At 47.9% G+C, this 41,036-nt stretch carries 34 protein-coding genes; 28 read left to right on the top strand and 6 right to left on the bottom strand.

Translation table 11 applies throughout. From position 1 onward, the window contains the following. The 3 genes from AB4Z17_RS13380 to AB4Z17_RS13390 all read right to left on the bottom strand — a co-directional run. Window positions 1-1,359 (bottom strand): Glu/Leu/Phe/Val family dehydrogenase (locus AB4Z17_RS13380; protein WP_441960211.1); only part of this gene is annotated, 1,359 nt, incomplete at its 3' end. Between the two features lie 419 nt (window positions 1,360-1,778). Continuing rightward, window positions 1,779-3,065, bottom strand: a complete 1,287-nt coding sequence (locus tag AB4Z17_RS13385; protein WP_441960213.1) for a glycoside hydrolase family 27 protein — start codon at window positions 3,063-3,065, stop codon at window positions 1,779-1,781. Window positions 3,066-3,174: 109 nt separating this feature from the next. Next, window positions 3,175-4,056 (bottom strand): helix-turn-helix domain-containing protein, encoded by an 882-nt coding sequence (locus AB4Z17_RS13390; protein WP_441960241.1) that lies wholly within the window; start codon window positions 4,054-4,056, stop codon window positions 3,175-3,177. Between the two features lie 50 nt (window positions 4,057-4,106). Between AB4Z17_RS13390 and AB4Z17_RS13395 the strand changes: the two genes are divergently transcribed. Continuing rightward, window positions 4,107-4,541, top strand: coding sequence for a gamma-glutamylcyclotransferase family protein (locus tag AB4Z17_RS13395; RefSeq protein WP_441960215.1), 435 nt, complete (start codon window positions 4,107-4,109; stop codon window positions 4,539-4,541). 64 nt (window positions 4,542-4,605) lie between these two features. On the opposite strand, the gene AB4Z17_RS13400 is transcribed toward AB4Z17_RS13395, so the two are convergent. Next, window positions 4,606-4,764 carry a hypothetical protein gene (locus tag AB4Z17_RS13400; RefSeq protein ID WP_339207657.1) on the bottom strand — a complete coding sequence of 53 codons (159 nt, stop codon included), beginning with the start codon at window positions 4,762-4,764 and terminating at the stop codon, window positions 4,606-4,608. A gap of 149 nt (window positions 4,765-4,913) precedes the next feature. Here AB4Z17_RS13400 and AB4Z17_RS13405 point away from each other — a divergent pair, with 149 nt between their 5' ends. The 26 genes from AB4Z17_RS13405 to AB4Z17_RS13530 all read left to right on the top strand — a co-directional run bounded on the left by AB4Z17_RS13405 (window position 4,914) and on the right by AB4Z17_RS13530 (window position 36,589). Continuing rightward, the gene (locus AB4Z17_RS13405; RefSeq protein ID WP_441908907.1) at window positions 4,914-6,320 is read left to right on the top strand and encodes a copper resistance D family protein; all 1,407 of its coding nucleotides are present in this window, start codon (window positions 4,914-4,916) and stop codon (window positions 6,318-6,320) included. A gap of 23 nt (window positions 6,321-6,343) precedes the next feature. Further along, window positions 6,344-7,201, top strand: a complete 858-nt coding sequence (locus AB4Z17_RS13410) for a sensor histidine kinase (protein ID WP_441908909.1) — start codon at window positions 6,344-6,346, stop codon at window positions 7,199-7,201. Next, window positions 7,198-7,902, top strand: coding sequence for a response regulator transcription factor (locus AB4Z17_RS13415; protein WP_339207661.1), 705 nt, complete (start codon window positions 7,198-7,200; stop codon window positions 7,900-7,902). The genes AB4Z17_RS13410 and AB4Z17_RS13415 overlap by 4 nt, the downstream gene beginning before the upstream one ends. A gap of 133 nt (window positions 7,903-8,035) precedes the next feature. Further along, window positions 8,036-8,515 carry an ATP-binding protein gene (locus AB4Z17_RS13420; RefSeq protein WP_441908911.1) on the top strand — a complete coding sequence of 160 codons (480 nt, stop codon included), beginning with the start codon at window positions 8,036-8,038 and terminating at the stop codon, window positions 8,513-8,515. Further along, a complete protein-coding gene (locus AB4Z17_RS13425; protein WP_076267919.1) occupies window positions 8,512-8,856 on the top strand; it encodes an STAS domain-containing protein in 345 nt (114 codons plus the stop codon). Before AB4Z17_RS13420 ends, AB4Z17_RS13425 begins: the two co-directional genes overlap by 4 nt. A 37-nt stretch (window positions 8,857-8,893) precedes the next feature. Then, the gene (locus AB4Z17_RS13430; RefSeq protein WP_441908913.1) at window positions 8,894-10,114 is read left to right on the top strand and encodes a PP2C family protein-serine/threonine phosphatase; all 1,221 of its coding nucleotides are present in this window, start codon (window positions 8,894-8,896) and stop codon (window positions 10,112-10,114) included. A 31-nt stretch (window positions 10,115-10,145) separates the two neighbouring features. Beyond that, the gene (locus AB4Z17_RS13435) at window positions 10,146-12,362 is read left to right on the top strand and encodes an AAA family ATPase (protein WP_441960217.1); all 2,217 of its coding nucleotides are present in this window, start codon (window positions 10,146-10,148) and stop codon (window positions 12,360-12,362) included. A gap of 167 nt (window positions 12,363-12,529) precedes the next feature. Beyond that, complete coding sequence (locus tag AB4Z17_RS13440) at window positions 12,530-13,108, top strand: DUF4255 domain-containing protein (RefSeq protein ID WP_339207668.1); 579 nt, start codon at window positions 12,530-12,532, stop codon at window positions 13,106-13,108. After that, entirely contained in the window at window positions 13,101-13,901 is an 801-nt protein-coding gene (locus AB4Z17_RS13445) for a hypothetical protein (RefSeq protein ID WP_441960219.1), read from the top strand. Before AB4Z17_RS13440 ends, AB4Z17_RS13445 begins: the two co-directional genes overlap by 8 nt. Window positions 13,902-14,003: 102 nt before the next feature. Next, a complete protein-coding gene (locus AB4Z17_RS13450; RefSeq protein WP_430057590.1) occupies window positions 14,004-15,716 on the top strand; it encodes a phage tail sheath family protein in 1,713 nt (570 codons plus the stop codon). Window positions 15,717-15,754: 38 nt separating this feature from the next. Continuing rightward, a complete protein-coding gene (locus AB4Z17_RS13455) occupies window positions 15,755-16,189 on the top strand; it encodes a phage tail protein (protein ID WP_076267913.1) in 435 nt (144 codons plus the stop codon). A 126-nt stretch (window positions 16,190-16,315) separates the two neighbouring features. After that, window positions 16,316-16,696 (top strand): hypothetical protein, encoded by a 381-nt coding sequence (locus AB4Z17_RS13460; protein WP_028611985.1) that lies wholly within the window; start codon window positions 16,316-16,318, stop codon window positions 16,694-16,696. A gap of 17 nt (window positions 16,697-16,713) precedes the next feature. Then, complete coding sequence (locus AB4Z17_RS13465) at window positions 16,714-16,893, top strand: DUF6760 family protein (RefSeq protein WP_076267912.1); 180 nt, start codon at window positions 16,714-16,716, stop codon at window positions 16,891-16,893. 9 nt (window positions 16,894-16,902) lie between these two features. Then, complete coding sequence (locus tag AB4Z17_RS13470; protein ID WP_441960221.1) at window positions 16,903-17,364, top strand: phage tail protein; 462 nt, start codon at window positions 16,903-16,905, stop codon at window positions 17,362-17,364. 71 nt (window positions 17,365-17,435) lie between these two features. Beyond that, window positions 17,436-21,059: a hypothetical protein gene (locus AB4Z17_RS13475; RefSeq protein ID WP_441960223.1), complete on the top strand. Its 3,624-nt coding sequence runs from the start codon at window positions 17,436-17,438 to the stop codon at window positions 21,057-21,059. Between the two features lie 27 nt (window positions 21,060-21,086). Continuing rightward, complete coding sequence (locus AB4Z17_RS13480; protein WP_076267910.1) at window positions 21,087-21,713, top strand: CIS tube protein; 627 nt, start codon at window positions 21,087-21,089, stop codon at window positions 21,711-21,713. A 4-nt stretch (window positions 21,714-21,717) separates the two neighbouring features. After that, complete coding sequence (locus tag AB4Z17_RS13485) at window positions 21,718-22,803, top strand: phage late control D family protein (RefSeq protein WP_441908923.1); 1,086 nt, start codon at window positions 21,718-21,720, stop codon at window positions 22,801-22,803. Further along, window positions 22,800-23,528 carry a phage baseplate assembly protein V gene (locus AB4Z17_RS13490; protein ID WP_441960225.1) on the top strand — a complete coding sequence of 243 codons (729 nt, stop codon included), beginning with the start codon at window positions 22,800-22,802 and terminating at the stop codon, window positions 23,526-23,528. Before AB4Z17_RS13485 ends, AB4Z17_RS13490 begins: the two co-directional genes overlap by 4 nt. Before the next feature lie 22 nt (window positions 23,529-23,550). Next, window positions 23,551-23,952: a GPW/gp25 family protein gene (locus AB4Z17_RS13495; RefSeq protein WP_076267908.1), complete on the top strand. Its 402-nt coding sequence runs from the start codon at window positions 23,551-23,553 to the stop codon at window positions 23,950-23,952. A gap of 17 nt (window positions 23,953-23,969) precedes the next feature. Continuing rightward, complete coding sequence (locus tag AB4Z17_RS13500) at window positions 23,970-27,065, top strand: baseplate J/gp47 family protein (protein WP_441960242.1); 3,096 nt, start codon at window positions 23,970-23,972, stop codon at window positions 27,063-27,065. A 52-nt stretch (window positions 27,066-27,117) separates the two neighbouring features. Then, the gene (locus AB4Z17_RS13505) at window positions 27,118-29,382 is read left to right on the top strand and encodes a putative baseplate assembly protein (RefSeq protein ID WP_441960227.1); all 2,265 of its coding nucleotides are present in this window, start codon (window positions 27,118-27,120) and stop codon (window positions 29,380-29,382) included. A 33-nt stretch (window positions 29,383-29,415) separates the two neighbouring features. Further along, a complete protein-coding gene (locus AB4Z17_RS13510) occupies window positions 29,416-31,521 on the top strand; it encodes a phage tail protein (protein WP_441960229.1) in 2,106 nt (701 codons plus the stop codon). A 26-nt stretch (window positions 31,522-31,547) separates the two neighbouring features. Further along, complete coding sequence (locus tag AB4Z17_RS13515) at window positions 31,548-33,218, top strand: hypothetical protein (protein ID WP_441960231.1); 1,671 nt, start codon at window positions 31,548-31,550, stop codon at window positions 33,216-33,218. 106 nt (window positions 33,219-33,324) lie between these two features. After that, complete coding sequence (locus tag AB4Z17_RS13520; protein WP_441960233.1) at window positions 33,325-34,374, top strand: DUF1835 domain-containing protein; 1,050 nt, start codon at window positions 33,325-33,327, stop codon at window positions 34,372-34,374. After that, the gene (locus tag AB4Z17_RS13525; RefSeq protein WP_441960235.1) at window positions 34,374-36,089 is read left to right on the top strand and encodes an SGNH/GDSL hydrolase family protein; all 1,716 of its coding nucleotides are present in this window, start codon (window positions 34,374-34,376) and stop codon (window positions 36,087-36,089) included. The genes AB4Z17_RS13520 and AB4Z17_RS13525 overlap by 1 nt, the downstream gene beginning before the upstream one ends. Before the next feature lie 419 nt (window positions 36,090-36,508). Next, window positions 36,509-36,589: an IS3 family transposase gene (locus tag AB4Z17_RS13530; RefSeq protein ID WP_441909092.1), complete on the top strand. Its 81-nt coding sequence runs from the start codon at window positions 36,509-36,511 to the stop codon at window positions 36,587-36,589. A gap of 40 nt (window positions 36,590-36,629) precedes the next feature. Here AB4Z17_RS13530 and AB4Z17_RS13535 read toward each other — a convergent pair whose 3' ends face one another. Continuing rightward, a complete protein-coding gene (locus tag AB4Z17_RS13535) occupies window positions 36,630-38,453 on the bottom strand; it encodes a hypothetical protein (RefSeq protein ID WP_441960237.1) in 1,824 nt (607 codons plus the stop codon). Between the two features lies 1 nt (window position 38,454). Further along, complete coding sequence (locus AB4Z17_RS13540) at window positions 38,455-38,841, bottom strand: DUF4280 domain-containing protein (RefSeq protein ID WP_076267901.1); 387 nt, start codon at window positions 38,839-38,841, stop codon at window positions 38,455-38,457. Window positions 38,842-39,079: 238 nt separating this feature from the next. Here AB4Z17_RS13540 and AB4Z17_RS13545 point away from each other — a divergent pair. Then, window positions 39,080-41,036: HAMP domain-containing protein (locus AB4Z17_RS13545; RefSeq protein ID WP_441960239.1), on the top strand; the 1,957-nt coding region annotated here is incomplete at its 3' end.

Here is a 41,036-nt window from a genome sequence, read left to right on the forward strand (position 1 = left end):
ATACAGCACGGTTGACAGCTTCATAACCGCGTGATTATAACAATTTTGGCGGAGCGGCAAAGGATCGCCGAAGAAAGCGGGCAGAATGCCGTTTAACGTTGTTTGCATTTTCTCATACAACATCTTATACACCTGTTCCTCCGTGAAAAATTGTGTTTCTCTCCCTTGCAGCCATTCGAAATAGGAGACGATAACACCGCCGGCGTTTGCAAGGATGTCGGGAATAATGATGGTGCCCTTTGCAGTCAGCACCTCATCAGCCTCGCCTGTGACAGGTGCATTCGCACCTTCTACAATGATGCGGGCTTTTACTTGATCGACGTTGTCCTTGCGAACTTGCTCCTCAAGTGCAGCAAGAATAAGCACATCTACATCTAAATAAAGGACTTCTTCGCGGCCAAGAATTTGGGCTTTCATATCAAGCTCAGACAATGCGGCTTCGTCCGAAGGCAAATCACCTTGGTGAGTCGATGCGTATTCAAGCAAAGAAGGGACAGAGAGACCGTCTGGATTGTACAACGTGACGTTGCGATCGCTTACAGCTACTACTTTATTGTTTAAATAAGAGCATTTATAAGCTTCCATTGCAGCGACTGAACCAACGTTGCCGAAGCCTTGAACGGCAATCGACAGCGGCTTGTCCGCATGCGCTAACGCGGTTTGCACAAACGGGTTTGTGCTGCCGGCGAGCCAGCTGCTTTGCTCTTTAAGAAAGTCATGAAGCATATAACGGAAAGTGAAATAAACGCCTTTTCCGGTTGCTTCTCTGCGGCCTAAAGATCCGCCATTAATGACGCTTTTGCCGGTGAAGCTGCCTAGGTAAGGGTGACCGGGATGAATGCTTTTGTATTCGGCCATCATCCAGTCCATTTCACGCTCGCCGGTTCCCATATCAGGGGCTGGAATATCTTTGTCAGGCCCGAGCACGTCACTGAAATATTGCACATATTTTTTGCAAATCAGATAAAGCTCTTTAGCGGAATAGGAACGTGGATTAATAACGACTCCACCTTTACCGCCGCCGAAAGGCACTTCGTGAAGCGCGTTTTTGAGCGTCATTAGCGCAGCTAGATTCGTTACTTCATCTTCGCTTACAGATTCGTGAAACCGAATGCCGCCTTTGTAAGGCCCGAGTGTATCGTTGTGCTGAATGCGATAGGCCGGAATTCGAACGACATTGCCGTTATCTACCGTAATGCGCAAAAAGGCTTTATGAACTTTATTTGGCGTGGACAGAATAGCAGCAAGTGAAAGGAAAGCTTGCTCACGCGATTGATCTTGTAAACTTGGTAAAAAAGCAGGGTCTCCCATTAATGCGTTTAAGGATTGCTGTACGATGGCTCCTGTTTGGCTTGCCATAACTAAACGACCTCCTATGTATTCAGGAATGAGATTCTTTCAAGCCGCAGCGTATAATTGTCAATCGATATGAGGCAGATACGCTAGCACTTGAACTCTAACTGTAACATATTGGAACGTTATAAGCCAAAACTAGGGAAAGCTTGATGTGCGTATGGTTACAAAATCATAGGGATTCAGCTTCGAATCCACTCTGATTAAGCTGGGTAACAGGAAAAGTTCCCGTTATATTAGCGATTAAACGCTTTACAACACAAATAACAGGAAAAACTCCAGCTTATTTTGATGCAAATGACTCATTAGTGGTCTTTTGCAGAAATTAACGGGAGTTTTTCCATTTCAGCATCATTGCAGCAGCATTTGAACGAGTTTAACAGAAGAAATTCCTGTTAGAATAAACAATTGACGGCCTTGCGTGATCAAGTTAATTTGAGCAATAACGATCCGTGTGGAGGTAGAGAGAATGACAGCTCGTTCAAGCTCCCGAGATTCTCGCGTGTCCAAATATTGCGTACGAGCGGAGCATCGGCTAAACCAAGCTGCGCAAGCGTCACGGCAACCGTATCCTCTTGATCACTCGCATTAAACAAAGCAACGTACAATGCATCATCGCCCTGTGCTGTCCATGCAATACGGTCCTGTTCTCGATATAGCTGGCGTGCGCCGCGTCCATTCCGATGAAGGGATAATACTTCCTCATTTGTGAGCAATGACAGCGTCCATTCGTCGTTGTCCCGCATTTCACCGCCAAACATAAGCGGCGATCGGAAAATAGCCCATAGCGACATCATCGTTACCTGCTCGTCCCGTGTAAATCTTGTCCAACGATCACTGCCTCCTCCATCCACAGAACGAATGCCCAAATGCCCCAGCGGCAGCATATCACAATCAGGCCATGCTCCATCCCGAGCATGCGGCGCCCACTTCTCGCAGCGCTCAAACATCTCATATAGCAGGTGCCACAAATCCCAGTAATCATCTGTCATTCGCCACATATTCGCATGCTCTGCAAGCGCACCCGCATGTTCGAGAGGAGCAGGACCAGGCGATAGGCTAAGCACTATCGGTCTGCCGCATTGTTCTATTGCGTGATGAATAAGCTTGATTTCATCCAAATGAATGCCGTAAATTCTGGAAGCAGCAATATCATCCACTTTAACGAAATCGACACCCCATGAAGCGTATAAATCAAATAACGAATTATAATATTGCTGTGCGCCTTCTTTGGAAGCATCAACGCCATACATGTCTGTGTTCCACGGGCAGATCGAATTCGGGTGTGCAATCTGGCGAGCGGTTATGCTTGTTCCAAGCAGGCTGGCGTCTGCATGAACGGCTTGACGAGGAATGCCCCTCATAATATGGATACCGAATTTTAGCCCGAGTGAATGAACATAATCAGCTAGAGATTTGAAGCCTTGACCGTTCGCAGCGGATGGAAATCGGTTAGCTGCGGGCTGCAAGCGGGAATACTCATCCATTTCAAGTGGAACGAAAGGACGATATTGGGATGAATTTGCCCCGGGCTCATACCACTGAATATCAACAATGACATATTCCCAGCCATAATCTCGCAGATGTTCGGCCATATATGCCGCATTTCCGCGAACCTCGTCTTCTCTCACACTTGCGCCATAGCAGTCCCAGCTATTCCAGCCCATAGGCGGAGTTGCTGCATAGTGATGATGTTTGGAAGTTGTATACATTTGATTTCGTCCTCTCTTATCGTAATATTGCTCTATACGACAATCGTAAAACGAAACGTTAGTCGATGACTAGCGTAATTTATTGCGTTGATATGTAAAATATTGCTCTTCAATCGAACTGCAAACGATCGATTGAAGGAAGCTCCTTGGCTAAGCGGAAATCAGCAGGAGGGAAGCCGACGCGGCTTCGAAATACTTTACTAAAGTAGCTGCCGCTCGAGTAACCAACCGTATGAGCGATTTCTTCGACCGTGAGGCTGCTGCTTCTAAGCAGCTGAACAGCTTTCTCGATTCGGAGCTTCGTTACAAAGTCCATTGGTGACATGCCTGTCGTCTTCATGAACATTCGCGTAAAATAATATTTAGATAATCCAGCCGCAGCAGCGACATCATCTAAGCTTTGCAAACGATGGAATTCAGCTTCCATATAAGCAGCTGCCTGCTTAATTTGCTGCGGCCAATTCATTTTCTCCTGCTGCTGCAGCGTGCTTGATTGCAGCAGTTCCATCATAAGACGATAAATAAGAGATGATGCTTGGTAGCTGTTCTGAATACTATTGCTGCGAGCCTCTGCATATAAATTTTGAAGGCTGCGAACGACTGCGCTTGCAGGCTCAAATGTTGGTGTGGCACCGACGGCATGCAGCAGCTCAGACCACAGCGCTTGCATATGCTGCTGGCGGAATAATACAAAATAAAAAGTCCAATGGTCGCTCGACTGCGGCAAGCAATAATGATGATCTCCAGGGATTTCTACAAGGAAAGCATTGCCTGTATAGAGATCATGTGTTTCATCCCCGAGCCTGAATTGACCGAAGCCGGAGACGGTGTATTGGAGCAAGTACAGCGGGCCGTCAATTCGTTTCATCCCGTCCCAGTAGTAGTCAGTCTCTGTTACCTCTTGATAGCCAGTTGCAAATAACTGATAGATGGGGAGCTGCGGCGGGTCTTGAAACCGATAACCATATACACCGTAGGGCTGATTCATCATCACTTGGAATAATCACCTCGAAGGAAGACGGATTTTCAATCTATTATTTCATGATGGAAGGTGCTCGAGAAGAGATGCGGCAAATACCTGTTTTTATTTACGGTTCGTTACTGCCTGGTCAAAGCAATCATCATTTTGTTTCATCCTTTGTGCAATCGAGTCGGCCAGGAGAGATTGCGGGAAGGCTGGTGGATTGCGGTGAATATCCAGCGGCCGTTCGAGATGCTATTGCTAAAGAGTGCAATAGTATTATAAGCGGTCAATGGATAGTCGTCGATAGAGAAGGACTTGCATCCATGGATGCGCTCGAGCAATTTTATGGTCACGAAGAGCAAAATGATTATGAAAGGGTATGGGTTGCTGACGCCAAGGACAAGCTTGTTTCAGGCTGGGTGTACGTTTGGGAATCCGATAGAGGCTGCCCAGCTATCGCGGAGGGTTACTGGCCGCTATTTTTCGCTCGTAAAATAAGGGGCATTTTATAAAAAAAGACATAGCCTCTGTGAATTGCGCAGGAGCCATGCCGTTGATTACGCCTTAATATGCTGTTTAGGCTTTATCTTTTTCATTATCTGCGTCTGCTGCATAAGCAATTAATGCGACTTCTGAGCCATAAGTTTTAGTCAATTGCTGCTCCAGCTTGCGAATGGCATCGAGCGCATCGCTTTGGTTGTTTAATTCAGCGAGATGATAATCCTTGTCCATCATTAGGGTTCACGTCCTTAGATTCATGGTTTTAATAGTAGAATGGGCTTTAAAGCAGGTTGCTATACGTATTTGCTTAACCGCGCTGCAATTGTTCTTTTTAGAGCGGTCGAGTACACTAAAACAGTATGACATAAAGGGATGTGACATCTATGGGAAAATATTTGCTCCAACACAAACAAATGACGTCCGGCAGATGGGCGAAATATATGGCAATGGTACTATTGTTTCTCCTGATCGCTGCTGCTGCTTTGTGGGTATCGCCGCCGCAGGCTTTTGCACAGCTGTATTCGGGAATGGAAGAAACAAATTTTGACCCTCACAAGCAGGTTGGCCATAATCATTCGGATGGAGCTCATTCAGAAGCTGGAATTACCGTTTCGCAGGCTTTATTTTATACGGTTAGAGCTATTTATTATGCTGCATTTATGTTCGCTGCTGGATTAATGCTTTGGTCCATAACACTGCCAAAGGATGCGGATTCCAGTCTGAGCAAGCTCGTGCAAAAATGGAGCATCTATTCGCTTAGAGGATTGCTGCTTGCGGTTTTACTATTCGTTTTTGTTCATGCGAGTCAATTAATGAAGGGATATGACGGCGGTAATTCGAATGAATGGGTCCGCTTGCTGACGGAGACGTCCACCGGACAATCATGGCTTGCACTGATCGTACTTTCACTGCTTGGATTTACTGTTCTGCGATTGCATGATTCATTCAAAATGATTTGGGCTCTGCTGCTTATTGCGGTTGAAAGCTTTAATGGGCATGTGAATGCACTCCCAAGCAATACGTTTGCTATTGTGTTCGACTTCATACATATCGTCTGCTCTACTTTGTGGGCTGGCGGATTAATGCTGCTATTGTTATTGTGGCGGACAGATCGCAAGGAGGCAGGAAGATTCGCCGAGCGATTTACGAAGGTAGCATGGCTGACAATCGTGCTGCTAACGATAAGTGGAATTGGCATGACGGCACTTCTTCTGCCAAGCTGGCGCTATTTGTTTTATACAAGCTGGGGGTTCATGCTGCTTGCCAAATCAGGATTGGTACTGATTGTTGCTTGTGTTGGATTTCTGCTGCATAGGCGAGCCAAACAGCAAAAGCTGCCGAGCGGCAAGCTGCTGAAGCTGGATGGACTTTTGATGGCTTTGGTGCTGATTCTTGCAAGCATCTTTACTTATGTAAGTCCGGTTCCCGATACAGAGCCGTTATCCTATCATAAAATGGGTGAAACGCTCCATTACACGGTAATCATAACGCCAAATGGACCTGGTCCAAATGACGTAAAATTAAAAATCTGGCTGCCTAAGACGCTTGGTTCGCCGGCATCTGTACAATTTCTGCTTCGTACGCCGGACAATCCGAAGAAAGCGGATATCAACGTTCCAGTGCGCGGCGCCAGCGGGGAAAATTATTTAGCTTTCCCAGGGTTTTTAGAAACGGATTATGAATCCGATAAGTTCGAGCTGCCTACACGCGGGGCATGGGAAGCAGAACTGATCATTACGGACCAGACCGGCGCAGTAACGAAGCAGTTGATTCCGTTTCGGAATGACTAATGGGGAGAAAGGGAGCTGAGCAGATGTCGTATAAATGGCTGAAATGGCTAATTTTATGGATTCCGACGGTCGCTATCGGGCTATGGGAATATTTGCGCCACGCACTGCTGCTCCCGTTCATTTCGATGGATCTCGGCAATTTGCTCGCGCCTGTTTTTGTTTTTATTATTTCGCTGACGCTGCTCCGTGCGTTATTCGCTAAGCTGGAGCAAACGCAAGAGACGCTGCAGCGCGAGCGTATTGTCAAGGCGGCTCTTGAGGAACGTGAGCAGCTTGCGCGCGAGCTTCATGATGGCATATCACAATCGTTGTTTATGCTATCGGTTAAGCTGGACAAGCTGGAGCGGGCGGAGTCCGCTTCTGATGCACAGCAAACGACGGATCAGATTAGAAAAACCGTGAGGCATGTATATGATGACGTCAGGCAATCTATTGCCAATTTACACGATGCGCCTTTACCAGCCGATATGTCATGGATGCAAAGCATCCACCATTTAACCGTTGAGATGGAACAGACCTCCGGCATTCAAACAACAGTGGAGTGGCATGTACAGGACGGCTTGTTGTCCTATAAGCAGAAGGTCGAATTACTGGCTATTATGCGCGAGGCTCTTATGAACGTACAGAAGCATGCGAAAGCAAAACAAATTGTCATTCAAGGTGAAGGAGTCGGAAGCTCCGATAAGACGCCAAATACTTTCCGCTGCTCCATTCTCGATGATGGTATAGGGGCTGAGAAGGAGAAGCTTCACGGCAAAGGCAAGTATGGGGTCAAAATGATGCAGGAGCGAGCAGCTGCGATGGGCTGGACGATGACGGTACAGCAGACGAAACCGCAGGGCACAAAAGTCGAAATCATCGGAAGGAGTGATGCCAAATGACGGATAAAACGGCTAAGGTACGCGTTTTTTTAGTAGATGACCATCCCCACGGCCGGGAAGGCATACGCGATATAGTATTAAGCGATGACTCATTTGAAGTAATAGGGGAAGCGGCAAGCGGCGAGGAGGCAATCGCTGCGATCGAAGAATTGCAGCCCGATTTGGTGCTTATGGACATTAATATGCCTGGCATTGGCGGACTCGAAGCGACGCAGCGGCTGAAGCTGCTCATGCCCTCATTAAAAATTGTCATGGTTACGGTCTCCGATGACATTACTAATTTATTCGAAGCGATTAAGCGAGGAGCGCAAGGTTATTTGCTCAAAAATCTTGCGCCATCCTCATGGATGGAATATTTGCGAGCGATATCTTTAGATGAAGCACCGATGTCGAAGGAGCTTGCCTTTCGCATGCTGCAGGAATTTTCGAAAATGAAGCCGCAGGAGACCAAGCATCTTGTGAATAAACCTCAAACGCTGGACAAGAATGCGTCTATTATTACGACTCCGCTTACCGATCGGGAGAAAGAAGTGCTTGAGCGGGTGGCAACAGGCGCTTCCAATCGTGAGATTGCAGGCGAGCTGTGCTTGTCGGAGCATACGGTAAAAAACCATCTGAAAAATATTTTGCAAAAGCTTCATCTCGCTAATCGCGTACAGTTGACGATTTACGCCTTTGAGCAGGGGCTTGTTGAACGTTAAAACTTTTGCTGAAGATGCAATTCAAACTATTCGACAAAAATAGCAGGATTCCAACAAGATTCGTAGAACTACTAGATTCATATCTTGCTTAGTTTCTGCTTGGATAGGTCAGATTCAATTTGGGGGGTAGTAAATGTCGAACGATTGGCAATTTCCCATCGATCGTGAAATTAAGCTGTACAATCGGCTGGATGAGCTTCAGCGTCTGAATGAAGGGCTTGAACAAATCGGTGCCGAGGCGGGCTGGTCTGAACGCGCAGTTCTCGACTTGTCTCTAGCATGCGAGGAGCTTGTCATTAACATTGTAAACTACGGCTTCCCATCTGGGGGAGAGCATTATATTGACGTCATTATTCAAGCTTCTCCAACCAGCGTTGAAGTGAAAATAGAAGACGGGGGCGTTCCCTTTAATCCGCTGCAGGAGGCTGATCCTAGAGCACTATTAGAGCTCGAGCTGGAGGATCGTCCGATTGGCGGCTTGGGTATTTTTTTTGTGAAAAGGTTAATGGATGACATTCATTATGAATATGCGGGCGGTTTGAATCGCTTCCGCATGCGCAAGCATTTCGTACTTAATAGCAATGGCGATAAGCGGGAGGAAGCAGACATATGAACATTCAGGCAACGGAGTTAAATGGCATTACGATTATTCCACTAGAGGGAAGATTGGATGGAAATAACGCGACGATAGCGGAGCAAGCGTTCTTGAAACTATTTGCAGAAGGCAAGCAGCAATTTATTTTTGATTTTACGAATCTGCAATACATAAGCAGTGCGGGACTGCGCGTTATACTGGTGGCGGCTAAGAAGCTTAGAGCCTCTAAAGGACAGATGGTTTGCGCATGTCTCGGCGAGCAAGTCTATGATGTATTTGAAATGTCGGGTTTTACAACGATATTGGATATGGCGAAGACACGGGAAGAAGCGCTAGTCAAACTGGGAGCAGGGGCTTAACGATGGTTCAGCTGAAGCTAGAGAGGCGGTAACGGTCTTGTCAGTACTCTATTTAATATTCGGAGCTGCGGGCCTTGGCGCTGCGGCATATTTATTCGTTTGCAATCGTCGTCTTACCGCAAAGCTGAGGCGTGCGGAAATGCTGTTTGATTTAAGCACGCAGGTTCATTCCTCGCTGCATCAGCCGGAGCTAATAAATTCGGTAAATGCAGCAGCGAAGCAGCTTATATTCGCAGAAGAGGCAGCGGTTGGTCTGGTCGATGACTGGGATTCGCAAGATAATGAGCTTACAAAAACCATGGATCATAGCGTCGGTGATAAAGTAAGCGTGCCGATGATGGCGAGAGGCCGCAAGGTGGGTGTTCTGGAAGCAACCGCTAAGATCGGCGGAGCTCGATTTAGTAGGGCAGATCATGAGACGCTTACTCAGTTCGCAAGGCCGCTGGCATTGGCACTGGATAATGCTAGACTCTATGAAGCGCTTGAGGAGTCGGTGGGGGAGCTGCAAATGGCAACGGCACTCAAGGATCGCCTTGAGAATGAACTGCAAATTGCCGGCAGCATTCAGCTCAGCTTTCTTCCTACGACAATGCCTTCCGCAAATGAACCTTTTGACGTTTGTGCACTGTTGAAGTCAGCGAAAGAGGTAGGAGGCGACTTCTACAACTTTTTCAAAATAGACGAGGAGCATCTGTTTTTCACACTAGGTGACGTGTCGGATAAAGGAATACCGGCTGCGCTGTTCATGGCGATGACGCTTTCGTTAATTAAAGGGAAAATGAATGCGAAGCTGTCGCCAGGCGAGCTGCTGGAAATGGTCAACGATGAGCTTTGTACGGACAATGCACAGCTATTCGCAACGATCATATGCGGCGTGCTTAACATTGCGACTGGCGAGGTTGTGCTTAGCGATGGCGGGCATTGTACTCCTTACATTGTCAAAGCGGACGGTTCCGTTCTGCCGATTAAGCTCCCCAAAGGCATCCCGCTTGGTTCTTTCCCTGAATTCACTTATCGGAATCAGACCATCGAGCTTGAGCATGGCGATCGTTTTGTCCTCTACACCGATGGTATTACCGAGGCCGAGAACGAACGGCAAGAGCAGTATTCCACTAGTCGTTTACAAAATTTCTTATCTCAAACGTCCGGTTATTCTAGCGCTGAAATCATCGATGCGCTGCTGATGGACGTGTTCATGTTCGCGGACGGAGCTCCACAATCCGACGATATTGCGGTACTTTGCCTCATGCGCCGATAAGCGTAATGCATTCATATAAGGGTGAACCATCATGCGATTTTATGAAACAGGATTTGATTATTTACGTGACGAGCTCGCTTTGCTGGAACAAGGGCTGCGAGTTCTTCTTGCAGACTTTGAGAGCAAGGAAATCGATGGTCAAACGCCAATGTCAATGCGCGGCCTCGTCGTTAACGCTATCGATATAGAACGTTCGTTTCTAGGAAACGAGTCTTTACAGGAAGAAGATGCATTAGCTTCGTTTAGACACTTTCGCTTAGAAGCGGAACGACAGTTTTCACATCATATCCATGACAGCGTAAGCGAGGGAGCAAGGCTCCCGTTCGCTTATTTGTCATGGACTCTTCGTCTTTCGACATGGGAAAAACGCTGCGTTATGTTATGCCTTGCAGCTGAGCTTGATTCACGTTATGAAAGCTGGTTTGGCTATTTGAATGACGACGTTACGCTGCGGGTGCCTACTGCGGAGCTTGCGCTGCGATTGTTAGGAGATTCGAAAGAAGAGTTTTATCATGCTCGTTCGCTGCTCGCGGGTTATTCGACCCTTGGCAGATTTGTGCTGAGATCAGGCAGAGCGGCAGTACCCGCTGAGAGAAGCATGCTGAAGCAGCCGCTGCGCATGGACGACCGTATTATCTCGTTTCTGCTGGATACTGAAAAGCTGGATTCCAGAATTGAAGACGTTTGTACCTTATACGATGGGGCGAGGTCAGCTCCGGAGCTGGCGTTTAATTGCGAGCTTCAAGACATGCTGCTGCAAATTGTGCAAAGGGAACGATCCTTCAAGGGAGACAAATCATTCACTCAAGATGATGAGAATGAGCAGTATGAAATACCGTTTATTCAGTTAAGCGGACCTTCGGGCGCCGGCAAAAAGCTGCATGCCAGACATCTGGCTCAGTCTTTGGAGCAGCCGCTGCTGCTTGTCAAGCTAGACAAGCTTGCTAAGGATGAAGATGCGATGGCGGAGCAGTTGAACAATATTGTACGTGAATCGCTCTTATCTGTAGCTGTCTTATGCTTCGATGAGAGGGAGGGAGAAAGAAGCGCATCTGAGGGCTGGCCTCATCAGCAGGAACGGGTTCGCAAGGCGCTTGCTAACTATATAGAATTATCAAGGCTCCCTGTCGTGTTATGGCTGACGCGTGTAGAAAGGCGCGCCTCACAGCTGCCGCTTCCAGCGTTTTCTGCATTAACGAGCCATACTGTGCATGTTCCTAACGCAGAAGTGCGATTGCAGCTCTGGCAGCGCTGCAGCGATGAAAGAGCGGATCGTAGTCTGCTCAGACACTTAGCCGATAAGTATGCTTTTACAGCTGGGCAGATCGAGCGAATGAGCAAACAAGCAGATCGCCTAGCTTACCTTAACAAGCACGAGTTCCCTACACTTGATGATTATGCCCATGCCTCGCGAACACAGGTTCAGCATCGTTTGTCCGAGCTCGCGGAGAAGCAGCGGCTCGTTCGGCGATGGGATGATTTGATATTGCCAGAGGAGCCGCTGGAGCTTCTTAAGGATGCCTGCAGCAGGCATAAGCATAGCGAAACGGTGTTTAATCGATGGGGCTTTGGTCATAAGCTGCCTTATGGTCGAGGCTTAAGCATGTTGTTTGCTGGGCCTCCTGGCACGGGCAAAACGATGGCAGCCGAGGTCGTTGCGGGAGAGATGGGTCTAGAGCTTTACCGTATTGATCTGTCACGCGTTGTGAGCAAATATATCGGAGAAACGGAAAAAAACTTGAGAGAGCTGTTCGCTGAAGCGGAAAGCAGCGGCGCTGTCCTGTTTTTTGATGAAGGAGACTCCTTGTTCGGCAAACGAACGGAAGTAAAAGATTCTAATGATAGATTCGCGAATATGGAGGCATCCTATCTTCTGCAGCGCATTGAAAGCTTTGAGGGTATCTCGATTCTAGCAACAAATTTACTGCAAAATATGGACGAAGCCTTTTTGCGAAGAATGCAGGTGATCGTTAACTTTCCATTTCCGGATGCAGCCCATCGGGAGCAAATTTTCCGTTCGCTGCTGCCTAAGGATGCGCCGCTTGATCCTGACCTTGATCTGTCATTTCTAGCAGCGCGCATCGATGCTTCAGGCGGTCATATTAAAAATATTGTCCTGTCTGCTGCGTTTATGGCTGCCTCGGAGCAAGCTTCAATCAGCATGAGGCATATGGTCCGTGCGACACGCCAAGAGCTCCATAAGATGGGGAAAATTGTCGTGAAAGAATCGTTTGAACCGTATAACTAGCAAGTTTTTCTCAATAATTTGTTGTAAAATGTAGTAATTTTACTGAATTTGGTTCGCGGAGTCAGGAAAATTGACATAAATTGAGTAATTTTGCGTAGTCAATTGGTAGTAGAGAAGCTATAATAGAAATCGAATACCATTTTGATTTTTTTGGGAGTGATAGGCTGATGGGTGGATATACGGTTATTGCGGATTTGGAAGCCAGCATGCTGCGCTTGCTACGTGATCATCTTACGCCTGACCCTGTGCCGCGTCCCGAGTTGATCGGAATGGCTTCGCCCCGGGATGCAGGCGATCTAGCTCTTTCCTTGTTTTTGTTCAACGTTAAGGAAAATGGCGAATCTCGCCGGACGGGCATGGTGGATCGTGGAGGCGTGCTTCAGTACCCGCCGCAGGCGCTTGATTTTTATTTTTTGATGACAGCGCATTCGAGTGCGAATCGATTAACGCGTGCATTGGACGAGCATCGGATATTAGGTCGTGCAATGCAGGTCTTTTATGATAACGCCGTACTCAGCGGTACATATCTTGAAGGCACGCTTGCTGAAGGAAACGGTGCGATAAGGATGAGTCTAGTCAGCATGGAAGGCGAAGATTTACTGAAGCTTTGGCAGTTCGGCGATACGCCGTACAAGCTTTCTGTCGTCTATCGCGTAGGCCCAGTCATGCTCGATTCGAATCGTGTGAAGCCGGTTTCGCGAGTTGTCGAGCGTCATATCGTGCTTGAGGAAAAGGACGGTGGCTAATATGTCACACCATCGTTCAACGAGGGTAACTCGCTGCTCGCTTGTTGTATCTCCAGTTGACGTATGGACAAGAAGGCTGCTTGCACCTTCAGCGTTATCCGTTTCACTTGAGGGCATTCATAAGAAACCCATTCGGAAGCCTGACGGGACCTTTCTGTTTCTTGACCTTCCCTCTGGCAGCTATGTGCTCTCCGTTACCTCACCTGTATTTATACCCTACAGGAAACAGATTGAAACCGCTTCTATTTCAAAATTATACCCAATGATTACAGTACCGCTTTTGCCTGGTCCCAAATATGCTTATCCTGCAGATTCGACAGCTGTCACCTTTGAGTTATGTGATGCCGCTAGCAGACCTTGTGCTGATGCTGAGGTTTGGGCTTACATATGCGAGGATGTCGCAGCACGAGGTAGAATTATGCAAGATTCGCTGCTTGCTGGTGCAGATACAGCAGCAGTGGGGCAGTTGCATGGGCAGACGGTTGCAGGCGAGAGCTTGCTGCTTCGCGGTCAAGGCAATGAGGAGCTTGTGCGTGTAGCTGAGATTTTGCCCGGCAATGTACTGCGATTCGAGCAGCCATTGAAGGAAAACTATCGAAGAGGCGCGCTATTATTGCCTGCTGTTCAAACGAGCAGTGCAAATAACGGTATCGTTATTCTTCCATTCCGCGGCATACTGCCCACCAGCTTTCCTATTAAAGTGTTTGCAATGAATGAACATGGCAGCGCTGCGACCGAGTTGACGGCGCAAGCGGGTGAAGTAGTATCAGCGCAGACTTTAATCCTTCAGTAGGATTAACTATTCTGACGCATTCCAATTGGTCTTGGGGTTGACGCGGGAGAAATATGCCTGCCATTACCTAATACATAAATAGATTCAGAGAGGAGATCACACATGGCTGAGTATTTATCGCCAGGCGTCTATGTGGAGGAATTCGAGAGCGGCGCCAAACCACTGGAAGGTGTTAGTACGAGCACAGCGGGCTTTATTGGGCTTGCTGCTCGCGGACCAGTCGAGGGTTTACCGCAGCTTATTACAAGTCCAGCTGATTTTGGACGTGTATATGGTTCCTATTTATCTGAAAATGCTTTTGGCTCATACCGTTTTCTTGCGCATGCGGTTAATCAGTTTTTCACAAACGGAGGCTCCCGCTGCTTCATTTCCCGGGTAGCGCCGTCAGATGCCAAAACAGCCTCTAACGAAGCTCAGAAGGATGCGGTTCTCTCCATTACCGCCAAAAATCCAGGCGCTTGGGGCAATCAAATTCGTGCTGTTGTTGTACCTGCAAGCAAAGCAAAAACACCGATCTTTGAAGCAAGCGAAGGCAATCGTTACCGCGTGAAAAACGCTGCTGGCTTTTATGCTGGGGATGTGGTTGTTTTTACAAATGGTACAGAGAAGCAGTACAACCGCATCATTTCTGTTCATGATCAAGTGATTGAGCTTGCAGAAGCACTTAGCGGCGATGTAGTGGATACGGCTCTAGTTCCAACTAAGGTACTAAGCTCCTCGGAGTTTACGATTAACGTGCTTTACGGAACAGAGTCGGAAACCTACGAGAAAGCATCGCTAAATCCAGAGGCTCCAAACTATGTGGAGAAGCTGGTATCCCGCTCGAATATCGTAAGCGTACAAGTACTAAAGGCATCGGAAGAGAGCATTGCTCCGCTGGAGCAAATTGCTGGTTCTGAGCTTGCCGTATTTGAAATTCTGCTTGCGGGCGGCAGTGATGGTTCTGCTGCAAGCTTGTCGGCTGCTGATTTTATCGGCGAAGACTTTGGTCCAGGCAGAAGAACTGGTATCCAGTCGTTTATCGACAACGATGTTGTCAGCATCATGGCGATTCCAGGTGTAACCGATCCTAACGTACAACTGTCGCTGGTTGCTCATTGTGAAAGCTTGGGAAGCCGCTTTGCGATTCTTGATCTTCCTCGCGAAGTAACGAAGGTACAGGATGTGCTTGCACATCGTGATTTGTTCGATTCAAGCTATTGCGCACTGTATAATCCATGGCTGCAAGTGTTTGACCCGCTCGACAAACGCAATATTTTCATCCCGCCATCTGGTACAATCGCTGGGGTATATGCTCGTTCTGACACGACACGCGGCGTACAAAAGGCACCTGCCAACGAAACGCTTCGCGGTGTAGTAGGCCTAGACGTTCAATACAACAATGGCGAGCAGGATATTCTTAACCCAGCAGGCGTCAACTTGATTCGTGCTTTTACAGGCCAAGGCATTCGCGTATGGGGCGCTCGTACATGTTCATCCAATACACTTTGGAAATATATCAACGTACGCCGCTTATTCATTTTCATCGAAGGTTCGATCATGAATGGATCAAGCTGGGTTGTATTTGAACCCAATACCGAGCAGCTATGGGCCCGGGTTCAGCGCACGATTGACGCATTCTTAACTCGTGTATGGCGTGACGGAGCATTGTCCGGTACAAGCCCGTCTGAAGCATTTTATATTGAAATTGGACGTTCAACGATGACACAGGATGACATCGACAATGGACGATTGATTTGTGTAATCGGCGTAGCGCCGGTGAAACCAGCTGAATTCGTCGTATTCCGCATCACGCAAAAAACAGGTTCGGAATAGTCATTAGCTTCCATATCGAATAACGGAAGGGGATCCACATGCCAGGAGATCGTATTGATCCATATCGCAATTTTAGATTTCGTGTAGAAGTAGAAGGTCTTGAGCAAGCAGGATTTAGCGAGGTTTCCGGTTTTGAGGCAACCTTTGATGTGGTCGAATACCGCGAGGGCAACGAGGTTATTACACCTCGCAAGCTTCCAGGCTTAATCAAGTACGGCAACATTTCACTGAAATGGGGCACGACTGAATCGATGGAGCTGTATGATTGGCTTCAAGAATGCGCCGAAGGAACGATTGAGCGCAAAACGATTACGATCATCGCGCTTGACGAAGAAGGCGAAGACGTGGCTACTTGGCAGGTTATCGAAGCTTGGCCTGTTAAATATACTGCGCCTACCTTCAATGGTACCGGCAATGATATTGCGCTAGAGCTGATTGAATTCGCTCATGAGGGTTTAACTCGCACCGCATAGAAATGAGTAATTAAAGCTGGTTTATGGCGAACAAGGGAGGTCAGCAGGCGAGAAATCGTTTGCTCCTCTCTTGTTTTCCGCTTTTCTAGAAATTGATTCTATTTTACATATTGGAGTGATGACCGGATGGCGTTTCAAACGGAATATGAATTTGAATTGCCTCGCGGCTACGTGGATGATCAAGGCAATCTCCACCGCCGGGGTGTTATGCGGCTTGCTACGGCAGCTGATGAAATTTTACCGATGAAGGACCCGCGCGTACAATCCAATCCTAGTTATTTGACCGTTATTTTGATGGCTAGAGTGGTAACGAAGCTTGGGGACGTTAGGCATATTGATACGAAGCTGATTGAGAAGCTGTTTACGGCAGATCTTGCTTATTTGCAAAATCTATATCGTCAGATTAATGACTTAGAGGCGCCTAAGGTGCTTACCGCTTGTCCGAAATGTGACCACGAGTTCGAGGTGGCTGTCGATTTTTTGTCCTTAACGGAAGCTCTCTCTTAGGTTATCCGGTTGACCGGCTGTACGAGGAGGTAGGCTTCGTCGCGTATTATTTTCATTGGTCTCATGACGAAATTATGAGCATGGAGCATGCAGAACGCAGGCGCTGGTGCGATGAAATTTCCAAAATTAATCGCAAGATGAACGATGAATCAGATAGCGGTAAGAAAAACATTTTTGACGTTTTTGGAAAGAGGTGATGCGGCGCTATGGCAGTCATGAAGGGGCAAGAGAAAGGTCGCTTTCACGATGTAGCTACCACATTCAAGTTTTGGGTGGAGCTCGATGACATTTTTGTTGCTGGGTTCTCTGAGGTTTCGGGACTTGAGGCAGAAACAGAAATTGAGGAATACCGTGAAGGCGGAGTGAATGGTTATGTTCATAAGCTGCCGATGGGCGTTCGGTTCCCAAATCTCGTGCTGCGCAAGGGTATGACCAAATCGCCTGCTCTTTGGAGCTGGTACGAAAGCACAATAGATGGAACGATTGACCGCAAAACAGGTGCGATTGTGCTGCAATCTGCTGACGGAACAGAATTTGGACGCTGGAGCTTCTTTGATGCTTATCCGGTGAGGTGGAYCGGGCCGCATCTGAATGCGAGCACGAGTGACATTGCGGTTGAAACGATAGAAATTATTCATAGCGGTTTATATGGTGATTTTCAGAAGTAGGGTTGTGCATGTAGTTAAACGTTAATGAATCATAAATTGCAAGTTGAACGGGAATAGGAGGATGCACCGGTATGAAACGAATTTTGGACCGTATGGGCAAAGCTGCGACAAAGCAATCAACGTCGGTTCAGCCGTTTGCCGGAGGCATCTTGAATAAATATAAGACAGGCACAGGACGCAAAACATTTGAGCGGGTTGCTATGTCGCATGTGATCAAAAATGAACCGACCATTACTCAGCAAACGCTGCATGTGCAAGTCGTAGCACCTAAAGCAGCAGCACCAAATAGCGGCAGCAATAAAAAAACGCCGCCTAGTCCAGATCGCAAGCCTGAGCGCATCATGATGCGCGAGCGAGTAACGGTAGAGCGTGAAACGATCGTATTCAGAGATGTGACACATATTATCAAGGAACTAAGAACGATAAGAGAAATAGCAATAGCACAGCCTGTTCAAGGGAAAGAAACGAGTGATCGAGCACTCCACAAAATAGGCATTACGAAGCAGGTAGATGAGATTGTTAACAGCAGTATAATAACGAACAGAGTCAAGCATGACCATTCCAAACGAATAATACCGCATGTTTCGCAGCTGCCTACTCAACCATTGAAGGCAGAGCAGCAGGCGGATTACTATAAATGGCTGCAAGCCAAGCTTCAACCCGGTATTGTCATTCAATCGCTTCGCAAGCTGGATAACCTTAATAAGCCGCTTGCGAAGGATCGAGCTCAGCTTAAGTCTAATCTCAAGCAGGCTAACGATTCTGGCGCATCATTGAGCAAGGCGCCTTTGCAGCTTACGAATGCGCGCAGAGCAGTCGTTTCACAGGAGCAGCGGGAAGCGGGTAAGCAGAGCGCCGCTGCGGGTAAGGTTATGAGCGTGGCTGGGAAGAGAGCCGAAGCGGTGAAGCTGGAGCAGCGGGAAGCGGAGAAGAGAAGCGCCGCTGCGGGTAAGGTTATGAGCGAGGCTGGGAAGAGAGCCGAAGCGGTGAAGCTGGAGCAGAGGGAGGCGGGTAAGCAGAGCGCCGCTGCGGGCAAGGTTCTAAGCGAGGCAGGGAAGAGAGCCGAAGCGGTGAAGCTGGAGCAGCGGGAGGCGGGTAAGCAGAGCGCCGCTGCGGGCAAGGTTCTAAGCGAGGCTGGGAAGAGAGCCGAAGCGGTGAAGCTGGAGCAGCGGGAGGCGGATAAGAGAAGCGCCGCTGCGGGCAAGGTTCTAAGCGAGGCTTGGAAGAGAGCCGAAGCAGTGAAGCTGGAGCAGCGGGAGGCGGAGAAGAGAAGCGCCGCTGCGGGCAAGGTTCTAAGCGAGGCTGGGAAGAGAGCCGAAGCGGTGAAGCTGGAGCAGCTAGAGACAGCGACACACATGTTCCGTACGCTCTCGAGTAGACAGGATGATGATGTGTTACCGCAAGAAGATCGTGCAAAAGGAAAAAAACAGCTAGAGCTAAAGCATCGTAATCATCAAAAACATATCTCCGAGCAAACGGAGATGTCGCAAGAAGCAGCACCAAATGGCAAGGATGCGGATGTACAATCAAATGTCTCCGCGAAAAAAACGAATCAACTGAATCGTTTGGCAATGCCAGATGCAGAAACAGAAGCTGCCGCTATCCAATCAAGTATCAAGGTAACCGCTAGCAAGATAACAGATGTTAATCGAAATAGGCTTCAGCTACTAGTATTGCAGCGCAAGCCGCAGCTTTTGAACGAATTAACTGAACGGAGCAGTAAATCAGCGATTGCTGCCAAACGTCTCATTCATCGAGCGAATCGTTCACAGTCGGATCAGCCACGAGAGGTAGATAATGATTCAACTGTAAATCTGAATAATAGCAGCATGATTAATCCAGTCGTGCCTTCCCATAAAAAAGAGATAAAAGCTAATCCAGCTGGTATCTCATCGAATGTAAGCAGCCGGAAGCGAAATGAAACAAAACCTAGCAGTGCTGCTACTTCAATCCATAAAGCAAATGCAGTACAAGCAGGGATATCAGCTGATGGATCTCAACGGTTTATACCGTCAAGGACATTATCAAATGCTCTTGCAGAAGCAGCAAGAATAAGGAATCGGAATATGGCTTCGAGGCCTGCCCAGATGGTTTTGCGACGTTTTGAACAGAGACAGCATGCGCAGAGCGCAGAGCCAGTGCTAAGGCAGGATGCAAGCAAGGCATCCGAAGCTACCGCCCTGAAGAAGCCGCCAACTCAGCTCAACTATAAGCATAAAGCTGCAACGGATCATAATCCGGAAGGGATTATACGTGCTCAAAGCCGCCGTGCTATTTTACATAAACGAACAATCGTACCAGAATCGCAAACCTTTTCTCATGATGCGAATTTCATTCAAGGCGCTTCTGCTAGTGCCAGTCGAACAGACGCGAGTGCGAGAGCCGAGAATTTGTCTAAAATGGCAGAATTGAAGCCAAGCAAAGAGGCTGGTTTAAATACGGGCTTGGCATCTGTTACCGTTCGCGGACAATTAATTGCGAGAGCTGCGAATAATAAGAAGACTTTATTGAAAAACGGAGCATCACTGTCGCATAAGCGGCGAATGACAGCGGCAAATCATGAAGCGAGCATCAGCGCTACACTTCAGAATGCAATACAAGGGAAAAGAAAAGGGACAACAATGCCTAGTCCTTTTCCTTATGCTAATGCTGGAGCAAAAGTAGATTCAGCTTCTCCTTTAGTTGGAAGAACGGTTCATCGTTTTGCTGCTGAATGGCTCCCATCTGAAGCGATTAAAACCTCAGCAAATGGGGTTGAAAACAATAATATTAGGCAAGCATCCACTTCATTAGTGCGAAGGCTAGCGGAGCAGCAGGCTTCTCCAAACACAAAGCCAAGCGCTAGCGCGGAAGCGAAACAAAAGCCGATCGAATCAAGACTAGTTCAGCGGCAAGTCCGTAAAAATAGCAGCACCTCGGTAAATGAAATAGAAAAAACATATGGCGCTGAATCATTAAATGATGTGGCGAGTAAAGCATCGCAACCATTGTCTAACCGCTTTGAAATGTCAGCCGAAGCATCGGAATCAGCGAAAGCTTCCGCATCCATGCGCGCGTATCCAACACTAAGCGTGCACAAGCAGACAGAATCAGGAGACATGAAGCTGGCAGCTCCTGCTCTCCCTATTGGCGAGAGAAATAACCGCAGCGCACAAACCAATCCTGTACATCTTCAAACGGTAATGTCATCTTTCTTGAATATCGGATCCAGAGCAGGAGTGACTCCATTCCGAACGATACAAAGACAGTCTGGCCTCGCCAATCCTGCTGCAAAAGCATCCATAGAAAACAAGCCGATGCTTAGCGGACTAACATCGGTTGTAAAAGCCGGCATTGAGCCTAGTTCCGTTCAATCTAGCGGTACAATTGGCGATCAAGTAAGGCTTAGTTATACAGCAGCTGCCCGTCATCGTAATACAGCTGGCCAAGCTGCACCTAGCGGAGTAGAGACGAGTGCAGCTTCATTTGTTGAACGAGGCGAGATGCCAACACTTTCGCATCATAAACCAAGTGGGCCCGCTGCACAGGAGCCGCCGCGTCAGGTGAAGGTGGAAGCGCCTCGCGAGCTGGACCCTGTGCAGCTGCAGAAGATGATTATGAAAATGCCGCAGCTGCATCCAGAAGCTATTGCGGATCAAGTATATAAGGCGTTGGAGCGAAAGATGAAGCTGGAGCAGCGAAGAAGAGGCTTCTAGAATGAACAGATTTGGAGGGGACATCGAATGGCATTAAGCAAGGCGCAGTTTTGGATCTTTCGAGCGAAAGAAACCGAGAAGGTAGATGTGCTTTTTAACCCGACTGATTATGAGATGGAATCCGGAAATCAATATGCGGAGAAGGAGATTGCGGGGCTGCAAACCCCGCTCTCCCAATTTACGAGCGGTGAGCGGACAACATTGAAGCTGAATTTGTTTTTTGATACGTATGAAGCGGGCATTGACGTTCGTACCTATACTTCCAAAATCGTGGGCATTCTCGATGTTGACTCGGATTTGCATACGCCGCCGACCTGTAAATTCATTTGGGGCTCGCTTGATTTTAAAGGAGTCATTACGAGCATTACGCAGAAATACACGATGTTTCTGGAAACCGGCGTCCCGGTTAGGGCATCCTTAACGGTCGATATGCTGAGCTCGCAAACGATGAAGGAACAATACCAAGAAATTCCGCGTCAATCTGCCGACCGTACGAAGCAAAAGACGGTCAAGCAAGGGGATCAGCTGTGGTCAATAGCGGCTGAGGAATACGAGGACCCGGGAGCATGGCGCCATATCGCCGAAGCGAATGGGATTGATAACCCCCGTATGCTGTTATCCGGAAGAAGCTTGACGATTCCGAGATTGGAGTGAAAACGTGGCTGCAAACTCCTTTGAGGATTTGGAATCCAAATATGGTGATTTTAGCGCACCTGAGGTTGATATTTTAATAGAGGGTCAATTGATCAAGCTTTCGAACATGGCCGTAGAATGGGTTGATGTCGAGCAAACGACGGATGCACAGGCGGATATCGCCAGATTTTCGATTTCTAATGGCTATATATGGAGCGAATCCCGCATGCAATGGGTAGGCACAACGATTGCGGTAGGCAAGAAGGTGCAAATCAAGCTTGGTTACGCAGATAAAAAATCGCTTGTATTTGATGGAATCATGACAGGTTATACCATTGATTATCCTTCAAACGGCAGCCCAAGCATTGTCGTAACGGCGATGGACCGCTCTTTTCTCATGATGAAGACGTCACACTCTAAGGTGTGGAACCAAATGAAGGACAGCGACGTTGTTCGGCAAATTGCCGGAAATTATGGTTTGTCTGTCGATTTGGACGATACGGGCGTTACCAAAAAAACGATTGAGCAAATCGGGGTAAGCGATTATCATTTTGTCCGCTCGCTTGCGTTGGATAACGACAGGCATTTCTATGTAGAAGCATCCAAGCTTATTTTCAAAAAACCGAAAACATCAGGAGCGCCGCTTATTACGCTGAAATATGGAAAAAACCTTGTTCAGTTCACACTGACGGTGGATGCTTCCAGCCAGACTTCACAAGTCAAAGTTCGCGGCTATGACGTCGATAAGATGCAAGCGATAGAATCCGTTGCCAGCTCGGTTACCATTATTGGTACGAACACCAAAAGCGGCCCAAGTGTAGCAAGCATGCTCTCTAATCAAAAGATGGAGGTCGTATATACGCAGGCAGCATCGCAGGACGAGGCGCAATCGCTTGCGAAGGCGATGCTGGATCGTATTTCCCGCGAGCTTGTGAGCGGTCATGGAACTTCGATTGGTTTTCCAGAGCTGAAGCCAGGTGAATTAATCAAGATTGAGGGTCTCGGCAGCGACAAGCTGAATCAACTGCTGCGGTTGACAAAGGTTACGCATCGACTCGACGCAACGGATGGCTACATGATTTATTTTGAGACGGAGGGGAATGCGATATGAGCACGATGTATCCCGGTTTTTTTGACCAGCATCAGCGCTCCATGCAATCCGAGCAGCTGTCCGGAGTGTGGAATGCAATCGTTACCGACAACAAGGACCCGGATAAGCTTGGCCGCGTAAAGGTGAAGTTCCCACTGCGCGAAGGCGAGCTCCAGACCGATTGGGTGCGCGTTGCGACTTTAATGGGCGGGAACGACATGGGCTCTCTCTTTTYGCCGGAGGTGAATGATGAGGTGCTTGTCGCCTTCTTRATGGGTCGGCTGGATCAGCCGATCGTCATTGGCTCTTTGTGGAGCAAGAAACAAAAGCCGCCTGCGCCGAACGACAAAAACGATATTCGCAAAATCAAGACGAAAACCGGGCATGAGATTACGTTTGATGATACGAGCAGCGCAGGCACGGTTACGATAAAAACGTCAAAAGGCCATCATATTACGTTTGCTGATAAGGATAAAACGGTTACGGTTGAAACGCAAGATAAGCAGCAATCGATCAAGCTGGATGAGATGGGAAAGAAGGTTACCATCCAATGTGGTTCAGCGTCTACGATTGAGATGAGCGCGCAAGGCGATGTAAAAGTGACGGGCTCAAAATCGGTTACCGTAAAAGGCGCTCAGGTGAAGGTGGAGGCGGATGCAGCGCTCACGCTTCAATCCAATGGCATGCTTGAGGTAAAGGCTAACGGCATTTTGTCGCTGAAGGGCGCAATGGTTAAGATCAATTGATGGCTGAGGGAGGCTGCAGCAGATGTCGGCATCTTTTTTGGGGAAAGGTTGGAAATTTCCCGTTCAGGTAGACGCAACAACCGGCCGTATTCGCATGGCGGAAGGCGAGGATGACATTGAAGAGTCTATCCGAATTATTATTCGAACGTCGAAGGGCGAGCGATTAATGCGTCCTGATTTTGGCTGCGGCTTGCGGGATTTTGTATTTGGCACAACGGATGAGACATCGCTTAGACTCATTGCCAGTGATGTGCAGGAAGCCATTCGAATTTGGGAGCCGAGAGTAAAGGACGTAGAGGTAGAGGTGAAGCCTGATCGGCAAAATAACGGCCGTGTGCTAATGAGCGTCTCCTATGCGGTAAGATCCACAAACAATCTTTTTAATCAGGTGTTTCCTTTCTATTTAGAGGAAGGAAGCAAATAACGGGAGCGAGCAACGTGATGAAGCACGGGGGAAGAAATGGCGGTGACAACCGTCCGCCAAAAATCAATCATAATAACTTATCCTCTTTTATGGCTCAGTTAAAGGAGATGGCACCTCATTATACGCCGGAGTGGCGCTTCTCGCAGGAGGAGCCTGATGCGGGGACGGGACTTGCCTATTTGACCGCTGAGATGCTGGAGGACACGGTTAATCGGCTTAATCAAGCGCCGCTCAATCATTTCCTTGCTTTCCTCGATCTTATCGAAGTCAAGCTGCAGCCGCCTCGTCCAGCCCGGGCGACCGTTGTGTTTCAGCTGAGTGAAGGAACGGTCGACCCTGTTTATTTACCGGCAGGCATTGCATTGACAGCCCCTCATCCTGACGGCGGCGAGCCGCTCGTATTTGAGACGGAGAAGGTGCTGCTCGCTACACCAGCGAAGCTGATGGAGTGGATTAGTGTAAATCCACAAAAGGATCATATTGCTACTGCAGCACTGGACTATGGAGATCGATTGAAGAGCGGCCTAGCTGACCCAATCAGCTTGTTCGATACCAGCTCTATGCCAAATGAGCAGGAGCATACGCTTTATATTCGGCATGACGATATCTTTCTAGTAGATCGGCCAAGCCGATTTTACATAAATGTTCACCACACCGAAAAACGTTACTCTGAGCCGGAGCTTGCTGCCTCGCTCGCATCAGAGTGGGTGGAATGGACGTATCCATGCAACGGGGAATGGGTGAAATTTGATTCCGCAACGGCTGCAGGCAGCATGGTCGTATTATATAAACAGCGAGCTGGAAAGCTGGAGCTCACTGAGCATGAAGGAATAACTGGCCGCTGGATCAGGTGTACCGTGAAACAGCTGCAAGGCGCTGCCTCTCCTCTGCTTAACAAGCATTTGGAGATGGATAAAATAAGGCTTCGTGCTGCGCATGATGCGGCAGGCGACAATGTTGGCATTGAGCCAGGCGCATTATATTTTAATGATACGGAGCTCTTGAAGGATGGGTTTTACCCGTTTGGAGAACATTTTGTTCCTTATTCCGTTTTTTATTTATCGTGTGAAGAGGCGTTTAGCAAGCGTCAAAGCAAAATCAAGCTGACCTTCTCTGCGAGGGCGATTCCGAGTAGGCTCAGAATGGCGCAGGATCCCGAAGTAAAGTGGAAAATGGTCATGCGGACCTCTGATTTTGACGAGAAGGATCCGCCGCGCGTATGCATCAGAAGTGTTCAATGGGAGTATTGGGATGGCAGCAATTGGGGCAGGCTGCCCGGCAGCGAGCAATTCGGAACATTGTTTGCCGAGCTGCCGGAGCAGAGTGAACGAAGCTTTACTTTGACGTTCAACTGTCCAGACGATATGGCGGAAACGTTCGTAAATGGTACGTCTGATTATTGGATTCGGGCACGTGTGCTGCAGACTGATCCCATTATCGCGCCTGTCGTGGAATATATGTCCCCTTGGCTCGCACAACCTGTTCTGTCTTATGCTCATGCCTCGCAAAGCTTATTTATGCCAGAGCATGTCTATACAAGAAGCAATATTGACAATCGTGATCGAACGCCTTCTGCACAACATGGCGGCCAGTCCTTTAAGCTGTTTGAGCAAATTCCAGCAAGACATCCTGCGATGTATGTTTCCTTTAGTGCTGCACCGTTAAAAGGTCCCATTCGCCTGCATATTGAACTGGAACGCAGGTTTACAGCCAGCAATCAACCGCCGTGGGTGGAGTGGGAAGCGCTTTGCTTGGAAGCAGGCCGCTACCTTTGGCAGCCGCTGAAGGTGGTGGACAACACTGAGGCATTTACGATAAGCGGAGAGCTGCAATTTGTAGGTCCATCTACGATGGCGCCGGCTCGCTTGTTCGGGCATGAGCGTTATTGGATACGCGCGGTCAACCTTGATGGCTCGCTCGGAAATTCCTTTCCGGGCAATCCTGTAGCCTCAAGCATGCATCTGAATGCTGTTTCGGTCAGGCAGCAGGTTAGTCAGGAGAAGGAGCTTACGATTCCTGCGGATGGCTTTGTACAGCTAGCGCCTACGGCATTCATTGAAGAAGAGGTGTGGGTAGATGAGCTCGCACATTTCACGCCAATGGATCGTGTGAAATGGTCTGACTCCGAGCCTGAATATTATATGCTGCAAAGAGACGGTGACGGTAATGACCAACGCTTCTGGGTGAGATGGCAGCCGGTCGTTTCGCTTGCAGAGTCTGGCCCAATTGACCGTCATTATTCACCGGACCACGCAGGCGGAATGCTGCAATTCGGAGATGGCATACGCGGGAAGCTTCCTTCCTCTGATACGGCGGAAACGGTGCGCGTTCGCTTTAAAACTACCGCGGGCGCAAACGGGCATGTCGATGCCGGGCAAATAACGGGAATGGTGCTTCCATTTGCATTCGTCAGCAGCATCAGCAATCCGGCTCCTTCAATTGGCGGCGGTGATGCGGAACGGGTAGAGCAAGTGCTCGTAAGGGGACCGCAGCGGCTTAAGCACCGCGGACGGGCAGTTACCGCAAGCGACGTAGAATGGATTGCTAGAGAGGCATATCCGCAGATCGCAAAGGTGAAATGCTTAAGCAATCGAAATGCAAGGCTGGAGCGCTCACCTGGCTCCATGGTTGTGGTTGCATTCCCAGCGGGCGGCTTGGAAAGCGCTGCGCAGTTTCCAGAGCTGCGCAAAGCAGTGGAGCGTGAGCTCATGCTGACAGCATCCAGTCTGGTTTCCTTGGGCGGTGCCATAAGGGTCATCGAGCCGGCTTATTTGGAAGTGTCCGTGCATGCAACGGTGGCATCCCAGTCCGTGGATGATCTGCTTCCGCTAGAGATGGCTTGTACAGCCAAGCTGAATGCGTTCTTACATTCGGTAACAGGAAATGTTGACGGCAACGGCTGGAATATTGGAGAAACGCTGCATGTATCTGTGCTTCACTCCCTTTTGCATGCTGTCCACTCGCTTTTATATATCGAACGTCTTTATTTACATATTGTCAAAATAGAAAATGGAAATCGTACCGAATGGGATCCCGGCCGGATGAATGAGGTTATTCATGGCATTGTCGTTAATGGCAGCCATAACATAACGGCTTTCCCTGGACCGAAATAAGAGTTCCGAATGAGGTAGTACGATCAAAAAAAGAAAAGGAAGGAGAGATCAAATGCTGCCGAGGCTGCCGCTAGACGACCGCACGTATGCGGAAATCGTTCAACAAGCAAGAAGGCTCATCCCGAAGCGGGTTCCGGAATGGACGGATGAGAATGCGCATGACCCGGGCATTACGTTTATTGAGCTATTCGCTTGGCTGACAGAGATGCAGCGATATTTCATTGGCCGTGTCCCGGACAAGAATAGGCGCAGGTTTCTTGATCTGCTTGGTATTCAGCCTGCAGACGCAAGTTCGGCGAGAGCTACCGTACAGTTCTCAAATATTAAAGCTCCGGTGACGCTGCCTCGCGGGACGAAGCTGATGGCTGAGGATCAGATGTTTGAGACGGAAGCTTCCATTTCCCTTGTGCCGCTTGCGCTGGATAGAATCGTTACACGAACGGAACGGGAAGCCAATGACGTCACAGCTACAAATGATCATGCCAATGTTGCCTTTTATGCGTTCGGGAAGGATGCAAGGACAGCCTCGAAGCTTTATCTTTCCTTCGATCGTGAGCTGAGCCCACAGGAACAGGCCACGATAAACATCAATCTTTTGGAAGCGGATAAAGGCGTTGGCAATGACGAGGTGCAGCATCTGGTAATCAATCGCGAAGCCATTTCTCCATCTGCAAGGCTCTCGTGGAAAGCTTATTGCTGGGATGAAGCAGCAGGGACAGCAGGGTGGATGCCCGTTGAAGTGCTAGAGGATGAGACGCTCCATTTGACGCTTAGCGGTAAAATATCATTTTGCCTAAGGGCGCCGATGCGTACGGTAACTGTGCATCCTGCAAGCGAGCAGCCGCGATATTGGATATGTGCAACAGTTGAGGAGTCTGGTTATGAAATGCCGCCTCGCATTCGTCAGCTAATGCTGCATACGGTCAAAGCTGAGCAGAAGGATACATTAAGCGAAGTGATTGATTTTACGGTATCAGGGGAGCCCCATGAAGAAATACATATTGCTACCTACTTAGCTGTTTTTGGACAAATACGTGTTCAAGTGCAAGATGCTGATGGCGCATGGCGTTACTGGCAGGAGATTGCTTCCTTTGAGGAGCTGCCTCACTCTGATCGCCCGCCTGCGTTTTATAGCGTTTTAAGACATGCTTCGATGGATCATGTCACAGTACAGTTTAGCGATGGCTCTACCGGAGCTGTTCCGCCGCCTGGACAAACGGTTCGTATCATTGCTAGTGAACCTAAATTTGATCTTTACCGATTCATTGGACGAAGCAATGGGCTGCCAAGCCAAAGCTTTGAGCTGTACAATCTATCCTGCAAGAAACGCGAGGCACTAAAGCTGCAGGTAGGTGAACAAGAACCGGATGGCCATTTCAAATGGCAGGATTGGAAGCGGGTAGATGAGTTTGACCGCTCTAAGCCAGGTGATCGTCATTATATTTATGATCCCGTCAAAAGACTCATTTACTTCGGCAATGGCGAAAAAGGAGCTATTCCGCCAGTCAGTATGGACACCAATATTGTTCTAACCGGTTGCGAATTAGGCGGTGGTGATCGTGGAAACGTTAAGCCTTATCTCATATCTGAGTGGGTGAACGAAGCACATAAAGCATTGCAAATCGAAGTGAATAATCCAAGTTTTGCAGCTGGAGGCTCGGAAGCGGAAACGCTGCAGGTAACGCTGCAGCGGGCGCAGTCAGAGCTGAAGCATACATTCCGTGCCGTCACCAATGAGGATTACGAAACGTTGGCTTTAGCAACACCAGGCGCTGCCGTAGCTAGAGTGCATGCAATTCCTCTCTATAAGCCGGGACTTGATGATTATCCGAGAGAGAGGGCAAATGGTCAAGTTTCTGTTGTAGTCGTACCATACGGCTTAAGCGAAACACCAACGCCCAGCGCCGGTTTTCTGCAAACTGTAAAACGTCATTTGGATACAAGAAGATTAATAACGACAGAAGTACATGTCATTCCCCCCATTTACATTAAAGTAACCGTCAATGCCGTTGTTGTTGTCGAGCCTCAATTCGTAGATGAAGGACAACGTTTAGTAGAGCAATTGAAAAAGCTGCTAAGACCGCTTGATGGTGAGCATGGAACCAAAGGCTGGAAATTTGGCCGGTCTGTCTATAAGGGTGACATTTATAATGCGCTAAGCAAGGCGAGCGGCGTAGTATACGTGCAGGATTTGTGGATTGATGCGGAAGGTGCGCATGTTAGAAAAAGTGCAGGAGGAGACATCATTCTTCCGCCGCAGGGACTTGTTTTCTCGGGTCAGCATGAAATTGAGCTCATTAGTCGCACCCATCTATAGCATCGTGGCAATCGGCTGCAAAGGAGGTACAGCATGAACGGAAAAGACCAGTTTTTCTCGATTAACCGCGAGCAGGATTGGCTGCACGGCACCGGGTATAATCTTGATTTTCATTTAGCAGGCTTCGGCGTTCGCCGCGATAACAAATACGGAATAGCGGGAACGATTCAGCTGAGTGACCTCGCAGGTACAGCTGCCATTCAAGAGCTGGCTGTTTCGCAGCATGAGCATATGTTTTTGCTGGATGAGCGCGCGGATCTGTGGATTTACGACCGCCRTAATGCTGATCATAAGCGCTTGTTTACACAAGGGCATGGTCTGTTCAGCTCCCATGCTAGACTTGCTGCCTCCGGCGAGCTTTTAATTGCCGCAGATCGCATGGGTGAGAGGACAGTCGCTGCTTATCATACCGGCAATGGACAAACGCTCTGGTCGCGCGGAGGCAATGAAGCAGATGGAGTTCTGCTGCATCCGCTTGCGATAGCAGCGGATAACCGGTATGTGTACGTGCTGACACCGCTTGAACTGGACACGGGAGGCGATGAGCCGGCATTAGCAGAAGGCGCTAAGATGGGTATCATCCAGTTTACGTTAGGCGGCGCGATCGTCAGTGTATGGAGTGATCCAAGCTTTACACAGCATGTACGAGCGAAGCTGAGGCATTTGAACCGAACTTACTTTATGACCGTTGCGGCATCGGGTGAGCTTTATATATTTGATACGTTATACGCAAAGCTATTTTCATTCGGGCCTACCGGAACATTGAGTGCGAAACGTGAACTCCCTGCTCTTCCTTATGCAGGACTATGTGCTGACAGCAGCGGCATGATTTATATTGGCGACACGAGGCAAATGGATCAAGTGAGCGAGGATGACCGCTTTATCGTCCAGTTGAATGCTGCAGGCGAGACAGTTGGACGCATTACAGGTTTCCGTGGCAAAGCGGATCAGCTGTTGATTGATGAGAAGGATCGCATGTACATTTTGAACAGCGAAGACGGAACAATTACGATCTTGAACTTACAGCCGCAGACGCTGTTGATGGAGGAAACGGGTGTTCCTGAAGGGGTCTGGCTTTCACGGGCGTTCGATAGCGCAGAAGCCGAAACCGTCTGGCACAAGATGGCGCTTAACTCTTTTATTCCAGATGGCACACAGATTCATATATCCTATTTCAGTCAAAATGACGATAGCTGCATTATCGCCGGAAGCTATCGAAAAGTAGACGATTGGCTAGCTGATGCGACGATCCCCTACCGCGAAAAGCTGAATGCACTAGCCGAATTTTGGTCAGCGCCGGTTATTAATCCGAGCGATGCATTGTTTTTTGGAGCAAAAGGACGTTACTTGTGGCTAAAAATCGAATGGATCGCTTCGGAGCGGTATACGCCGCTATTGGAGTCCATGCGAATTTATTTTCCGAGAGACACTTATTTAAATTATTTGCCTGCTGTCTATCAAGAGGACCCGGCAAGCCGTGATTTTCTTGAGCGTTATTTATCATTATTCGGCACGTTGTTTTCCGAGATTGAGGAAGAAATTGAGGATTTATCGGAATACATCGATCCTGAACGGGCAACGGGCGAGCATTTACGCTGGCTGGCGACTTGGGTTGGCCTAGAAACGGATGATTATTGGACGGATGAGCAGGTGCAGGCGTTCATTCAGGCCGCACCGGAGCTTTATCGTTACCGGGGCACGCGTCAAGGCTTAATGAAAACGATCGAGATTTATACGGGCATTGCACCGCTGATCGTGGAATATTTTCAAACAAAGGCGATGCGTGACAACGGAGAGCTGCGGCATCTGACAGACCAGCTTTATAGTGATGATCCCTATACGTTTACCGTGCTGCTGCGGCCGGAACAAGCGCCAACTGAGAAGCAGCGAGTCGTTATCGAACAGCTGCTGGATGAGCAAAAGCCAGCCTATACGGAAGCGAAGCTGGTGCTGCTGCAGCCTTGGATGTATTTGGATTTACATACGTACTTAGGCATAAATACGGTGCTGACTGAGCCTTCACTGCTCAAGCTGAACCCTGATCGTTCGATGCCAAATGATACGCTGATCGTTGACGTTGGCATGGAGAAGCGCATGGATATCCATACCCGTTTAGAAATGGATTCAGAGCTGGAATAGTATAATTACGCGAAGGAGCGGTACAAGTGAAAAAATCGAGGCTGTATCCATTTGAGAGAAATCGTTATTTTTACGGGAAGCTGTTGACGGTACGCGATTTCGAGTCGGAGCAAAAATATTTTAATGATAAGAGAAGGCTGTTGAACCGTCTGCTCTATGGCAGCGGCGTGTTGTCCGGCATGCAGGTTGTAGCGGTAGATGACAAAACAATTTCGGTCGAAATGGGCGTAGCAATCGATTATATCGGACGAGAACTCGTTATTCCTTCACCTGTAACGTTAAAGCTTTCGATGATCGAGGGCTTTACAAACAATGAATATAAGAAAAACGTATACTTGTGCGTCGCTTATGATGAGAAAGGCAAGGAGCCCGTTCACTCGGTAGGCAATTCAGCAATTCGCAACGATGAAGTGAGCGAATACAACCGTGTGCTTGAATCCTATCGTTTATTCATTAATGAAGAAGCGCCTGCACCGTCCTCATTTGAATTCGTTAGATTGCTTGAAAATGTAGCTACGATTTATGAAGATGCGAATGTACGGATTACGCAGCGTATGCCAAAGTATGTGAATGTCGGCGAGGTTGTTGAGGTTAAGCTGGTGGTTGAGAAGACTCTGCAAACGCCGCGAATTGCTTTCCAATATGATTATGAAGCGATGGGCTTTACCTCTGTTGGCCATGATGGGAATACCGTTATGTTTGTTGAGCCGGGCGATGCGCAGGAAACGGAGTACTCCGTTAGCTTTCATTTGAAAGCGCCGCAGACTGCTGGCGTCAAAGCACAGCTTACTGTGCCTAATCATGCTGCGAAGTTAACCATTGGCGACTCGGCTATTCCACTGGATACGAATGCGAAGCAGATCATTGAGGTGCTGGACGAGCCTGTAGCGAATCGTATATTGAAGGATTGGCATGAACGCAGCTTAGAGCAGGCAGTAGAGGGTTCTGCTGATCAAAGCATTTGCCTAGCCAAAATCAGCTTGCTCCAAATGGGACCGACCTACATGATTGAGAAGGTGGATCGTGTACCTTTTGATGAATATATCGAGAGCACCGCGCTGCTGCAGCGTTTAACGCAAACGTCGCAATCCTCATCGCTTCATAAGTTTTATGCGAGCGCGGAGACGCATGATCTGGAATATGATGAGAAGCCATCTCTTGATGTACAGTATCATCCCGAACGCAATGAATTTGATTTCAAGCTTGGTATTCCGCGGCCTCAGCATTTGTATGATGAGATTTCAACGGGTACAATGGAAGTAGCGCTGGAGTCTATCGGAAAGACAGGCGGCTTCTTCTTCTCGCGCGGCAAAAAAAACTATGTGTCTGATGAAATTCAGCATGGCCTTGGCGAGGGTCAAGTATCGGTTGTAGTCGGCTTGGAAGAGATCGATAAGACGATTTTGGCTGACCAAACAAGCACGATGAAAAAAGTATATTATGGACAAAGCGACGTATTTAAAGGCACGGAGTTTGAGCCTGATATACCGAATGTATCGCTTGGAACAATTGTTTATCCAGAGAAGGGCACATTCCGTATCGGAATGAAGCTTCAAGGTGAAACCGAGTCGGCTGCGTCTGTAATCGCGGTTCGCTGGTGGGCATTCAAAAGTTTAGGCGCGGCGAAAGCGGCTGATCAAGTAAATGATGAGATAGATCAAGGGTTTGCAGAAGCAGCTGCATCGCAGCAGGAGTAAGACATTATAAGCTGTTCAGAAGGTCGATAAGAACGATGATCTTGCTGAGCAGCTTTTTTTATATATGGCGTAAACTAGTGTAGGTGTACAAGAAGGAGGCTTTGATTTGAAAGACCTTTATGAGCGTTTAAGGGAGCTGAGCGAGGGTGAGGCTAGAAGCCTTCTAAACGACCTTCTAAAGCTGACTGTACCGTTTACTGAACAAGGAAATGGGGAGCAGAAGGCTCTGGCTGGCTCCATTGTACAAATGTATGAAAAAAGCGTGCAGCACTCACATTCTTTGCGAGTTGAAGCTGAGCAGCGCAAAAGCATGGTTCATCTCGTATGCAGCATGTCGGATGCAGGATCTTTGAAAGTAGCCCTAAGCAATTTAGGAAAAAGAACAGATAATGAGGTATTGTCGTTTAATGATTGCTTTTCAGTAGGTCCAATTAAGAATATTGATCGTGTGGAAGGACAGCGGGCACGAGAATTTTGGCAAATGGAGAAGCTGTCTGGTTTTATGTTCAATCACCACATGAATCGTGAGCATCAGATTCAGAGAATGACCGAGAAAATAACAGCCATAGCTGAGCATAAATCTATCATCATCTGGTGTGCCGATAACGCGCACGATCAGGTAGGACTGCGTTTCATCTTGCATTTGCTAAAGAATCGTACCAATAGCGTACATAAGATGAATGTTTCTGAGCTTTTTCGGCTTAACGCGGCAAGCATGCAGACTAACCTGCCTCACTATGCGCAAGGGCTGCTAGAGAGGGATGTTTACTTAAATATCGTAAACGGATATGAGCAAGCAGAGAAAATAGTAGATATTGAGAGACGACGCTATGAAGCAGAGTGGTTGGAGCTTTCCAGGGAAGAGTGTACACTGCGTTTATGGGAAGATGGCAAGATTAAGCATGCTGCTGAAGAGGAGCTTGATAGGAGGCTTATAGCTATTATTGATAAGCTTGCAATCGAAAGCGAGGATCGTTTTGTAAAGGCAGGAGCTGTTATTGGAGAATTGCAGGACCATTATTTCCAGCTAATCGACTTTCGTTTCACTGAATATCGGCTGTGGACGCTAATTAGCGATGGCTGCTTGGCGTTTAGAGGACTGCCGGGTGCGATGCATCAATATTCCGTGCGAAATAACAGAGGGAGGACAATTTGATGAAGCCGTTATTTGGGAAGGATTCTGCTATTCCAGATAAGAAAAAGATCGTTTTTTTAGGAGACAGCATTACGGATGATGGTACGTTTATTGCTTACATGGATGCTTATTTCCTGCAGCATATGCCAGCCAATCAAATGACACTCATTAACCTTGGCGTAAGCAGCGAGACAGCATCTGGCTTAAGCGAACCGGAGCATCCTTTTCCTCGTCCCTGCTTGCATGATCGGCTTGGCAAGGCTCTAGCGGAAAGCAAACCGGACTGGGTCGTTGTATGTTATGGGATGAATGACGGCATCTATTATCCTTATTCTTCTGATAGATTCGAAGCGTATCAACAGGGTCTATTACGGGCTGTTACTCAGATTAAGGCTGCGGGAGCCAAAGTAATTCTTATGACGCCGCCTCCATTTGATGCTGCATCGTTTACCGGCGGCAGCTTGCTTCCTTCGGGGCAACCAGCATACAGCTATTCTCAACCTTTTGCTGACTATGAGGATGTATTGAAGCGATACGCAGACTGGGTGCTGACTTTGGACGATGTCGCAGATGCGCTCGTTTCTATCCATAATCCAATGCTTCGCATGTGGGAGCATAAGCGTAAGGAGACTCACAATTATATAACGGGGGACGGTATTCATCCGAATGCAGAGGGGCACTGGCTGATCGCCGCGGCTCTGCTTCGCGTGTTGTTTAATATATCACTGGAGCAAATGCCCGAATATGTGCTCCAACCAGACTCTTCATCGCTATTCTCAGCTGTACAGCAGCGCCATCGATTGCTTAGCTCGGCATGGAAGGAGCATGTCGGACATACGAACCCGAATAAAGCGGAAGCGCTGCCGCTGGAGCAGGCATTGAAGGAGGGCGAAGCACTTAAAAATCTCATTCTCTCCTTGGCTGATCGGCCAGAGAACAAAAATAATAGCCGTGCTTCGAGCTGGAAGGGTTATGAGCGTATCGATTTTATGCTGGAGGGAAGAGAAGGACTAATCGTTTTTCCTAAAACATTTGCCGAAGGCAGGCCTTGGATATGGCGCGCTGAGTTTTTTGACGCGTTCTCCTATGCCGATATGGCTTTGCTCGAGCAGGGCTGGGCAATTGCTTATTATCGACTAAGCGACATGTATGGATGCCCGGGTGCGGTGGAGCGGATGCGAACGTTCCAAACCTACGTGACAGGAGCTTATGAGCTCGCTCCAAAAACGGTGCTTTTTGGCTTCAGCCGCGGCGGGTTATATGCGTTTAACTATGCAGCCAAGTACCCAGACCAAGTGAAGCTGCTGTACTTAGATGCCCCTGTACTCGATATACGCAGCTGGCCGGGCGGGAAAGGCGTGGCTGCAGGTGGAGCGGCTGAGTGGGAGGAGTGTCTGGCTGTTTACGGTGAGACGGAAGAAACGGAATTGTCACTTAAGGGCTGCTCTCCTCTGGACAGAGTAGAAGAGCTGGCAGCAGGCGGTATTCCCGTTTTGATCGTTGCAGGAGATGCTGATATTCCGCTGCCTATTGAAGAGAACACGCTGCCATTCGAGAAGCGTTACCGGGAGCTTGGCGGAACCATTAAAGTCATTGTGAAGCCGGGAGTCGGCCATCACCCGCATAGCTTGGAGCAGCCGACATCAGAGCCGTTATTGCTTGGAATCTCCATTTATAAAGAGCTAACGGACATCAGATCCGTTATTTGCTCGGAATCTCCATTTTTAAGGAGCTAACGGACATCAGATCCGTTATTTGCTCGGAATCTCCATTTTTAAGGAGCTAACGGACATACAGTCTCTTATTTGGCTTCAAGAGCAATGATTATCCTTTAATTTGGATAAATAACGCATCTGATGTCCGTTAGAATTCGAAATGGGCTTAAAATCAGTAAATAGCGGAATGTATGTCCGTTATAATATGCTCCCCAAATAGTAGACAGGTGAAGTAATAAAAAAACCTATTGCTATGAGTGGAGCATTTTCATGTCTAGAAACTTACCATTATCGAATAGATCGAAAGTGGTGAACTTGGCCCTATCGCCGCTGCCTTCAACAGTCCCATAGCATCCTTCTGGGGAATCCTGAAGTGTGAAAAATATAATTTGCAAACGTACCGAACTTTTGATGAGCTAAAATAGGACATTGAACCCTACATTCAATTTTACAATTACGAACGATTTCAGGCAAAACTAAACGGCCTCAGTCCAATGGAGTTTAGGACTAAGGCCGTTTAACGTTTTTTTCTACTTGACCGGGGGCAGTTCACTTTTATTGTTATTCCTCAGGAATGATATAGGACATTTCAAGTCGTACAGGCTTATCTTTATTTAATAAAAAACTGAGAAGCGTGCTGCCTGACTTGAACAGAACCCGTACTCGGCCATTGTCGAGCTTTTCCTTGGTGGATACCGTTTTGGCGGCTAAYAATCTGCTGTACGTTTGTTCCATGACAACTGGATTCCATGTCGTCAGTTGACTTACAAAAAAAGCTTCTGGATTGTCTTCATCGACTTCCAGTACAAAGGACATTTGCATTGCGCTGAACGTCAGCGTTTGCGGCAGTATTGGATCGAGTGCTAGGTCGGGATCAACCAATACAGGGTCTTCGCTTTTCGTTGTATCCTTCTCTGTGTTGGCCGCCGATTCCTTGGTGCTGCCTAGTGCAGCAGGTAGAGCAGTGGAGCCGCCAGCAGCCATTGTCTTTGTCTGAATGCTTTGCGGTGTTGCCGTTGGCATTGCGGCTGAATTGCTGCTGTTTTCCGGCGTCGCCGAAGGTACTATCGCTGCTTGGTCTGTCGCTTTCGGTTCAGGTGATGAAGAATCTGCTGAAGAATCTGTTTCGTCGGTCGTTATAGGTTCTGAAGGCTCGTCTACAATGATTTCTTCAGTAAGCTCTTCCTCAGGAACAGTTACAGGAGCATCAGGAACACCCAACGTTTCTTGCAGCTTTACGAGCGACAGATTCATGAAGCCTTCAGCGTACAAGCTGCCGTCTCTGAAAAAACCTTTGTAAAGAGGCGCGCCGTCCATATCGTACAGTGCTCCTATGCCTTCATATTTGTTATTGACGAATTTGCCGTCATAGACAATACCGCCTGAGGCATTAAACATTTGTCCGCTGCCATTTTGCAGGCCACTTGCGAACGACCCTGTATAAACAATGGAGCCTGTCTCGTTAAATAAGCTGCCAACCCCGTGATAGCTGCCGAGCAGAAAGGCGCCGTCGTATTTTACGAAGCCTGAAGGATAATATTGTTTCCCCGGGCCAGACAGCTTGCCAGCAAGGAAGCTGCCTTCGAATAATAAAACGCCATTATTGTCGAACTGCTTGCCTGTACCCTCATAAACACCAGTATTAAATTGGCCTTCATAGATCAGCTTGCCTGATTCATTGTAAAGTTTGCCATCGCCGCTGTATGAACCCTTCAGAAAGGCGCCAGCATAGATGATCCCGCCGCCAGCATTATATGCTGTACCAGCTCCTTCGTACGCTCCAGCTGCAAACTCGCCTACATATTGAGGTTTTCCCCCTGGATAAAATAAAGTTCCAGCTCCCGCATATTGATCGTCAGCAAACTGTCCGCGGTAGAGAAGCTCACCCTCTTCATTAAACAACTCGCCTGAGCCCGCCATCATTCCTTTAGCGAAATCTCCTTGGTAACGAAGCTTGCCGTTTGGATAATATAGCTTCCCTGGACCGCTGTATTGACCATCGACCAGCTCTCCTTTAAACAGCAGATTACCTTCCGCGTCAAGGACGGATGCAGCTCCTGTGAAGCTGCCATTCGCAGCAGCAGCTGCTTCCAGCTGAGGCGTTCGTCCGAACCATTTGTTAACGAAGGCTGGCGGGCTTACAAATCCAAAATAAACGATGATCAGTGTAATGACGAGAACAAGTGCGATAAGCTTCTTCGCTATGTAGTAGCTGCCGATGCGCAAATAATTGTTGAGCGATCGAAGCGGGCCAAAAATAGCAGTGACCAGCCACTTGCGGAGCACGGCAARCATACGCTTTGGCAGCGTTTTCGCCCGTTTAAGAGGCGCAATAATTTTTCGCTTAATGGGCTTGATTATAGGATTTAGAATTTGCGCTATCATATCATGGCACCTGTATCGTCATCTGTCCCGGATTCACGAACTGAATGACGCCTCCCCAGTTGCACATGCATTTGGACGAATTGTTTAAAGCGGGCATGTTCGCAACTAACACGGTTGGCGAGCCGGGCACCCATGGAGCGGCTGTAACGGGAATACAGGGCTGAGGGGTAAGTACGCCTAAGGCAGCAGCAGTTGCGGCTGCGACCATCGGATTGGCCAGCGAATTACAAACTCCAAAGGGCAGTATATTAACCATCGGTTTATTATCCATAATGTTCGCTATCGGCATAGCCGTCAGAACGCGATTGGCAGGCAACACATTAAACGTGCCGGGAGCTGCTCCAAAAGAGCATTGCATGGTAGCTCCTCCGCATATAAGTTGTCCCATATAATTCCTTCCTGAGAGTAGGCCTTACTTAATGCCTCTCCTGTTTTTTGCTATATTCTACTATTTTAATAGTACTATAAGCCCTAAAAGCCATCAACATAAACCTACTAAAATAGCTAACATTCGATGAATTCTTACAACAATGCTGATGCTAAATGACTAAACATGTAGTAATATGGAAATAGAAATATTTTGAAAAATGAAAGCGATGGTGCACATGCGAAGGTCCACTATGGGTATGACTCTTCTGAGTATAATAGCAATTTGCCTCGGCTTCTGGCTTTATCCAAACTTAAATCACTTTCAAACCCCTCCGTATAAAACAGAGAAACCCCTCGCTTATTTATCCAAGGCATCGGCAGGGCCGGATGGAAGCATGATCGTTATCGGAGATTCACGTCAAGAGATTATACGAATCGGCAGCAAAGGATCTATTGAAGAGATCATTCGGCAGGATGATGCTACCATAAGACATGATTTTACAGATATAGCGGTGGCGGCTGACGGCACAATCTATGTTCTTGATACGATTTTGGACGGATATGGGCTTTATGTACGCGAAGAAAGGATTGTACGCTACACGATCGGCGATACAAAAGGAACGGTCCTGTTTACGTTCGAGGGAAGCGGTACCAACAAACGGGTAGGGCTGATCAAGGGTCTTCAAGTTGTAAAGGAAGATATTTATTTCTACATAAACGAAGAGACGAACGTACAATTAAATCGGTTATCTGCTGCAGGCGGCAAGGCAGAGGAGCTGCTAACATTTAAATTGCCTGTAGATCGTTACCTATCAGAAATCGTAGGGTATGCGCCGGATCAAATCTATTACTCTACGAAGCGCGGCGCTATTTTCAGAGTGAATGCAGGCGGCGAAAGCGAGCTGTCCTATCCGCTGGAAGGCATGGATCGCACTCGCAAAAACTTCCCTGAAGGACTGCTTCTGCACGAGAATGGAAAATTATATTTTATTGATCGCCTAGTAAATGCAGTTACGAGTATGAATGCGAAGGATTCCAGCAATTTAAGAACGGTCATAGATGAAGCATCGTTAAAAACAATAGCTCCGCATGCGGAAAGCCTTGATATTATGGATTTGACAATGAACGCAGCAGGTCAGATGGAGCTTGCTTTAGGTGACAGCATCGTCAGCATGGATGAGGCTGGCAGCCATACGAGTGTCCTTGCGAAGCTAACTTATGATCGCGGTTCGGTGGTACAGGGTTGGATGACGTGGCTGGCGGCTGCCGTATTGCTCGTTATTTTAGTTATGATAATCAGACTGTTCTATGTACATGTGCTTAATCGCAGAATTTCATTGTTTTTCAAACAAGTTTTTGCAATTGTTCCGATATTGATAATAGCGATGATTATGTTATCCAATTTTATATATGATAGTTTCTCCAGCAAAATGGAGGATGAGATGCAGAAGCAGCTGTCTTTGCTTGCTCGCAATGGTCAAAATATGATTAACGGCGATCAGCTGAATCGATTGACTTCGCCAAACGATTATATGAGCAAGGATTATGAATCGATTCGGAGCAAAATGAACTTCTTGTTCGAAAGCGAGGATCCTGCAAATCGCAAAGGTCTGTACAGCACATTATACAGATATGAAAATGGTGAAATCTTCATCATTATGGATGATGATGACGGCGTTAATATGTACAAGCCTTTTCCTAAGAACGAGCTGAACCGGCTTGTGGTTGAGAAGGGCGAGGTTGTAACGGACCGATGGGAAGATGCTACAGGCAAATGGCTATATGCAATTGGACCTATCTATGATTCTACTAACAAAATTGTAGGCGTTTATGAAACAGGCCGGGATTTGAATGTATTGTATCAATCCAATCAAACTATTTACAAAAGCATCATGCGAAACATTGGGCTTATAAGCTTAGTATTAATCGTTCTCGTACTCGCTGTAACGTATTATCTGCTCTCGTCGCTGCGCAAGCTTCGCAAAAGCGTAATGGAGATGGCAAATGGCAACTGGGATGTGAAGGTCAACATACGCTCACAGGACGAGGTCGGCGATTTGGGAGAGCAGTTCAATCGCATGGCGCTTCATATTCGAACGTACATAAAGGACATTACTTCGTTCAGCGAAGCTTCGCATCGCTTTGTGCCGCAGCAGATTTTTAAATATTTAGGCAAAAAGGGAATTACCGATATTCACCTTGGAGATCAGGTTC

It is taken from the genome of Paenibacillus sp. TAF43_2 (assembly GCF_052113545.1).
Lineage (GTDB): Bacteria > Bacillota > Bacilli > Paenibacillales > Paenibacillaceae > Pristimantibacillus.

What these genes read in the sequence shown, in the direction of transcription:
- AB4Z17_RS13385 (WP_441960213.1), bottom strand. Translation starts at nt 3,065, where the DNA reads ATGTATACAACTTCCAAACATCATCACTATGCAGCAACTCCGCCTATG.
- AB4Z17_RS13390 (WP_441960241.1), bottom strand. Translation starts at nt 4,056, where the DNA reads ATGATGAATCAGCCCTACGGTGTATATGGTTATCGGTTTCAAGACCCG.
- AB4Z17_RS13395 (WP_441960215.1), top strand. Translation starts at nt 4,107, where the DNA reads ATGATGGAAGGTGCTCGAGAAGAGATGCGGCAAATACCTGTTTTTATT.
- AB4Z17_RS13400 (WP_339207657.1), bottom strand. Translation starts at nt 4,764, where the DNA reads ATGATGGACAAGGATTATCATCTCGCTGAATTAAACAACCAAAGCGAT.
- AB4Z17_RS13405 (WP_441908907.1), top strand. Translation starts at nt 4,914, where the DNA reads ATGGGAAAATATTTGCTCCAACACAAACAAATGACGTCCGGCAGATGG.
- AB4Z17_RS13410 (WP_441908909.1), top strand. Translation starts at nt 6,344, where the DNA reads ATGTCGTATAAATGGCTGAAATGGCTAATTTTATGGATTCCGACGGTC.
- AB4Z17_RS13415 (WP_339207661.1), top strand. Translation starts at nt 7,198, where the DNA reads ATGACGGATAAAACGGCTAAGGTACGCGTTTTTTTAGTAGATGACCAT.
- AB4Z17_RS13420 (WP_441908911.1), top strand. Translation starts at nt 8,036, where the DNA reads ATGTCGAACGATTGGCAATTTCCCATCGATCGTGAAATTAAGCTGTAC.
- AB4Z17_RS13425 (WP_076267919.1), top strand. Translation starts at nt 8,512, where the DNA reads ATGAACATTCAGGCAACGGAGTTAAATGGCATTACGATTATTCCACTA.
- AB4Z17_RS13435 (WP_441960217.1), top strand. Translation starts at nt 10,146, where the DNA reads ATGCGATTTTATGAAACAGGATTTGATTATTTACGTGACGAGCTCGCT.
- AB4Z17_RS13440 (WP_339207668.1), top strand. Translation starts at nt 12,530, where the DNA reads ATGGGTGGATATACGGTTATTGCGGATTTGGAAGCCAGCATGCTGCGC.
- AB4Z17_RS13450 (WP_430057590.1), top strand. Translation starts at nt 14,004, where the DNA reads ATGGCTGAGTATTTATCGCCAGGCGTCTATGTGGAGGAATTCGAGAGC.
- AB4Z17_RS13455 (WP_076267913.1), top strand. Translation starts at nt 15,755, where the DNA reads ATGCCAGGAGATCGTATTGATCCATATCGCAATTTTAGATTTCGTGTA.
- AB4Z17_RS13460 (WP_028611985.1), top strand. Translation starts at nt 16,316, where the DNA reads ATGGCGTTTCAAACGGAATATGAATTTGAATTGCCTCGCGGCTACGTG.
- AB4Z17_RS13475 (WP_441960223.1), top strand. Translation starts at nt 17,436, where the DNA reads ATGAAACGAATTTTGGACCGTATGGGCAAAGCTGCGACAAAGCAATCA.
- AB4Z17_RS13480 (WP_076267910.1), top strand. Translation starts at nt 21,087, where the DNA reads ATGGCATTAAGCAAGGCGCAGTTTTGGATCTTTCGAGCGAAAGAAACC.
- AB4Z17_RS13495 (WP_076267908.1), top strand. Translation starts at nt 23,551, where the DNA reads ATGTCGGCATCTTTTTTGGGGAAAGGTTGGAAATTTCCCGTTCAGGTA.
- AB4Z17_RS13500 (WP_441960242.1), top strand. Translation starts at nt 23,970, where the DNA reads ATGAAGCACGGGGGAAGAAATGGCGGTGACAACCGTCCGCCAAAAATC.
- AB4Z17_RS13505 (WP_441960227.1), top strand. Translation starts at nt 27,118, where the DNA reads ATGCTGCCGAGGCTGCCGCTAGACGACCGCACGTATGCGGAAATCGTT.
- AB4Z17_RS13525 (WP_441960235.1), top strand. Translation starts at nt 34,374, where the DNA reads ATGAAGCCGTTATTTGGGAAGGATTCTGCTATTCCAGATAAGAAAAAG.
- AB4Z17_RS13540 (WP_076267901.1), bottom strand. Translation starts at nt 38,841, where the DNA reads ATGGGACAACTTATATGCGGAGGAGCTACCATGCAATGCTCTTTTGGA.